Consider the following 57671-nt stretch of genomic DNA (forward strand, 5'->3'; position numbering starts at 1 on the left):
CTCCACCATCCGACTCGCCCCACCGCTGGTGATCACCGAGGAGGAGATCGACCTGGCGGTGGCCGCTCTGGCCGAGGTGCTGGCCGGCTGACCCAGAACGTGGTGGAAGGCGGGCGTCGGGTCTCCGACGCCCGCCTTCCGCGTCAGGGTCGGGGGAGGCGCATGGCCATCGTCGGGGCCTCGGCCATCACCGAGGTGGGGGTGAACGGGGCGCCGGTGGGCAACTCCTCGGCGCGGCCGATCTGCACGCCCGGGTACAGCTCCACCATGTCGTTCTCACCGAGCACCCGGGACTGCTGCGGGGCCAGCGGGATCCGGTCCGACTCGGCCATCGAACCGGCCGGGCGGATGCCGGAACCGTTGGTGCTGACGTCGGTCACGATGACCTCGCCGACCCGCAGCTCGAAGCGGACGTGACCACGGCTGATCCAGCGTCGGGCCTCGTCGTTGAGCCACTGCCCGAGCATGATCCCGCCGTCCTGCTCGGGGGCCCGGCCAGCCACCACCGGCTGCTCCTCGCTGAGCACGAACCGCCGCCGGACGAGGCCGCCGACGCGCACCGCGAGCACCTCGGTACGCGGGCGCGGCCCGGCGTCGCCGAGCCGTGCGCCGTGCCGGGGGCAGGTCGGCACGCCGTTGCGCAGCGCGGGCGGCGGCTGCGCCGCGGGGCTGCGGTCGGCACCGCCGGCCAGGTCGGCGAACGCGCCGCCCCCACCACCGCCGCCAAACAACGCGCAGCCCGACTCCGGGCAGCGCCACTGGCGGGCCAGCAGCTTCACGCCGGTCGGCGAACGCTTGCCGGCCACCGGCGCGTGACCCCCGCCGACGTGCGCGATGAACACCGGCCCACCGGCGCCGGGGACCGGAGCGACCACCCGACCGGGCTGCTCGACCAGCCACGGGAACCGACCGCGCAACCCGTCGAAGCGGACCCGGCTGAGCACCGGCAGACCGAGCAGGTCGGCGACCTCCAACATCCGGTCACCCGGGTTGTCGAGCACCTCGACGAGCCCGTCGTCGGCCCAGCGGCGGACCACCATCCGTTCGTTGGAGGTGAGGTCAGCGTCGGAGAGTAATGCCCGGTGCACCACCGCGTAGACCTGGACGCTGTCCTCCTCCAACTCGCGGGAGAGCGCGTCGATGACCATGCCGAGGCGCAGCAGGCTGGCCGGCCGACCACCATCAATGTCCTGGTAGCGGATCACCTCGGCCAGGTCGACCACGGCCCGGGCCAGCGACGGGTCGGTGCAGACCCGCCCCTCGATGGCGTCCAGCACCTTGCTGATCTCGAATCTCATGCCACGCTCCCGACGATGTCGTCGATCCGCCGGGTCGGGGACCAGCCCGTCAGCCCGCCCAGCTCATCTCGCACCGCTCCCGCGGTGAGCAGGTCTGCCATGCGCCGACCCTACCGGGGACGACGGACGGCATCGACCAGCGGTAGCAGGGTGTCGATCGACCCGGTACGCAGGCGGGGGCGGTGCCGCCCGGCACCGCCCCCGTCTTCCCCCTGGTGTGTTCAGCCGCGCAGCGGCCGCCCCACCTCGTGCAGATGACCGAGTGCCTGCCGGTACGACTCGACCAACCCGGTCTCGGCGTACGGGATGCCCTGCTCGACGCAGTAGGCCCGGACGATCGGCTGGGCCCGGCGCAGGTTGGCGCGCGGCATGTTCGGGAACAGGTGGTGCTCGATCTGGTAGTTGAGACCGCCGAGCGCGGTGTCCACCAGCCGGCTGCCCCGCACGTTGCGGGAGGTCAGCACCTGCTTACGCAGGAAGTCCAACTCGTCCTCGGCGGTCGGCATCGGCATGCCCTTGTGGTTCGGCGCGAACGCGCAGCCCATGTAGAGGCCCCACAACGCCTGGTGCACGACGGCGAAGAGCAGCGCCTTGACCGGGGACATGACAGCCAACAGCAGTGCCACGTACGCGGCGGTGTGCACGACGAGCAGTGCCGCCTCGACCGCCCGGTGCCGCATCGGGACGGTGTACCCGCCGTTCGGCTCCCGGCCGATGATCGCCCGGATGCTCGCCACGTGCAGGTTCAGGCCCTCCAGCAGGAGCATCGGGAAGAAGAGGTACGCCTGCCGCTTGGCCATCCAGCGACCGATCCCACGGGTCTCCAACGCCTGCTCGGGGGTCCACACCAGGGCACCCGCGCCGACGTCCGGGTCCTCGTCCTCGTGGTTCGGGTTGGCGTGGTGCCGGTTGTGCTTGTCGACCCACCAGCCGTAGCTGATCCCCACCGCCACGTTGCCGGCGAACAACCCCACCAACTCGCTGGGGCCCCGCCGACGGAACATCTGGCGGTGCCCGGCATCGTGACCGAGGAACGCGACCTGGGTGGTGGCCACCGCCATCAGTGCCGCGAGCGGAAGCTGCCACCAGGAGTCGCCGAGCAGGAACACGGCCACCCAGCCGGCCACGAAGGCACCGAGGGTGAGCACGATGCGGGTGACATACCAGCCGGGACGCCGCTCCAGCAGGCCCGCCTGGCTGATCCGTCGGGACAACTGTGCGTAGTCACTGCCTCGCCGTCGTACCGGCGGTTCCGCCACCGCTCCGAGCGCCATCGCTGCTCCCGTTCCGCTTGCGCCCGTACCGGGGTGGTTCGGGCTTAATGTCAAGTCTCCCGATCGCGGTAGCGCTGAGTAACCCCGACAACCCCCGAATAGTGGGTAGGGCAGGCCCTACCTTTCTGACTTCAAACTCAACTCAGCCGCCCAACTGCCGCGCGCAGTCGAGCCAGGTCACGTCGACGTCGCTCGTAGGTGGCGGCGAGCCCGACCAGCGCCAGCCCGCCGACCCCCAGATAGATCCACCGGGGCAGCAGATCCCACCCCCGGGCCACCTCGTGCAGTGCCAACAGCGTCAGCACCCCGCCGCCGAGCAGCACCGGCGCCTGCCACCGGCGGGTCGCGCCGGCCAGCACCACGCCGACCGCCGCCGCGCCGAGGAGCAGTCGCCGCCACGGCTGCGGGTCTGGCCCGGCCAGCACCGACACGAGACTGGGCAGCAACGCCGCCACCAGCCCCGGGCCGAGAGCCGGCCAGCTGGTCAGCCCCGGCCGGGTACGCAGCGCCAGCAGACCCGCGCCGACGGCGAGCGCCGCAGCCGGCAGTGTGTACGCCTCCAGCACCGTCACCCCACCGGCGGCCAGCAGCACCCAGGCCCCGAGCAACTCGCTGCCGGCGGCGATCCCGGCGAACGCCCACCGTCGACCGGCCGGTTCACCCCGGCGCAGCAGCCGCAGCGCGACGGCGACACCCCAGAGCACGCAGACGGTGGCGAGATGCCGTGCCACCTCGACGGCGAACACCGCCGCCACCAGCGCGACAGCCTGCGCGGCGGCGTCCAGCACCCGTGCCAGCCGGGCCCGCGCCGGGGTGAGCGCCGCAGCGGCCAGCGCCACCGCGGCCACCCCCAACAGTGGGTACGCGGCCGCCCGCAACGGCAGCCCGCCGGCGAGCGGGGCGGTCACCGCCAACGCGGACGCCGCACCCACGGCGGCGAGACAACCGACGACCCGTACCGCGGACCTGCGCGCCCCGACGGCGACCGCGACCGCCGCCACCAGCAGCACCGCCTCGGCCGCGAGCGTCGCCGCCCGGGTGGCCAGCAGACCCGCCACACCGGATGCCACCAGCACCACGCCCACCGGTACGGCGACCGGGGCGAGCACCGGGCGGGGCGGGGCCAGCGCGGTGAACAGCAGCGCGGCCAGCCCGGCGAGCAGAACGGCGGCCGGCAGCACCGGCCAGGGCGCCCCGATCGCGATGAGCAGCACCGGCAGCGCCGCCGCGACGAACGGCAGGGCGGCCGGCACCGGCAGCCCCACCCGCCGACCGGCCAGCGCCCCGGCCACCGCCAGCACGACCAGCGCGAACCCCACCGGGAGCACCGTCGGGTCGGCGACGACAGCCGGAACCCCCGACCACACCCGGCCCCGCCCGCCGTGCGGCGACCCGAGCGCGGTCAGCACCGTCGGCAGGGCCACCAGAACGGCCACCGCCGCCAGCGTCCCGCCCGCAGCCAGCAACAGCGCCGACCGGGCCGGCTCGCGCTCGGCTGCCGAAGGCCGGTCCCCGAGGGCCACCGGACCGGAGTCGCTCACCGACGGCGCCCAGCAGGCGACGACCGCGACGCCCAGCGCCGCCAGGGCGGCGTACAACGCGAGCGGTTCGTCACCCGCCCCGACCAGCGGCGCGAGGGCGGGCACTGCCACCGCGACGACGGCGCCGGTCTGCGCGTACCCGATCAGCTCCACCCGGTGACGACGCGCCGCGAGCGCCGCGACCAGCGACAGCCCGGCCCCCGCCAGCGCGAGCCGGGCCTGCCACCACGGCGGGGCGCCCGCGGCGAACAACGCCACCGCCGCGATCGCGGGCAGCGTGAGCTGCCCGACCAGCAGACCCGCACCGGCCACCTCGCGGTACGCCCCGACCCCCCGTCGTACGCCCAGTGCCAGCCCGAGCGCGGCGAGAACGCCGAGCGCCACGAGGGCGCCGGTCGGGGCGGCCAGTGCGACAAGCAGCCCGTGCCCGAGCAGGACGGCACCGCCGAGCGCACGGGTGAGCAGGGCGACCGGCGGGGTGGCCGGGCGGGCCAGCACGGCGAGCAGCAGCGCGACCCCGCCGACCAGGTCGACGGCGACCACCTGAGCCCAGGAGGCCGTCCAGCCGGCGGGCACGGCCAACAGCACCGCCACCGCACCGGCCGTGCCGAGCACCGCCCGCGCGTTGCGGGGCAGCAGGAGCACCGCCGCGCCAACCGCCAGCGCCACGGCGGGCGCCAACTGCCAACCCCAGCGCAGGTCCGATCCCAGCCCAGCCCCACCCCACGGCGGCAGTGACCGGCCGACGGCGGCGGCCGCAAGCCCGATGGTGATCAGCACCGTCACCTGTGCCGTGCCCGCCGCGACGAACAGCGCACCGGCCCGCGCACCGGCCCGCCAACCGTCGCCACCGCGCGCCGCCGGCAGTAGCCGCACGGCAGCGGCCAACCCGAGCGCCACCGCCGCCGTGGCGAGCAGCAGCACCGACGGCCGCAGCTCGGCCACCGGGCGCAGCACTGCGCCGGCGAGGACCGGCACCAGCAGCCCTGCCGCCACCGCCCGCAGCGCCCGCCCCCCGACGAGCCAGGCCGCACCGAGCCCGACCAGCACGACCAGCAACAGCGGCACACCGGCCAGCAGTGCGGAGCCCCCCGCCCGCCCGCTGACCAGCGGCACCAGCGCGCACGCCGCAGCATTCAGCAGCGCTGCGACATGGGCGATGCCGGCCAGCACCCGACCGACGAGCTGCGCCGCCCCTTCCCGGCCGCGCAGCGCGGCAAGCACGGCCAGGTTCAGCAACGCCACCCCGAGCAGGATCAGCGCCCACCCGGCCGCCCCCGCCCCGGTCTCGGCGGCGAGCAGCGGCAACGCCGGCTGAGCGGCCACCAGGGCGGCGAACCACGGCCCCGTCAACCCGCTCCACCTGCCGTACGCCACGGCAACCGCCGCGCTGGCCCCCCCGACCAGCGCGGCGTACCGGCTGCCCGGCCAGGCGGCCACGCCGGCCAGGTTCACCGACCAGGCCGCGTAACCGTCCAGCACCACCAGCAGCAACCCCACCGCGGCGAACGTCTCCGCCGTACCGCGCAGCCCCCGGCGGACCGCCAGCAGCGGCACACCCAGGGCGAGCGCGGTGAACGCGGTCAGGATCAACGCCCGCCCGCCAACCCCCACCGCCGCCCAGGCGACAGCCGTGAACACCACCGCCGCGGTGCCCAGCAGGAGTCCACCGAGGACGAAGAGCAGACCCTGGACCGTCCGCGTCGAGGTCTCCGCCGCACCCGGCCGCGAATCCGCCGCGACGCCAGGGCCCGGGCCGATGGCCGGCGCCGGCCCGACGAGCGACGGCGGGCGCGCCACGACCGAGGCAGCCAACCCGGCACGGACGACCGCCGCCAGTTCGGCCCGCCGCCGCGACACGGCCGTCAGGCGTCCGGCCAGCTCGGTGTACGCGCGGCGGGCCCGCTCCACCTGCGGCTCCAGCTCGGCGACCTCCCGGCTCAGCCGGACCACCTCGGCGGCGATCGGGTCGGGCGCGCGCCGGCAGCCGGAGCAACCGGCACTCAGATCGGCCGGCGCACCGCAGGCGGGGCAGGGGTAACGGGTGTCGTCCACCCGGTCATCATCGACAGCCCACCGGGTACGCCCCAGAGTGCGCGTACTCAGGAACGGGTGTGCTCGTACACCCAGGTGGCGTAGTCGGGGTTGCCGCTCTCCACCCTGGACACCAGGATCTCCGGCACCTCGTACGGGTGACTGACCCGGATCTGGTCCAGCAACGCGGCGAGCCGGTCCGGTGCGGTCTTGAACTGCACCGACCATTCGGTGCTCGTCTCCATTCCGGACCGCCACCAGTAGGTGCTGTCCACCTGACCACCCACCTGGGCGCAGGCGGCGAGCCTGCCGGCGACGGCGGCGGCGGCCAGCACATCGGCGACCGAACGCGCGTCAACCACAGTTGTCACCACGCAGATCTCGTCCACGCCCGCACCCTACGCGGCCATACGCCGCTGAGCCCGTCAATCGCTCGCAACCGCTACGCTGCGCATCGCCGCGCTCACCGGAGCCGGCTTTACCTCGCGACTGCGGGGCTCCGCTTCGCTGCACTCCTCGCGCTCACCGGTTTGCGGCGATCCAGGAGTCGATCTGCGCCCACCAGTCGAAGAGCCAGTCGATGCGCTGCTGCCGCCCGGTCGGAACCTCCTCCGGCGGCACCGACCAGAACCGCATCACGATCCGCTTGTCCATCGGCAGTTCCCGCCACACGTCGGCGACGGTGAGCATCCGGTCCAGTCCGGTGTGGGCGACGAAGATGACCCCGGCGTCCGGTGCGGCGTCCAGCGCGGCGAGCATCCCGCCGGGCTGCGGGGCGAGCACGTGGCGCATCCGCTCGGCGCGCAGCGCCATCCGTTCCAGGCCGAGTGAGCGCAGTCGGGCGATGGCGCGCAACCGCCGTTTGGGGGTGAAGTTGCCGCCCTCGGGGAAGATCACGAACGCGTCGTTGTCGTCCAGGCCGCTGGCCAGGTGCCCGACCTGACGGACCGTCTCCTCGCCGCGCTCCGGGGTCGGCGCGATGAACCGGTTGGGCAGCCGGTTGAGCAGCACGTCGACCGCCGGATCCCACTGGAGGCTGTCCTTGAGGACGATGCGTGGCTCCCGGTGGAACCAGTTGACCAGCCCGTGGATCAGGATGAACGAGTCACCCGGCCCGGCGTGCCGACAGAGCACCAGCTCGGGTCGGCCGGGCAGCGCGGTGTCCGGGTCCGTGCCCACCACGTCGATGCTCAACCGCAGTGTCCAACGTGCCTGCCAGAACAGCACCCGCAGGAACCAGCCGGCCAGCACGTAGTGGGCGCGCTGGAAGGCCGGCGACCTGGTGCGCCAGCCGAAGCCGGAGACGGCCCAGAGCACGAAGAGCGCGAGGAGCGCCGCAGCGTCCCAGACCAGGTAGAAGCAGCCGATCCAGAGCAGCCGCAGCGGGCGCAACCGGCCCGGGACCAGCGGGGACGCGGCCGCGGCGAGCAGCGCCCAGACCGGCAGCGTGGTGACCACGAAAAAGGCGAGCAGCACGACGGCGGGGGCCAGCAACAGCCGACGCAGCCACCGGGGAGGCAGCGGCATCACCGCTCCGCGTGGGTGGCGAGGTAGCGCCGGGAGGCGGTGTACGCGCGGCTGATCCGCCGTCCCACCGCCGCCATGTCCCGGTACGCCCACGGCGTGTCGTCGCGTGGGTTCAGCCCGCCGGTCGGCAGGACGTGCACCTCCACCCCCTCGGGCAGCGCCGCCATCTCCCGGAAGAACCGGTGCCGGCGGGAGATCTCGAACGCGACCTGCGCGATCTCCCACGGCCGGCGGGGCGGGGTCAGCTCCCGTTCGATCCGGCCCACCTGGAGGACGTAGATCCGGCGGGCGCCGACGGCCACCGCCTCGCCGATCGGGATGGAGTTGACGATCCCGCCGTCCACGTAGTGCGCGCCGTCGATCTGCATCGGCGGAAGCAGCCCCGGCACCGACGCCGACGCCATCACCGCCGGGACCACCGGACCGCTGTCGAACCAGTGCTCGGCGGCCCGCTCGATGTGGGCGGCGCAGCAGCGGAACGGCACCCGCAGGTCGGCGAAGGTGGTGTCCACCCCCAGCTCGCTCTCGAGCAGGCGGCGCAGCGGCCGGGGTGAGTGCAGGTGGGTCCGGGCGGCGAAGCGGCGCAGTTGCCGGGCGACCGAGTCGCCGTACACCTCGCTCGCCTCCGGCGAGGCCCACAGCCGGACCAGCCGGTCGGTCACCGCCTCCGACGGGTCGGCGGCGACCAGCGCACCGTTCACCGCGCCGATCGAGGTGCCGAGCACCATGTCGGGTTGGATGCCGGCGCGGAACAGCGCGCGCAACATGCCGACCTCGACCGCGCCGAGCACTCCCCCGCCGCCGAGCACGAACGCCACCGGTCCCCCCGCCATGTCTCCCATCCTGGCACGGGCCCGCCGCCGGCCCGGTGGGGCGTGGTCAGCCGACGGTCACCGCACGGCAGGGACCGTCCGCCGACGGCCGGCGGCGACGGCGTTGACAGGCCGGACACATTCGCGCAACCTGATACCGCTCCCACCCCTGAGGCAGGTGCGATCTGTGAAGGCAGCACTGCATCCGGGCCGATTACTGGCTCGCAGATACCGACTTCTGGACCAGATCGGCGCCGGCGGCATGTCGGTCATCTGGCGTGCCCGGGACGAGGTGCTGGACCGGGTGGTGGCGCTCAAGGTGCTCGCCCCGTCACTCGCCGCCGACGCGCGGTTCCGGGGCATGGTGCGCGACGAGGCGCGGGCCGCCGCCCAGTTGGTGCACCCGCACCTGACCTCCGTGCACGACTACGGCGAGACTGTCGACCCGGACGGCTCGATCACCTCGTTCGTGGTGATGGAGCTGCTCAGCGGCGAGGAGTTGAAGCTCCGGCTCACCGAGGGGCCGTTGCCGTGGACCGAGGCCGTCCAGGTGGGCGCGCAGGTCGCGGACGCGCTGGCCGCCGCGCACCGCCTCGGCATCGTGCACCGGGACATCACCCCGGCCAACGTGATGATGACCGGGACGGGCGCCAAGGTGCTCGACTTCGGCATCGCCACCCGGATCGGCGCACCCGACGAGGATGAGGACGGCGAGACCTTCGGCACCCCCGCGTACGTCGCCCCGGAACGCCTCGACGGCGCGCCGGCCCAGCCGTCCACCGACGTCTACTCGCTGGGCGTACTGCTGCACGAGGCGCTCACCGGCCGGGTTCCGTACCCGGCGGACACCTGGGAGCAGCTCAGTTCCGCCCTGGCCAGCGGTCCTGCGCCGACGCTGGCCGACCTGCCGGACCTGCCCCCGACAGTGGCCCAGATCTGTCTGCGCAGTCTCGCCCGGAACCCAGCCGATCGGCCGACCGCCCGGCAGGTCGCCACCGCGCTCCGCGACCACGCGCTGCCGGCCGAGCCTCCGACCGCGACCATCCGGGTGCCCACCGAGCCCCCGCCACCGCCGTCTCCCGCCGTGGCGACGCCGGCCGTGGCAAAGGCCGGGATGGCAACGGACGGCGGGGCAGCGGACGGCGGATCCTCCGCCGCCCCGGGCGAGCCGGAGACCGGGGCCGGCTGGTCCCGGCGGCGGCTGGTGTTGTTGCTGGTGCTGGCCGTCGGGGTGACGCTGGCCGGGGTGGCTCTGCTGCCCGAACAGCAGCCGACCCGCCGGGCGCAGCCCTCCGCCGCGCCGGTGGCGACCCCGTCGGCCGACCCGCCGGCCCCCGGGTCGTCCGCGCCGATCACACCGACCCCGCCGACCGCGCCACCGTCGGCGAAGCCGACGACCGGTGCGCCCACCTCGAACCCGGGCACCCTGGCCGAGGTCGCCAACCGGGTCGACGGGTTGATCACCGCCGGGTTGAGCGCCGGGGAGATCCGCGAGGACGTGGCCCTCGACCTGCGCAACGAGCTGCGCAACCTGACCGCGGCGGTCAGCTCGGGCCGAGAAGAGCTGGCCCCACCGGTGGCCCGGCTGCGCACGAAGGTCACCGTCCGCGTCGGTGAGGGCGGCATCAGTCCGACGTACGCGGGTCGGCTCGACGCGGCCATCGCCGAGCTGGGCGCGACCGGGGCCTGACCGGGCGGCCCGGCGGGTCAGCGCACCGGCACCCGGAGCGGTGCGCGGACGTCGTGCCGACCGAGGGCGAAGCGCCGATAGACCTCGGCGTAGCCGCTCGCCATCCGCTCGACCGAGAAGTTCTGCGCGACGTGCGCCACGCAGTCCTCCGGGTCGAGTCGCTCCGCCGCGAGCAACGCCGCGGGCAGCTCCTCCGACCGCTCGACGACGAGCCCGGTCAGCCCCGGCCGGACCAGCTCCGGCACCGCACCCCGGTTGAGCGCGACCACCGGTGTGCCGGTGGCCATCGCCTCCAGCATCACCATGCCGAACGGCTCGTCCCACTGAATCGGCATGATCAGGCAGCGGGCGTCGACCAGCATCCGCAGCGTTGTCGCGCGGTCCGCGTTGAGCACGACTGTCACATCGTCGCCGACCATCGGCGCGACGACCTGCTCGTAGTAGCGGCGCTCGGCCGGCTCGTTGCACTTGCCGGCCAGCAGCAGCGGCAACCCGGCGGCCCGGCACGCCTGGATGGCGGTGTCCGGGCCCTTGTCCGGGCTGAACCGGGCCAGCCACAGCACCGGCCCCGCGCCGGGTGTGTGCTTACGCGGAAAGCCGCGGATGTCCAGCGCGTTGTGCACCGTCCCGGCCCACTGCAGGTTCGGGTTCAGCCGGCGCTGGGCGTGCGAGATCGCCACCAGGGCGACCCCCGCGTCGACGTCGCTCAGCACGTCGCCGTACTCCCCCACGGGGTTTCCGTGCACTGTCGCGACCGTCGGCACGGCCCGGCGGCCGGCGACCAGCGGGCCGATGGTGGTGTGGTCGTGGATCACGTCGAAGTCGGCAGCGCTGATCAGCCGTTTCACCCGGGCCAGGTGAGCCAGCTCCGGCAGTGACTCGCCGAGCCGCTCGTACTGGACCTCGGCGACGGTGGAGACGAAGCCGTCGGCTGCCGTGCCGTGGTCATCGCCGGCACCGAAGAGGGTCACCGCGTGCCCCTGCCGGCAGAGCGCGTCCACCAGGGCGGCGACGACCTGCTCAAGGCCGCCGTAACCGGGCGGAGGTACGGACAACCACGGCGGAACCACCATCGCGATGCGCAGTGACCGCTCCTCGGGGCGGCCCGCAGGCGGGTGGTTCACGGTCACGAATCCTCCCGTTGGTCCCCGGTGCGGTGGCACCGCCGGTCAAGCCGGTCGGGCCGGTCGGCGGCGGGTTCCCCCGTGGTGTCCCCGGTAAACCGGACACGGCGGACGATCACCCGCCCACCAGAAGCTGGTCGTGGACCGAGCGCACCCCGGGCGCGGACCACGCCACCCGCTCCACCTGGTCGCGTTCCCACCAGGACCGGACCACTCCGGCGAGGACCAGCGTGTCGCCGTCCACCTCGACGGTCACCCGCTCGCCGCCGAGGGTGCGCGCCAACGCCCGCTGGACGTCCTGCCGCAGCCGCTCGCCGGCCGGCGGCACCGGGGGTCGTACCTCGATCAGGTTGGTGATGCCCCGGATGCCGTCGAGGCGACGCACCTCGGCCTCGGCGGCCCGCCGCTGCCACCCGAACTCGACCTCGCCGCGCAGCATCAGCCAGCCGTTGGCCACTGTCACGTCCAGCCGCTCGGCGGGCACGAAACTGTCCCACTCCAGGGCGCGGGTGGCGGCGATGGCGACCTCGGCGTCGGTACGCCCGGGGGTGCCGGGCAGCCGCACCTCCATCTGGTCGGCCACCGCCCGTACGCCGCGAACCCGCTGCGCACAGCGGGTCGCGGCCCAACCGCGAGCGGCACCGTCCACGAATCCGGTCAGGGTCACCACGCCCTGGTCGACGGTCACCCCGATCTCGTTCGGTTGCAGCTGAGCGTCCCAGGCCAGCTCGGCCAGGACGTCGCGTTGGATCCGCTGGTTGTCACGCACACCCACCACGTCGGTCATGGCACCCACCCCCGGTTCCGGTCGCCGAGACTCGCGCACTGAATCTGCCGGGCAGACGGGTGACGGCGGTTCACCCGATCCGGGTGAACCGCCGTCCGGGCGGAAGAAGCGGCGGGTGACGGAGCCGACCCCCTCGGCCCCGCCACCCGCCGCCGGAGGGAGGAAGCAGGTTCAGGTGGTGGTCAGGACGTCTCGGCGAGCGTGACGGTCACCGACTTCTCGGCGCCGTTGCGCTTGAACTGCACCTCGACCCGGTCGCCGACCTTGCCGGCCTGCACCGCGCCGACCAGGTCGTCCGAGTCGTTGACCGGCTTGTCGCCGAACCGGGTGACGACGTCGCCGCGCTGGAGGCCGGCCTTCTCCGCCGGGCTGCCCGGGGTGACCGACGCGACGAGCGCGCCGCCGCCCTCGGCCTGGTTGACGCCGACCCCGAGCGACGGGTGGCTGACCTTCTCGCCACGCTGGAGCTTGCCGGCGACGTCCTTGGCCTTGTTGCTGGGGATGGCGAACCCGACGCCGATGTTGCCGGTGCTCTGCCCGGAGGTCGCGATGGCGGTGTTGACGCCGATCACCTCACCCCGGGTGTTGACCAGCGCGCCGCCGGAGTTGCCGGGGTTGATCGGCGCGTCGGTCTGGAGCAGGCCGGAGATCGAGCTGACGGTCTGGCTCTGCTGCTGGCGCGGGTCCTGCGGCTGGCCCTCACCGGCGCGGATGGTGCGGTCGCGGGCGCTGAGGATGCCCGAGGTCACCGAACCCTGCAGGCCGAGCGGACTGCCCAGGGCGAGCACCTGGTCGCCGACCTGCATGGCGTCGCTGTCACCGAACTTCGCCGGCTTGAGGTCGCTCACCCCGCTGGCCTTCACCACGGCCAGGTCGGTCTTCGGGTCGGTGCCGATGATCTTCGCATCGGCGGTCTTGCCGTCGGCGAAGACCACCCGCACGGCGTCACCGGCGGCGGACGCGACCACGTGGTTGTTGGTCAGCACGTACCCGTCGGCGCTGAGCACCACTCCGGAGCCCTCACCGCTGTCGGTGGTGATCGAGACGACACTGTCCTGCACCGACGCGGCGATCTTCGGCAGGTCCGCGCCATTGATCACGGGGGCCGCGGAGTAGGTGCGGGTGATGCCGCCGCTGTCGCCGTCGAGGGCGAGCGCGAGCGCCCCACCGGCCACGCCGGAACCGAGCATCAGCGCGAACACCGCGACGCCGGCACCGGCGAACTTGGCGATTCGCCCCGGTCGGGGACCGCTGCCGGGCGGCGCGACCTGCGGGCCCCACGGCGGGACCGGCTGGCCCGGGTGCTGAGCGTGCAGACCGGGGTGCTGCTGGTGCTGAGGGTGCTGCTGGTGCTGGCCGTACGCCATGCCCGGCTGGCCCCCGCCGGCCCAGCCGGACTGCTGACCCGCGTACCAGGGGGCACCGGGGTAGTGACCGGCGGCCGGCTGTGGGTAGCCGGGCTGGCCGGGCGCCGGGTGACCGGAGACCGGGTACGGCGGCGCGGACGGGGTGGCGGCCGGGCGCTCGTAGCCGGTCGACGGCTCGTACCCGGTCGACGGGGCGGCGGCCGGGGCACCGGCGGGCGCGGCGGCCGGGGTGGCGGCCGTGGTCTCCGGGTCGGCGGCGGTCGAGACGACCGTCGGGTCACCGTCGGTCGACACGGCCTGCATGGGGGTGGTCGGGGAGTCGGACTGCACGCGCTCGTCGCGCGGCAGCTCGGCGGTGGGGTGCGACGGCTCGGCGTCGGTGGGGGCCGGCCGGCGCTGCGGGTCGGACTCGAACTCGGTCATGGCACTACCTTCTCCCCCAGCACTGCAATCAAGCTGGAACCGTCCTGGAAGTTGGCTGAAAGTCACTCGGCCGCGTCGTCGACCTGTGGCAGCAACGGCAGCCGGACCCGGAAGGTGGCCCCACCGCCGGGTGTCTCGGTCACCTCGACCGAGCCGTGGTGGGCGGTGACCAGGGCGGCCACGATGGCCAGGCCGAGACCGGTGCCGGTGTTGCCGTCGGCCCGCCGGGTACGGGCCGCGTCGGCCCGGTAGAACCGCTCGAAGACCCGTTCCGCCTGCTCAGGCGAGAGACCGGGGCCGGTGTCGGCCACCTCCACGACGGCGAAGCCACCCGGCTCGGCGCGCAGCCGTACCCGGATCTCGGCCTCCGGCGGAGTGTGGGTCAGCGCGTTGGTGACCAGGTTGCCGATCACCTGCCGCAACCGCGCGTCGTCGGCGGAGACGACCAGCGGGCCCGATTCGGGCTCGATCTCCAGCTCGATCCGCCGGTCCGGTGCCATCGCCCGCGCGGCCTGCACGGCGTCAGAGGCGAGCACCGGCAGCTCCACCGGGGTCAGCGCGAGGGGCCGTTCCCGGTCCAACCGGGCGAGCAGCAGCAGGTCCTCCACCAGCAGCCCCATCCGGGCCGCCTCGTCCTCGATCCGGCGCAGCAGACCGGCGGTCTGCTCCGGCGCGCGGGCCGCACCCTGCCGGTACAGCTCGGCGAAGCCACGAATGGTGGTGAGCGGGGTACGCAACTCGTGGGAGGCGTCGGCGACGAACTGCCGCATCCGCTCCTCGGAGCGGATGGCCCGCGCTTCGGACGCCTGAGCGGCGGCGGCGGCGTCGCGGGCGGCGCTCTCCGCCCAACGGGCCGAGGTTTCCGAGGCGGCTCGGGCGGTGAACGCCACCTCGATCTGGGTGAGCATCGCGTTCAGCGCACGGGAGAGCCGGCCCAGCTCAGAGGTCGGATACTCCTGCCCCTCCTCCGGGTCGGGCACCCGGCGGGACAGGTCACCGCCGGCGATCGCGGCGGCGGTGCGTTCGATCTCCACCAACGGTTTGAGGCTGGTCCGCACGATCGCCGCACCGACCGAGGCCAGCATGATCAACACCGCACCGCCGACCAGTAGGTCTATCCAGACGAGCTGCTTCACCGCCCGGTCCACCTCGGTGAGCGGCTGACCCACGGCGAGCACCGAGCCGTCCGGCTGGGCCGCGTAGTAGACCCGCCATCTGGTGAAGCCGTCATGGGACACGACGGTCCGCGGCTCCCCCTCCAGGTCCTCGAAGCCGTCCCGGCTGGTGGGGAATGTGGGCAGCTGCGCGGGGTCGAGACTGATGTCGTCGTAGATCGCCGGGTAGACCTGTTGCTCGTCAGCCACCGACACCACGTAGTCGCTGGGCAGCATGGCGTTGACCTGCCCGCTGCGCAGCTTCGGGAGCAGCTGACCCAGGCCCTGGGCGGTCGACCTGACCTGCCCGTCGACCTGCCCCTGCAGGTAGTTGCGCAGGAAGTAGGCGGTCAGCGAGCTGATCACCAGCAGCGCGACGGCGACCAGCGCGAGCACCGAGGTGACCAGCTTCACCCGCAGCGGGACGCTGCGTACCCGACCCTTCGCCTGCTGGACCGCGTTCACGCCGCCGGCTTGCGCAGCACGTACCCCACACCGCGGAGAGTGTGGATCAGCCGGGGCTGGGTGGTGTCGACCTTGCGCCGCAGGTACGAGATGTAGGACTCGACGATGTTGTCGTCGCCCCGGAAGTCGTAGTTCCAGACGTGGTCGAGGATCTGCGCCTTGGACAGCACCCGGTTGGCGTTGAGCATCAGGTACCGCAGCAGCTTGAACTCGGTCGGCGAGAGCTGCACGCGCTGGCCTGCCCGGTGCACCTCGTGGGTCTCCTCGTCCAACTCCAGGTCGGCGAAGGTGAGCCGGGACGGGGCCTGCTCGCCGGTCGTGGTGCGGCGCAGCACGGCGCGGATCCGGGCGGTCAACTCCTCCAGGCTGAACGGCTTCGTGACGTAGTCGTCCCCGCCCAGGGTCAGCCCACGGATCTTGTCGTCGGTGGCGTCCCGGGCGGTCAGGAACACCACCGGGGTACGCGTGCCGCCCTCTCGGAGCATCCGGATGACCTCGAAACCATCCAGGTCGGGGAGCATCACGTCGAGCACCACCAGGTCGGGCCGGTGGTCCTTGGCGGCGTTGAGCGCCGCGCTCCCGCTTGTCGCGGTGGCCACGTCGAAGCCCGCGAACCGCAGGCTCGCGGAGAGCAGTTCGAGGATGTTGGGGTCGTCCTCGACGACAAGCAGTCGCGCCTCGGTCTGGGTAGCGGGCATGTGCCAATCATCGGTGACGTCACTGCGCCAGCGCTGGACGCTTCCTGCAAAAAGGCTGTGAGTCGCCGTCGGTCAGCGCAGCAGGCGACGCAGCCCGTCGAGGGCGCCGTCGAGCAGCCGGATCGCGGTGCGCAGCTGGGTGTCGCTGAACTGCCGGGCACGCATCAGCCGACCCACCTCGGCGGTGAACGCGGTCAACCGCTGGTCGAGTTCGTCGAACAGCTCGGCCTGCGGGCCGGTGGTCGACGTCGGGCGGGGCGGCGGCGCGGGCGCCTCCCACCGGGCTCGCCGGGTCTGCCGGGTGGCCTCGCTCAGCTCCCGTTTGAGGTCGCGCACCGATCCGCGTACCTCGCTGCGGATCTCGCCGGCCAGGCTGGAGAGGTCCGCCACGGAGGCGGCGATGTCCGTCTCCAGCGCGGTCAGCTCGCCGGCCCGCTGGCGCAGCTCGGCACGCCCGGCGTCGGTGATCTCGTACGTCTTGCGGCCACCGGCCGCGGTGTGGCTGACCAGCCCTTCGGCCTCCAGCCGTTGCAGCCGGGGGTAGATGGTGCCGGCGCTGGGGGCGTACAGCCCGAGGAACCGGTCCTCCAACAGTCGGATCAGCTCGTAGCCGTGCTTCGGGCCGTCGTCGAGCAGCTTGAGCAGGTAGAGCCGGAGCCGACCGTGGCTGAACACGGCGGTCACGGCAGCTCCTCCCCGTCGTCGTCGACCGCTCGGGCGAGCAGGGCGATGCTCCCCGAGGTCGCGGAAGCCCAGAGCTTACCGTCGCCGGCGCCGAGCACCCCCTCGCTGCTGGGAAGTGGGAAGGTCGAGGTGCTCAGCTGCGGAAAGCCGCTGGTGATGCGGCCGGAAGCGGTGTTCAGCCGGACGGCGAGGTCGCTGTCCTCGCGGACCCGGACGGTGATGCTGCCCGAGATGGTGGTCAGCCGGATCTCGCTGCGCCGAGGGTTGTCCAGATCGCAGGTGATCGCGCCGGAGACGGTCTGCGCCCGCACCCGGTCGGCGGCGCTGTCGGCGAGGATCACCTCTCCGGAAACCGTCTCCAGGGTGAGGTCGCCCCGGACGCCGAGCGCTTCCACCGGCCCGGAGGTGATCTTCGCGGAGGTGCTGCCGCGGAGCCCCATCAGGGTGATCTGGCCGGCGACGACGTCGACGGTGGTCTGCCGGCGCAGGCCGGAGGCGACGAGTGAGCCCGCGACCAGGCCCAGATCGGCGAGGACGTCGGCGGGCACGGCGATGGAGACGTCCACCCGGGGATAGCGGTGGATCATCCGGAACCACCGCAGGACGTCCGACCAGCCCCGACCGCGCTCCTGGCGGATGCTGAGCCGGCCGTCGACGTGGTCGATCAGGACCGGCCGACGGCCGACCTGGGTCACGTCGATCCGGGTCGGCCCGTCGGTGGCGACCACGTTGAGCCGCCCACTGATCAGTCGCACGTCCAGCCTGACGACAGGATCGTCCACGGTGAGCCGCTGCGGGCTCTCGATCGTCCATCCGGCCATGGCGTCCCCCTCTCGCCGACGCGCGGACGCACGCCGAACAGGAGAAGAATGTAACGCGATACATCGCGATATCACAAGACAGTCGCGAGTGTCGCGCACCTCCGCACCTCAAGATCGCCCCCGATCCTGGATCCAGTGGCTTCCCGCACGACCGAGGCCACTCTTTCCTGGATCGAGCGCGATCTTGGCGCGGGGCGCGCGGTCTTGGCGCGCGGGGCGCGGGCGGCTCTCCCTCAGGCCGCCAGGTCCAGCTCCCGATCGGGGGTGTGCGTCGGGACCGGAACAGTCGGGCTCGCCGTGGGGACCGCCCGCAGCCGGGCCGGCGTCGGGGCACCCGCCGCTGGCAACAGGTGTACGGCCGACTCGGCGGCCCGGGCCAGCCACCGCCGGTCGGCGCCACGGGCCGGGTGCAGCGCTCCGGCGATCGTCACCGAGACCACCAGCTCCCGCGCCGTGACCACCCGGGCCACCGAGCGCAGCAGGGTGTCCGCGCCGAGGAAGGCGGCGACCGTGGTGGTCGACCCGGTGGCCGCACAGCGGTAGGTGAGCCGCAGCGGCACCACCGGACTGCCGGTGTCGATGGCCGCCTGGAACGTCGCGGGCCGGAAACCACCGCCGGGACGACAGTCGGTCGCGGTGCTTCCGGCGCACCACGTCGTACCCTCCGGAAAAACCGTCACCGACCGCCCGGCGCGCAGCGCGTCGGCGACCCGGCCGACGGTGGTCGGCAACGCCAGCGGCCGGGACCGGTCCACGAAGACGGTGCCCGCCGCCGCGGCCAGCAGCCCGAGCACCGGCCACGAGCGGACCTCCCGCTTCGCGACCATCCGGGTGGGCGCGACCGCCAGCACCGCGAGGATGTCCAGCCAGGAGACGTGGTTGGCGACCAGCAGCGCACGCCGCCGGGGCAGCCGCCCCTTCACCACGAGGCGGACACCGAACGCGCGCACGGTGGCCCGCGCCCAGCCGCTGATCAGCGTCTGCCGCTCCCGGGTGGGAAGCACTGGCGACAGCAGCGCCACCGGGATCCCGGCCAGCAGCATGCCGAGCGCGGCGACCAGCCGGAGCACCCGGCGGGCCACCGGCACGGTGGGCACCTCGCCGGCCACCGGCAGACAGTCGTCGTCGCAGCCCGAAAAGGGCCGCCACAGGTCGCGCGGTACGCCGGTCACCGCTGCTCCCCACCCAGGAAGTGCCGCAGGTAGCGCGGGTTCATCCGGTCCAGGGAGAAGAGGACGTAGAAGTCCGCGCAGCCGAAGTCGCTGTCGTACGACGGCTCGCCGCAGATCCACGCACCCAGCCGAAGGTAGCCCCGCAGCAGTGGCGGAATGGTGACGCGCGCGGCCCTGGCAGCGTGGAGCGGGCCGGTGGCGGCGGGGAGCGGGCCGGGCGCGGAGGCGGCCTCGGCGAACCAGGGCCGCAACGGGCGGACCCGCAGCGGCGGGGGCGACAGGTGCCGGGCCTGGGCCTGGGCCCACACCTCGGCGACCGTCCGCCCGCCGTCGGCCACCGGCACCGACGCACAGCCGCCGAGCCAGCGCGAGCCACGCAGGTGCAGGTAACGGGTGAGGCCAGCCCACATCAGGTTGATCACCGCCCCGGAGCGATGGTCCGGGTGCACACAGGACCGGCCCGTCTCGACCAGGTCGTCACGGAGCGGGTCGAGCGCGGTGAGGTCGAACTCGTTCTCGGCGTACCGCCGAGCGGTGCGTCCCGGTGGCAGCAGCCGGTACGTGCCGACCACCTCGCCGGTGCTGTCCTCGCGGACGATCAGATGGTCGCAGTACGCGTCGAAGGGGTCCACGTCCAGCCCGGCCTCGCCGGGAAGGAGGGTGGCGCCCAACTCGGTGGCGAACACCTCGTGGCGCAGGCGTTGCGCGGCCGCGACCTGGATGGGGTCGTCGGCGATCAGCAGGGTGTATCCGCTGGTCGTCAAGGGTGCGCCAGCGGCATGCAGAACGGCCATGGGATCTGTGTAGGTGCCCGGGTTGCCATCCACGGGGACCACTGGTGTCGATCGGGTGAACGCCGGCCGGCGAGACCGCTGGCGACGCCCGGCGGGGACCGTGCGAGGCTGCCCGGGGCAGACTGGCGACGGCGCCGACACGCACCATCGGAGGTCGACGATGCGCATCGAGTCCCGATACAACGGGCCGGCCGGTTCCGGCAACGGCGGCTGGAGCGCGGGGACCTTCGCCGCCGCGGCGGGCGGCAGCGGGCCGGTCGAGGTGACGCTGCGCCGGCCACCACCGCTGGAGACCGAGCTGACCCTGATCGGCGGCGAGGTCCGGGACCCGACCGGTGAACTGGTGGCCGAGGTGCGCGCGGCCGGAGTGGTCGATGCCGTCGTACCCCCGGTCGACCTGGAGACGGCGGTGGCCGCCGCGACCCGCTACCCCGGCCTGGTCGAGCATCCGTTCCCCAGCTGCTACGTGTGCGGACCGCAACGGGTCGACGGGCTGCGGATCTTCCCCGGCCGGCTGCCGGACGGGCGGACCGCCGCGCCGTTCCGCGCGCCCGCGCAGGTCAGTGCGGCCACGGTCTGGGCGGCGTTGGACTGCCCCGGCGGTTGGGCGGTGCTCACGCCGGGCCGCCCGTACCTGCTGGGCCGCATCGCCGCAGTGGTCGCGGCGCTGCCGCGGCCGGACGACGAGTGCGTGGTGACCGGGGCGTTGCTGCGCGTCGATGGCCGCAAGGCGCTCGTGCACACCAGCCTGTACGGGCCGGACGGCGCGCTGCTCGGCGCGGCGCGGGCAACCTGGATCGCCCGCTGAACCCGACCGTAGTCCGCAGGGAGGAGTCGCCTCCGCCCTGCGACGGATCAGGACATACGGACCGCGCCTGATTGACCTTGTTGCATTGGGCCGTCACGCTGTGCCACGGCGTACCTCGACGCCACACACGGGAGGAGAACGATGACTGACGGGCAGCGAAGCCCCACCAGCGACGGTCAGATCGTGGTGTCCGGTCTGACAAAGCAGTACAAGAACGTCCGGGCGGTGAACAACCTGTCCTTCACCGTGGCACCGGGACGGGTGACCGGCTTCCTCGGCCCGAACGGCGCCGGCAAGACCACCACGCTGCGCATGCTGCTGAACCTGGTCACGCCGACCGCCGGCACGACCACCATCAGCGGTCAGCGGTACGCCGACCTCACCGACCCGCTGCGGCACGTCGGCGCGGTGCTGGAGGCGTCCAGCGCGCACAAGGGCCGTACCGGCATCAACCACCTGCGGGTCATCTGCGCGGCGGCCGGGCTGCCCAAGCAGCGTGCCGACGAGGCGCTGGCCCTGGTCGGGCTGAGCCCGGCGGCGAAGCGCAAGTTCAAGGGTTACTCGCTGGGCATGAAGCAGCGGCTCGGTATCGCCGCCGCGATGCTCGGTGACCCTCGGGTGCTGATCCTCGACGAGCCGGCCAACGGGCTCGACCCGGAGGGCATCCGGTGGATGCGCGGATTCCTCAAGAACCTCGCCCACGAGGGCCGTACGGTGCTGGTCTCCAGTCACCTGCTGTCGGAGATGCAGCTGCTCGCCGACGACGTGGTGATCATCGCGGCCGGGCAGCTGGTCCGGCAGGGCCCGGTCGACCAGGTGCTCGGGTCGATGGCCCAGGGTGCCCGGGTCCGGGTCCGCACCCCGCAGGCCGAGGCGCTGACCGCCGCCCTGAAGGCGCAGTCGGCGACAGTGGACGTCGACGAGCACGGCGTGCTGCTGGTCGCCGGCGTGGACGCCCCGACGATCGGTCGCGCCGCCCTCACCGCCGGGGTGGAGCTGCACGAACTGACCACCGAACGGCCCGATCTGGAACGGGTCTTCCTGGAGCTGACGGCCGGAAAGGCGGGCATCCGATGAACCTGGTCCGATCCGAGCTACTCAAGATCCGCACCACCAGCACCTGGTGGTGGTTGGCTCTCGGCGCGTTCCTCTCGATCGCGCTGGCGTTCGCGGTCAACGCGTGGCTGGCCGTCACGGCGCTCGGCGGCGACGCCGACGAGATCGGCGTCAGCGCCGAGCAGGCGACCGCGCCGGCGCAGGCGGCGAACCTCTACACCTCGGGCCAGTACCTCGGGCTGATGTTCGTGATGCTCATCGGCATCCTGATGGTCACCAACGAGTTCTTCCACCAGACCGCGACCACCACGTTCCTGACGACCCCGCGGCGAACGTCGGTCATCGTCAGCAAGCTCGTCGCCGCGTGCCTGCTCGGCTTCATGTTCTGGCTGGCCACCACGCTGATCGACCTGGCCGCGGGCGCGATCTTCCTGTCCGCGAACGACTACGGCACCCAGCTCGGTGAGTGGCCCGTGCAGCGGGCACTGCTGTTCAACCTGCTCGCCTACGCGATCTGGACGATCCTCGGGGTGGGCATCGGCACGCTGATCACCAACCAGCTCGGAGCGGTGATCACGGCGGCGGTGCTCTATCTGATCGGCACCCAGGTGGTGGGTCTGCTGTTCCTGCTCCTGTCGAACCTGCTCGACAGCGAGGCGGTGCTCAAGTGGCAGGTGATCTGGCCGGCGGTGGCATCCCAGGTCATGATCACGGAGGGCACCTCTGAGTTCACCCCGTCCTGGTGGGTCGGCGCCCTGGTGCTGATCGGCTATGCGCTGGTCAGCGGGGTTGTCGGCGTCCTGCTCACCCGGCGGCGCGACATCGCCTGACAGCGCACCCGACCCCGGGGTGGCCGTGACAAGCTGGCCGCTCCGGGGTCGTCACCGCCATCGGCGGGACCGGGACATCGTGGAACTGACGCGCTACCAGCTCTCCACCGGACGCGCAGCGGTTGCCGAACTTCTGGCATCTTCTGTGAAACCGGCCACGGGACCGAGGCGGAAATGCCTGCGGGATCGGTACGGCGTAGCCTGGGAGCCGTCCAGTCCGTGCTCCTAATCGGGCGCGACAGGACACACCGCGTGCCACACAAACCCGCGTGAAAGAGGCGATTACCGGCCGTGTCGACCCAGCAGACTTCGCAGGAGAACCCACTGGCGGGTTTCGGCCCGAATGAGTGGATCGTCGAGGAGATGTACCAGCGTTACCTCGCCGACCCATCGAGCGTCGATTCGGCCTGGCACGACTTCTTCGCCGACTACCGGCCGGCACCAGGGGCGGGCACCCCGGGCGGTGCCGAATCGTCGGACAAGCCGGCCGCCGCCCCCGAGCCGGACGGCCAGCCCGAGGCCGCCGTCAGCGTCGCCCAGCCGAGCGCCCCGGCCAAGCCGGCGACCGCGAGCAAGCCGGCCGCCCCGAGCAAGCCGGCCGCCGCCCAGCCGGCGCCGACCAAGTCCGCCGCTCCGGCCACGCCCAAGGCCGCCCCGGCGAAGGCAGCGCCGGAGAAGGCGGCCCCGGCCAAGCCGGCCGCCAAGGCCACCGAGCCGAGCGCCAACGGCCCGCAGACCACCCCGTTGCGGGGCGTCGCCGCGAAGATCGTCCAGAACATGGACGCCTCGCTGAGCGTGCCCACCGCGACCAGCGTGCGCGCGGTCCCGGCCAAGCTGCTCGTGGACAACCGCATCGTGATCAACAACCACCTCGCCCGAGGGCGGGGTGGCAAGGTCAGCTTCACCCACCTGGTCGGCTACGCGATGGTGCGCGCGCTGGTCCAGCACCCGGAGATGAACAACTCCTTCGCCGAGGCCAACGGCAAGCCGGCGGTGGTCCGCCCGGCACACGTCAACCTCGGCATCGCGATCGACCTGGCCAAGCCGGACGGCAGCCGCAACCTGGTGGTCCCCTCCATCAAGGGCTGCGAGCAGATGGACTTCCGGCAGTTCTGGCAGGCGTACGAGGACGTGGTCCGCCGGGCCCGGCGCAACGAGCTGACCATGGAGGACTACTCCGGCACCACGATCTCGCTGACCAACCCGGGCGGCATCGGCACCGTGCACTCGATGCCGCGGCTCATGCAGGGGCAGAGCGCGATCATCGGTGTCGGCGCGATGGAGTACCCGGCCCCCTACCAGGGGATGTCCGAGGCCACCCTGGCCGAGCTGGCGGTCAGCAAGATCATCACGCTGACCAGCACGTACGACCACCGGATCATCCAGGGCGCGCAGTCCGGCGAGTTCCTCAAGGTGATGCACGAGCTGATCCTGGGCGAGCACGACTTCTACGACGAGATCTTCACCTCCCTGCGCATCCCGTACGAGCCGGTGCGGTGGATGCGCGACGTGGCGGTCAACTCCGAGGGGCAGATCAACAAGACCGCCCGGGTGCACGAGCTGATCCACGCGTACCGGGTGCGCGGTCACCTGATGGCCGACACCGACCCGCTGGAATTCAAGATCCGCAAGCACCCCGACCTGGACGTCCTCCAGCACGGGCTCACCCTGTGGGACCTGGACCGCGAGTTCCCGGTCAACGGCTTCGCCGGTCGGCAGCGGATGAAGCTGCGCGAGATCCTCGGCGTGCTGCGCGACTCGTACTGCCGCCGGGTCGGCATCGAGTACATGCACATCCAGGACCCGGAGGAGCGCCGCTGGGTCCAGGAACGGATCGAGCGCAAGTACGAGAAGCCGTCCGCCGACGAGCAGAAGCACGTGCTCAACCGGCTCAACGCCGCCGAGGCGTTCGAGACCTTCCTGCAGACGAAGTACGTCGGCCAGAAGCGCTTCTCGCTGGAGGGCGGCGAGTCGCTGATCCCGCTGCTCGGTGAGGTGCTGGAGTCGTCCGCCGAGAGCGGGCTGGACGAGGTCGTCATCGGCATGGCCCACCGGGGTCGGCTCAACGTGCTGGCCAACATCGTCGGCAAGCCGTACGAGAAGATCTTCTCCGAGTTCGAGGGCCACCTGGACCCGCGCTCGACGCAGGGCTCCGGCGACGTGAAGTACCACCTGGGCCAGAACGGCAAGTTCACCACCCCCGACGGCGAGCACGCGGTCAAGGTGTCGGTGGTGGCCAACCCGTCGCACCTGGAGGCCGTCGACCCGGTGCTGGAGGGCATCGTCCGGGCCAAGCAGGACCGGATAGACCTCAAGCTGGAGGGCTACACCGTGCTGCCGCTGGCGGTGCACGGTGACGCCGCCTTCGCCGGGCAGGGCGTGGTGGCCGAGACGCTCAACCTGTCGCAGCTGCGCGGCTACCGCACCGGCGGCACCGTGCACGTGGTGGTCAACAACCAGGTCGGCTTCACCACCGCCCCGGAGTACAGCCGGTCCAGCCTCTACAGCACCGACGTGGCCCGGATGATCCAGGCGCCGATCTTCCACGTCAACGGCGACGACCCGGAGGCCGTGGTCCGGGTGGCCCGGCTGGCGTTCGAGTACCGGCAGACGTTCAACAAGGACGTCGTGATCGACATGGTCTGCTACCGCCGGCGCGGGCACAACGAGGGCGACGACCCGTCGATGTCCAACCCCCAGATGTACAAGATCATTGACTCGAAGCGCTCGGTCCGCAAGCTCTACACCGAGGAGCTGATCGGTCGCGGCGACATCACCGTGGAGGACGCGGAGGAGCTGCTGCGCGACTACCAGGCGCAGCTGGAGAAGGTCTTCAAGGCCACCCGGGACGCCGCCTCGGCACCGCGCCAGCTCAACCGGCCGCGCCGTGAGGAGGAGCCGGAGCCGCAGGTCGACACCGCCACCGACGCGTCGGTGGTCAAGGCCATCGGCGAGGCGCACATCAACCTGCCGGAGGGCTTCACCCCGCACAAGCGGATCCAGCAACTGCTGGACCGGCGGGCCAAGATGTCCGTCGAGGGCAACATCGACTGGGGCTTCGGCGAGATCATCGCGCTCGGGGCGCTGCTGCACGACGGGGTCACCGTCCGGCTCGCCGGGCAGGACTCGCGTCGCGGCACGTTCGTCCAGCGGCACGCCTCGGTGGTCGACTCCCGCACCGGCGACGACTACCTGCCGTTGAAGTCGCTCACCGGCGACGGCGACCGTTCCCGGTTCTTCGTGCACGACTCGCTGCTCAGCGAGTACGCGGCGATGGGCTTCGAGTACGGCTACTCGGTGGAGAACATCAACGCCCTCGTCGCCTGGGAGGCCCAGTTCGGCGACTTCGTCAACGGCGCCCAGTCGGTGATCGACGAGTTCATCTCGTCCGGTGAGGTGAAGTGGGGCCAGCGCTCCGCCATCACCCTGCTGCTGCCGCACGGCCACGAGGGTCAGGGCCCGGACCACACCTCCGGCCGGCCGGAGCGGTTCCTGCAGATGTGCGCCGAGGACAACATGCGGGTGTCCATCCCGACCACCCCGGCGAACTACTTCCACCTGCTGCGCCGCCAGGCCCTGTCGCCCAAGCGCAAGCCGTTGGTGGTGTTCACGCCGAAGTCGCTGCTGCGGCACAAGCTCTGCGTCTCGTCGGTGGAGGACTTCACCACCGGCACCTTCCAGCCGGTGCTGCGCGACACCGCCGCCCCGGCGCCGGAGGCGGTGAAGCGGGTGCTGCTCTGCTCCGGCAAGGTCTACTACGACCTGTTCCAGGCCCGGCAGGAGCGCGGCGTCACCGACACCGCGATCCTCCGGCTCGAGCAGCTGTACCCGCTGCCGGTGGAGGAGATCCGGGCCGCCCTGGCGCAGTTCCCGAACGCGGAGGACTTCGCCTGGGTGCAGGAGGAGCCGGCCAACCAGGGCGCCTGGTCGTTCGTCGCGCTCAACCTGCTGGAGCACCTCACCGACGTTCGGCTGCGGCGGATCTCCCGCCCGGCCGCGGCCGCCCCGGCGGTCGGCTCGGCCAAGACCCACGAGGTCGAGCAGAACGCGCTGATCGAGGCGGCACTTCCGCGCCCGTGACCTGACCGCACCGCGACAGCCGGGGCAGGGCCGTTTCCACGGTCCTGCCCCGGCTCCGTCGGTCGACCCAACCACCCGCCCGGCCTGCGCCGGGCCGAGTAAGAGGACCTACCCATGTACTTCACCGACCGTGGCATCGAGGAGCTGGTCGAGCGCCGGGGCGACGAGCAGGTGACCCTGGAGTGGCTCGGCGAGCGGCTGCGCGACTTCGTCGACCTCAACCCCGAGTTCGAGACACCGATCGAGCGCTTCGCCACCTGGCTGGCCCGGCTCGACGACCCCGACGAGGACTGACCCACCCGGTGCCGGGAACCACCGCCCGATTGGGCAGCTGACGGGCGGCTGGCAGCTGGCCGGTGCCGGCCGGTCAGCCGGTCCGCGACGTGACCGGTTCCAGGCCCGTGCGTCGCAGTTTCTGCCAGCCCAGCCGGCCGCCGGTCAACGCGGTGACCACGGCCTGAACCATCACCAGATACATCAACTGCCGGTAGACGAACTGTTGGAGCGGCAACACCCACAGCACCCCCAACTTCTCCCGGTCCAGCCGGAACGCCACCACCGCGGTGACCAGTTGCACGCCGAGCATGACCAGCCAGGCCACCGCCGTGGCGGTCCGGTCGAGGAAGAAGAGGCCGTACAGGGCCAGTAGGTCGATCACCGGCGCGAGCAGCGGCAACAGCACGCCGAAGAGGCTGAGGAAGAACAGGCAACGCCGGGTGAACCGGCCCGACGCACCCCGGTCGAATACGGAGCGGCGATGCTTCCACATCGCCTGCATGGTGCCGTAGCTCCACCGGTAGCGCTGTTTCCAGAGCTGGCCGATGCTCGTCGGCGCCTCGGTCCAGGCGCGGGCCGTCTCCTCGTAGACGACCTTCCAGCCGGCCCGACCGAGCGCGATGGTGACGTCCGTGTCCTCGGCCAGGGTGTCATCGGTCATCCCCCCGGCGTACCGCAGCGCCTGTCGCCGGAAACCGCCGATCGCCCCGGGCACCGTCGGCATGCAGCGCAGCGTCTCGTAGAGGCGCCGGTCCAGGTTGAACCCGATGACGTACTCGATGTGCTGCCACTTGGCGATCAGGCTGCGCCGGTTGCCGACCTTCACGTTGCCGGCCACCGCGCCCACCTGCGGGTCGGCGAAGGGCTGCACGAGCCGGCGGACGGCGTCGGGTTCGAAGACAGTGTCCCCGTCGACCATGACGATCAGGTCGTGCCGGGCGAACGCCACGCCGGTGTTCAATGCGCTGGGCTTGCCACCGTTGGGTTTGCGGACCACCCGGACGTTGGGCAGGCGGAGCGCGTCGACGATGTCCGCGGTCCCGTCGGTGGAGCCGTCGTCGACGACAACCACCTCGATTCCGCCGGGATGGTCGCCGCCAGCGAGTGAACGGACCGCCGCGGCGATCCCCTCCTTCTCGTTGTACGCCGGGACGATCACCGACACCGGCGCGGTGACCGGCGGCCCCCACGTCCAGTCCGTGGCCCGACGGCGACGGGCGTGTCGCCCGGCGAGCAGGAACAGCACGGCGGTACGCCCGACGGTGAGCACCCCGACGAGCACGAAGAGGATCCCGAACACGGTCAGCACCTGGTCGGCGCCCCGTACCGCCCAGACCAGCATCTGGCCGCGCCAACGGTCCCCAGCGGTGGCCGCCGCACCGGATTCCGCCCGGTAGTCGACCCCGGCGGCGGCGAAAGCGAGGTTCAGTCCGTCCGTCGCGGTGACGAAGCGGTATCCCCGTTGCTTCATCATCGGGATGAAGCGGTCGAGGGCGGCGACGGTCTGCGCGCGGTCACCGCCGGCGTCGTGCCAGAGGGTGATCGCACCCGAGTCGCCGTCCGGGGTGGCGTTCTCGACGATCTTGTCTACGCCGGGCAGCGCCCAGTCCTGGCTGTCGGTGTCGTTGAGCACCGTCAGGTAGCCCAGGTCACCGGCGGCGATCAGCACCGGCCAGTCCTGGTTGTCGATCGCGTCGGCATGCGAGGAGTACGGAAACCGGACCAGCGAGGTGCGCACGCCGGTGACGGCGGCGAGGGCGAGCTGGGTCTGGGCGTACTCCAGCTCTTGCCGCCATCCGGACAGCTCGGTGAGGTCGGGGTGGGTGAACGTGTGCACGCCGAGCTCGTGGCCACCCGCGACCAGGTTCCGGGCCATGTCGGGGTGCCGGGCGACCTGCGAACCCAGCACGAAGAACGTGCCAGTGACCTGGTGGGCGTCGAGGACGCGCAGAACCTCGGGGGTCCAGACGGGGTCGGGGCCGTCGTCGAAGGTGAGCGCGATGGTCCGGTCCGGCAAGCGGTAGGAGCGGACCTGCTCGCTGTTGGCGCTGATGATCGGCCCCCCGTTCACCACTGAGGTGGGGACCTCGCGTTGCCCCTGGTTGCTGTGCTGGTGGTCCGGGGTGAAGGAGGCGTTGGTGTACGCGTTGACCAGAAGTACGCCTGCCAGAACCGCCAGCAGCATGCCGAGCAGGACCCAGCGCGGTGGAGGTACGGCCCGACGACGGCGGGCCGTGATCGCCGGCTCAGCCATCCGCGGGGAGGAGGTCGGTGGGGAGTCCGCCGGGTTCGGCCGGTTCCTCGGGTGGGAGCGGCGGGTCCTCGGTCGAGGGTGAGACGGCGGGTGTCGGGGCCACCGAGGTGGGCCGCCCCGAGCTGGGCGAGGGCGGCACGCTGGTGGGGTCACCGCTCGCCGGGCTGGCGGCGCTCCGTGACCGCGTGGGGGCAGGCGAGCGGGGAGCCGGCGGGGCGACGGTGGGTGCCACCCTGGCCGCCGGCGTACGGGGGACGGCTGTCGACGGCTCGGGGATGGCGGTAATCGCCTCGGCCTGTGGCGACTGGGTCCGTTCAGGCTGCTCGGCCTCGTCCACGAACGGGAGCACCGTGTGCGGCTCCACCATGCCGCCGGCGAAGCTGACGGCCACCAGCCCGGTGTAGGTCAGGCCCAGCAGACCGACGACGTATGCGAGCCAGCGCAGGCGGGAGCGGCGTCGGCCGCTGGGGTCGACGAAGACCGGGGGCGGTTGGGGCGCGGCGGCGATCAGCTCGGTGGGGCCGTCGGTGCGGTTGGCCACCATGGTGGGCTCGTCGACCGGCGCCGCCGGTCGGGACCGAGGGTCGCCGGACCCGGCGGGCGTCGACCTCCCAGTCGACGTATCGTCGCTGCTCAAGCCCCGGGTGGTCATGGGACGCGAGTCTAGGCGTGAGTTTTTCTCAGCTTTGCTGACGGCTCACTGACTGAGACGCCGACCGCACCGTCGGGGCCACGAGGGGGTCGCCGCGACCGCCGCCTTCTCGTCGTCAGGGAGGGTTCGTACCCGGCCTGCGGCCGGTGACGGCGGCGGCTCAGGGGCCGTAGGGCCCGGGTGGGGAGTCTCGCGATCTTCTAGGGTGGGGGCTGTGGCTCGCAGCGTGTATCTGACCAGCGTTGGTTCGGGCGGAGGCAAGTCGACGATCGCCCTCGGGCTGGCGGAGTTGCTGTCCCGCCAGGTCGGGCGGATCGGCGTGTTCCGGCCGCTGGTCGCCGACACCGGGCAGGATCCGATCCTCGCCCTGCTCAGCGAGCGGTACCGGGTCGAGGTGCCGCTGGCCGAGCTGGCCGGGGCGAGCTACGCCGAGGCCGCCGCGCTGGTCGCGGACGGCCGACGGGAACAGCTGATCTCCGCGATCGTCGAGCGCTACCGGGCGGTGGAACGGCAGTGCCCGGCGGTGGTCGTGGTGGGCAGCGACTTCGACGACCCGGGTGATCCGGCCCGCCCCCGCGAGCTGGCCTTCAACGCCCGGCTGGCCACGGAGTTCGGCAGCGTGGTGGTGCCGGTGGTGGACGGCTTCGGGCAGGAGCCGGCGGCCGTGGCGGCGGCGATGCGGGGGGCGTACCACGACCTGGCCGACCTGGGCGCGACAGTGCTCGCGGTGATCGCCAACCGGGTGTCCGAGCCGATGACGCTGCCCGACCTGCCGGTGCCCGCGTACGCCATCCCGGAGGTGCCGAGCGTGTCGGCGCCGACGGTGGCCGAGGTGGCGGCGGCGCTCGGCGCCACCCTGCTGGCCGGGGACGACGCCGCGCTCGGTCGCGACGTGCTGGATTTCGTGGTCGGCGCGGCGCATGTGCCGACCCTGCTGGGCCACCTCACCGAGGGCGCCCTGGTGATCACCCCCGGGGACCGGGCCGACCTGCTCGTCGCCGCGAGCGCCGCGCACGTGGCCGGGCAGGTGTCGGTGGCCGGGCTGGTGCTCACCCTCGGCGAGCAGCCCGACCCCCGGGTCATGCGGCTGGTGGAGGGGCTCAACACCGGGCTGGCGGTGCTCTCCGTGCGCAGCGACAGCTACGACACGGTGGCCGCGTCCAGCCGCATCGAGGGCCGGCCCAGCGCGGCCAATCCCCGCAAGGTGGAGGCCGCGCTCGGCGCGTTCGAACGCTGCGTGGACACCGACGACCTGGCCCGCCGGCTGCGGGTCAGCCGGTCGGCGCGGGTCACCCCGCTGATGTTCGAGAACGAGCTGATCGACCGGGCCCGCTCGAAGCCCCGCCACCTGGTGCTGCCGGAGGGCACCGACGAGCGGATCCTGCGCGCGGCGGAGATCCTGCTACGCCGCGGAGTGGCCGAGCTGACGCTGCTCGGCAGGCCGGACGACATCGCCCGGCGCACCCGCGAGCTGGGCATCGACCTGGGCGACGCGCACCTGGTCGACCCGGTCACCAGCGGGTGGCGCGACGACTTCGCCGCCGAGTACGCCCGGCTGCGCGCCCACCGGGGCGTCACCGCCGAGTTGGCGCACGACATCGTGGCGCAGCCCAACTACTTCGGCACCCTGATGGTGGCGACCGGCCGAGCCGACGGCATGGTCTCCGGCGCGACGCACACCACCGCCGCGACCATCCGGCCCGCGTTCGAGATCATCCGTACGCTGCCGGACGTCTCGGTGGCCTCCAGCGTCTTCTTCATGCTGCTCGCCGACCGGGTGCTGGTCTACGGCGACTGCGCCGTCAACCGCGACCCCGACGCCGCCCAGCTCGCCGACATCGCGATCTCGTCGGCCGACACCGCAGCCCGGTTCGGCATCGAACCCCGGGTGGCGATGCTGTCGTACTCCACGGGCAGCTCCGGTGCCGGCGCGGACGTGGAGAAGGTCGCCGCGGCCACCGCGCTGGTCCGGGAACGCCGGCCCGACCTGCTGGTCGAGGGGCCCATCCAGTACGACGCGGCGATCGACCCGGCGGTGGCGGCGACGAAGCTGCCGGGCAGCCCGGTCGCCGGCCACGCCACGGTCTTCATCTTCCCGGACCTGAACACCGGCAACAACACGTACAAGGCGGTGCAACGCTCCGCCGGGGCGGTCGCCGTCGGCCCGGTCATGCAGGGTCTACGCCGACCGGTGAACGACCTGTCCCGGGGCGCGTTGGTGACGGACATCGTCAACACGGTGGCGATCACCGCCATCCAGGCGGCCACCGAGGAGGCGTCGTGAGTCAGGTGCTGGTGCTCAACTGCGGGTCGTCGTCGGTGAAGTGGCGCCGCTACGACGGTGAGCGGGCGCTGGACCACGGCACCGTCGAACGCATCGGTGAGCCCGGTGGCGGCCCGACTGACCACACCGAGGCGGTCCAGCAGATCCTGGACGGGCTGGACCTGACCGGGTTGGCGGCGGTCGGGCACCGGGTGGTGCACGGCGGCCGGAAGTTCAGCGCGCCGGTGCTCGTCGACGACGCGGTGCTGGCCGCGATCCGCGAGCTGATCCCGCTCGCCCCACTGCACAACCCGGTCAACCTGGCGGGCATCGAGGTGGCCCGCTCGGCGCTGCCGGACGTGCCGCAGGTCGCCGTCTTCGACACCGCGTTCCACCACACCCTGCCCGAGGCCGTCGCGACATACGCGATCGACCGGGACACCGCCGAGCGGTACGGCATCCGCCGGTACGGCTTCCACGGCACCTCACACGCGTACGTGTCCCGCCGCACCGCCGAACTGCTGGGCCGACCGTACGAGCAGGTCAACACGATCACCCTGCACCTGGGCAACGGCGCCAGCGCGTGCGCTGTCGAGAACGGTCGCAGCGTCGCCACCTCGATGGGCATGTCCCCCCTCGAAGGGCTGGTGATGGGCACCCGCAGCGGCGACATCGACCCCACCGTGATCTTCCACCTGCGCCGGGAGGGTGGGCTGTCGGTGGACGACATCGACGACCTGCTCAACCACCGCAGCGGCCTGCTCGGGCTGACCGGCGCCAACGACATGCGCGAGGTCCTCGAGCGTCGGGCTGCCGGTGACCAGGCGGCGACGCTGGCCTTCGAGGTGTACTGCCGGCGCATCACCGGCTACGTCGGGGCGTACTACGCGCTGCTCGGCCGGGTCGACGCGATCACCTTCACCGCCGGGGTCGGCGAGCACGCCGCGCCGGTGCGGGCCGCCGCGCTGGCCGGCCTGGGTCGGCTCGGCATCAGCGTGGACGACGCCCGCAACGACGGTGACGGCGACCGGGTGATCTCACCGGACGGCGCCGAGGTGAGCGTCTGCGTCATCCGCACCGACGAGGAGCGGGAGATCGCACGACAGACCCGGGACCTGATCGAGGCGGCCTGACGGCTCGGTCAGTCGCCCGCGCGACCGGGCCACCAGCTCAGTCGCCCGCCCGACCAGGCCACGGATCACCGGGCCGCCAGCCAGGCGACCAGCTCAGCCGGTCGCCGGCCAGGCGACGAACTCAGCCGGTCGCCAGCCAGGCGACGAGGGCCACCAGCACCACGACGACCACCGCCGCGCCGATGATGAGCGGCAGGCGGGACGGGGCCTCCGCCGGTGCCGCGGCCTCCGGCGTCTGGGTGAAGGCACGGAACGCCTCGGTGTTGCCGCTGGGGTCTGTGTAGTTCTCAGGCATGTCGGTGACCCTAGCGAAGCTGGTCACGCGGCACCGTCCCCGGTCCACGGCGTCGCGGGGGTGGACCCGGCCGGTGGAGGTGACCCGACCGGGTGGCCGGTGCAGCCGAACCGGACGGCGGGGCTGTTACGCCCTCCCGGGCACCTACCGTGAAACGATGGGGGCGGGCCGGCTGCTGGCCGTACTGGTGACAGCGTTGCTGGCCGGCTGCGCGCCGGCCACGGCAGTGGCCGGCGGGGCCACCGACCCGGTGCCGGCGCGTCGAGCGCTTGAGGGGTCGTACGCCGTCGGCGTGCGTACGCTCACCCTCGATCCGCGTTCGGCGCGCCCGCTGCCGGTGACGATCTGGTACCCGACGTCGACCGGTCAGGTGGCGGCCGGACGGTTCCCGGTGGTGATCTACAGCCACGGCCTGGGCAGCCGACCCGAGTTGCACGCCGGCCTGACCACCCGCTGGGCGGCGGCCGGTTTCGTGGTGGCCGCACCCGCGTACCCGCACACCCGGCAGGGTGCCGCGCACTTCACCCGGGCCGACGTACGCCACCAGCCGGCCGACGCCTGGCGGCTGATCCGGCACCTCGGGCGGCTCGACCGCAACCGCGCCGATCCGCTCGCCGGGCACCTCGACCTGACCTCGATCGCCGCCGCCGGGCACTCGGCGGGCGGCTTCACCACCTCCGGCATGTTCAGCGAGGGCCACCAGACCCGCTTACGCGCCGGGATCGTGATCGCCGGCGGCGGGTTGCCGGGCAGCTTCGCCGGGCCAGCCGCGCCGGTGCTCTTCGTGCACGGCACGGCTGACCCGGTGGTGCCGGTGACTGTCGGCCGGGCCGCGTACGCGCGCACCCCCGGGCCGGCCGCGTTCCTCAGCCTGCTCGACCAGGACCACGGGGCGTACCTCACGCCGGGCCACCCGGGCTTCGCCCCGGTCCTCGCCACCACCACCGACTTCCTGCGCTGGACCCTCTACGGCGATCAGGTTGCCGCCGCCCGCCTCCGCACCGACGCCCACTCCCCCAACCTGACCCGTTACGAGTCCCGCCCGGCCCACTGACCCCTGCCGCTGTCGGTACGGTCCTGCGGTGGACGAGCTTGCGCGCCGGCAGTTGGCGAGCATCGCCGAGGTCATCACGGTGACCGGGGCCTGTGGCATCCCGGTGTGGCTGCGCGGCGGCTGGGCGATGGACTTCCAGCTCGGCACTGTGACCCGCCCGCACGTCGACGTCGACTGGTACTGCTGGCGCGACGACGCGGACCGGCTGGCCGACCTGCTGCTGGCCCGGGGCTGGCTTCCCGACCCGCGGATGCCCGCCCGGTTGCAGCTTGACCTGTTCGCCGCCGACGTGGAGGTCAGCTTCGCGTACCTGGGTCGGGATGCCGCCGGCCGACCGACGGTGGGTGCCGGGTCCTGGGCCGGCACCCCACTGCCGGCCGGGATGCTGGCCGCCCCACCCGGCCGGATCGGCCCGCTCACCGTGCCGACCATCTCGGTGGCCGCCCAGATCGAGTTCAAGCAGATGTACCCGGTCTGGATGCCGGAACGTCAGCGCCGCCCGAAGGACGCCGACGACCTGGCCCGGCTGCGCGATCTCGCCCCCGCTCCGCGGCGCGCCCCCTGAGCTGTGGGTGAGCGGGCGGGCACACAGTGCCGAAGTGCGCCGGGCAGGTCTGCGGGGCGAGGCACAATCGGACTCATGTCGCGTCGTGTCACCCCCGCCCTGCTGGCCAGCGCCCTGCTCCTGGCCGGTCTGGTCGGCTGTTCGGCGGACGCCAGGAAGGCCGAGAGCCAGCAGGCGCCCGTCGAACCACCGCCCGCCGCCACCCCGACACCGCAGGTACCCGCCGGGAAAGCCCCGCAGCGCGCCTTCGCTGTCGGCGTACGCCAGCTGAAGCTGAACAGGGACGGCCGCGCGCTGCCGACGACGCTCTGGTACCCGGCGGCCGGGCAGTCCGGCGGAGCAGCCAAGCGGTCGGCGACGGCGGCGGAGGGCCGGTTCCCGGTGGTGATGTTCAGTCACGGCCTGGGTGGGCGGCCGGACGACTACGCCACGCTGCTGACCCGCTGGGCGGCGGCCGGTTTCGTGGTGGCCGCGCCCGCGTTCCCGCACACCTCCCGGGGCGCTGACAACAACGTCCTCGACGTGCTCAACCAGCCCGCCGACGTGTCGTACGCGTTGGATCAGGTGTTGGCGTTGGACGGCAAGGCCGGCGACGCGTTGCGCGGCCGGTTGGACGGTGAGCGGGTGGCCGCCGCCGGGCACTCGGCGGGCGGGGTGACCACCATCGGCCTGTTCACCGCGAGCCGGGACGAACGGCTGGACGCGGGAGTGGTGTTCGCCGGCACGGCGCTCGGGGTGGGTACCGCGTTCGCCGGTGCCGCCGCCCCGCAGTTGTTCGTGCACGGTGAGCTGGACGAGGTGGTCGAGTACGCGGCCGGCAAGGCCGCCTACGACAAGGTGCCCTGGCCGAAGGCGATGCTGAGCCTGCCGAAGGGCGACCACGGGCGGGCGCTGCTCAGCGACGGCGCGACGCTGCGGGTCGTCTCGGACACCTCGGTCGAGTTCCTACGCTGGTCGCTCTACGGCGACCCGGACGCCAAGAAGCGCATCTCCACCGACGCGACGCGCGGCGACATCGCCACCTTCGACGACCACCTCTGATCCCGCGCCTCGCGCCCCGCGCCGCACGCCGCACGCCGCACGCCCAAGATCTGCCAACATCGGGGATGTTGCTGCCTCGGCACGCCGGAATGCAGCAGTTTCCCCGATGTTGCGCAGATCATGGCGCGGCGCGACGCGAGCGCGGCGCGGACAGGCGGGCGTTAGGCCTCGTGGTCGATGACGACCTTGCCGAAGGCGTCGCCGGAGTGCAGTCGGGCGAAGGCGTCCTCGACCCGGCTGAACGGGATGACGCAGTCGACTACCGGGCGCACCTCGTTGTCCGAGCAGAACGCCAGCAGCTCGTACAGCTCGCCGGGCGTGCCCATCGAGGTGCCCAGGATCTCCAGCTGCATGGCGAAGACGCGGCGCAGGTTGACCGACGGCTCGTGCCCGGCGGTCGCGCCGGAGACCACGATCCGGGCCATCGGCGCGGCCGACTTCAGCGAGTGGTCGAAGGTGGCCGCGCCGACCGTCTCGATCACCACGTCGACCCGCTCCGGCAGCCGGGCGCCGGGCTCCACGGCGGTGGCGCCGAGGGCGGAGATCCGGTCACGCTTCACGGCGTCGCGGCTGGTCGCGTACACCCGCTTGCCCATCGCGACGGCGAGCGCGACGGCCGCGGTGGCCACCCCACCGCCCGCGCCCTGGACCAGCACGCTGTCGGCCTCCGCGACGCGGCCCTTGGTGGTCAGCATCCGCCACGCGGTCAGCCAGGCCGTGGGCAGGCACGCCGCGTCGGTCGCCGCCATGCCGTCGGGCAGCGGGATCAGATTCGACCGGGGTACGACCACCCGCTCGGCGAGCGTCCCGGCGAAGTGCTCGGAGAGGATGGAGACCCCGCGCGGGTCACCCGGGGTGACGACCACCGGGTAGACGACCACCGGACGCCCCTCCGGGTCCACCCCGACCGCGTCGCAGCCGAGGATCATCGGAAGTTGGGCCTCGGTGAGACCCACCCCGCGCAGCGACCAGAGGTCGTGGTGGTTGAGCGAGGTGGCCCGCAACTGCACGGTCACCCAGTCGTCCGCCGGAGGGGTCGGCTCGGGCCGCTCACCGACGGTGAGCGCGGCGAGCGGGTCGGCGTCGTCGAAACGGGAGGCAAAGGCAGCACGCATGATCGGCACGGTAACAAGCTGAGCGCTCGTTAAGAAGGCGTGCGCGTAGGCCAGCGGCGCATGCTTCGCCGGAGCGCCCCTGGCCCACGCGTGCGCGTAGAGCCGGCGGCGCATGCTGCCCCGGAGAACCCCCGGCCCAGGCGTGCGTCCTAGCGGCGGGCGACGCCGTCGCGGCGGGCGGCTTCGGCGACCGCCTCGGCCACGGCCGGCGCGACGCGCGGGTCGAGCGGGGACGGCACGATCGCGTCGGCGGTCAGCGACTCGGCCACCACACCGGCGATGGCGTCCGCGGCGGCGACCTTCATCGCCTCGGTGATCCTGGTGGCGCCGGCGTCCAGCGCACCGCGGAACACCCCGGGGAAGGCCAGCACGTTGTTGATCTGGTTGGGGTAGTCACTGCGCCCGGTGGCGACCACCGCGACGTGCCGGGCGGCCACCTCGGGGTGCACCTCGGGGGTGGGGTTCGCCAGCGCGAACACGATTCCGCCGGGCGCCATCTGAGCCACCGCCGCCTCGGGGATCTGCCCGCCGGAGACCCCGACCAGCACGTCCGCGTCGCGCAGCGCCTCGGTGACGTCGCCGTGCCGGCCGTCGGCGTTGGTGCTCGCGGCCAACTCGGCCTTGGTGCCGGTCAGCTCGGTGCGGTGGCGGCCGATGATCCCCTTGGAGTCACAGACCACCACCTGGTCGGGGTTGACGCCCCCGGCGATCAGCATCTTCGTCACCGCCACGCCGGCCGCGCCCGCGCCGCTCACCGCCACCCGCAGGTCACCCAGCTTGCGGTCGAGCAACGTCGCGGCGTTGCGCAGCGCGGCGAGCACCACGATCGCGGTGCCGTGCTGGTCGTCGTGGAAGACCGGGATGTCCAACGCCTCGTCGAGTCGACGCTCGATCTCGAAGCAGCGCGGGGCGCTGATGTCCTCCAGGTTGATCCCACCGAACGAGGGTGCCAACGCCCGCACCACCGCGACGATCTCGTCCACGTCCTGGGTGTCCAGGCACACCGGCACCGCGTCCACGCCGCCGAACTGCTTGAACAGCACGGCCTTGCCCTCCATCACCGGCAGCGCGGCCCGGGGGCCGATGTTGCCCAGCCCGAGCACCGCCGAGCCGTCGGTGACCACCGCGACCGTGTGCGACACCCAGGTGTAGTCATCCACCAGGGCCGGGTCGGCGGCGATCGCCTCACACACCCGGGCCACCCCTGGGGTGTACGCCAGGGAGAGGTCCTCCCGGCTGGTGAGCGGCACGGTCGAGGTGACGGCCATCTTGCCGCCCCGGTGCAGTTGGAAGACGGGATCAGCGGGGTCCACGGTGGACGAAGACATGGTGGTGACTCCAGGATCTGTCGAGCAGATGTGAGGCGGCCGGCCCCGCCGCGAGGTGGGCGGCGGGCGGTGGCACGCGGTGCGGGGGGTCACCCGGGCACTTTCCGAGCATAGTGTCGACACCACCCCTCGGATGTGAGCAGGGTCATAACTGCCGGCGAGGTACCCGTCCCGGGCGCGGCCAGTAGCGGGCCACCACCCGTCCGCGCACGTCGGCCACCCCGTACGCCCGGGAGTCGTCGGTGATCAGGTCGTTGTCGCCCCGCAGCCACCAGCCGCCGTCCTGCGACCGGACCGCACGCTTCACCACCAGCAGATCGGGCCGGGTCCGGAAGACCGCGACCACCACGTCACCGGCCCGGATCGGGCGGCCACCGACGCGAACCAGCACCGCGTCGCCGTGCCGCAGCGTCGGGACCATGGACGGGCCGGTCACCAGAACGGCGGTCAGCGGCCTCCGCAGCCGGGGCGCCTCAGCCGGGTGATCGGCGGTCACTGGTTTCACCTCAACCGGTTGGGGGAGCATCTCCAGGAGTAATGTCGCCTTTGATCATCGCAAACTTCCCATGGAGGATCCCGATGCGACTTCCGCGCATCCTTGCGCCCCGCGTCACCGCGAGCGCTCACTGCGACCTGCCGTGCGGTGTCTACGACCCGGCCCAGGCCCGGATCGAGGCCGAGTCGGTCAAAATGATCTGCGAGAAGTACCAGTCGAACACCGACCCGGAGTTCCGCACCCGCGCCATCATCATCAAGGAGCAGCGCGCCGAGCTGGTCAAGCACCACCTCTGGGTGCTCTGGACCGACTACTTCAAGCCGCCGCACTTCGAGAAGTACCCGAACCTGCACAGCCTGTTCAACGAGGCCACCAAGCTCGCCGGCGCCGGTGGCGTCAAGGGCAGCCTCGACCCGGCCACCGCCGACAAGCTGCTCGCGAAGATCGACGAGATCTCGAAGATCTTCTGGGAGACCAAGAAGGCGTGACCTCTCCGGTCATCCCGACGATCCGGCCGGCACGTCCCGAGGACGTGCCGGCCGTCGTCGCCATGGTGCACGAGCTGGCCGAGTACGAACGCGCGCCGGAGCAGTGCCACCTCACCGCCGAGCAGTTGACCTCGGCCCTGTTCGGTGCCGGCGCGACGTCGGAAGAGCCGAGCGCTCCGGCGCTCTTCGGCCACGTCGCGGTGGATGAGCAGGACCAGCCGGTCGGCTTCGCACTGTGGTTCCTCAACTTCTCCACCTGGGCCGGCGTGCACGGCATCTACCTGGAGGACCTCTACGTCCGGCCGGCCGCCCGGGGCACCGGCGCCGGTCGGCTGCTGCTCGCCACGCTGGCCGACATCTGCGTACGACGCGGCTACCGGCGGCTGGAGTGGTGGATGATCGACTGGAACCCGGCCGCCGGTTTCTACGCCTCGATCGGCGCCGAGCAGATGAGCGAGTGGGTTCCCTACCGGCTCAGCGGCGACGCGCTCCGCCAGCTGGCCGATCACGTCACCACCGCCGGCACGCGTACGGGCGACTGACCGGGTAGAGTCCCCGACCGGGGGGATGAGGCGTGACTCAACTGACTGGCCAGCCAGCGACCGACGACGACGTGGTGCACCTCACGGTGCCCGCCGACGGCGGTTACCTCGGCGTTCTTCGCACCGCCACCGCCGGTCTCGCGGCCCGGTTGCAGTTCGCGCTCGACGAGATCGAGGATCTGCGGATCGCTGTCGACGAGGCGTGCGCCATGCTGCTCGCCATCGCCACCCGCGACGCCGAGCTGGAGTGCCGTTTCGCGGTCACCGAGGACGCGCTCACCGTCGAGGTGACAGTGCCGACCGTGCGCGGTGCCACCCTGCCCGCCGAGTCGTCCTTCGCCTGGAAGGTGCTCACCGCGCTGACCACGTCGGCGTCCGCCACGTCGGCCGACGGCCGGGCCACGATCGCGCTGCTCACCCGCCGCTCCGGCGGCTACTGACCGACCCGGCCCACCCTGGTGGTCACTGGAAGCCGAGGGCACGGGTCGTCGGGGAGCAGACCAGCAGCCAGCCCACGCCCAGGCCGAGCGCCATCAGCGGCACGCCCAGCCAGCCCAGCCCAGCCTGGATCATGAACCAACCGATCGGCAGCAGCATCAGCTGAAGCACGATGGCGGGGGCGCGTGCGCCCGCCTGACGGCGCAGCAGCGCGCGTCCCAGCGCCCAGAGCACGACGGCCGCGCCGATGGCGAACCCGGTCACCAGCAACGCCGCCAGCAGGTCGGTGCGGGTGGCGGTGAGGTCGGCCCAGATCAGCCAGACGGCGATCAGCCCGACGACTGCCGCCTCTGCCCACAGCAGCCGGACCGCCCAGCGGAGCGTGACGGGGATCGGGTCCGAGTCGATGGTCACGCGCGCCACGATACCCGGGCTGCCGGCAGGTACAGTGCCGCCCATGCGGGCCGTCCTGGTGGTCAATCCGAAGGCCACCACCACCAGCGAACGCAGCCGGGACGTGCTTGTCCGGGCGCTGCGCAGCGAAGTCGATCTCAGCGTGCGCTACACCCGTCGGCGCGGGCACGCCGTGGCGCTCGCCCGGGAGGCAGCCGCGGAGGGGGTCGACCTGGTCGTCACCCTGGGTGGCGACGGCACGGTGAACGAGGTGGTGAACGGCCTGATGACGGCCGAGCCGCCGACCCGCGCCGGTGATGCGCCGATGGCCGAGCGACTGCCCGCGCTGGCCACCGTCCCCGGCGGTTCGACAAACGTGTTCGCCCGCGCGGTGGGGCTGCCCCGGGAGTGGCCGGAGGCGACCAGCATGATCCTGGAGGGGCTGCGGCTGGGCCGCAGCCGGACGGTGGGGCTGGGCCGCGCCGACGACCGCTACTTCACCTTCTGCGCCGGGTTCGGCCTGGACGCCGCGGTGATCCACCGGGTGGAGCAGGCCCGGCGCAAGGGGCGGGTGTCCACGCCGTCGCTCTACCTGCGTTCGATCATGAACCAGTATTTCCTCGCCTCGGACCGGCGGCACCCGGCGATCGTCCTGGAGCGCCCGGGCGAGCCGGCGGAGGCCGAGCTGGCCACCGTCATCATCCAGAACACTGCCCCGTGGACGTACCTGGGCGACCGGGAGGTCAACCCGAACCCGGAGGCGTCGTTCGATCTCGGGCTGGACGTACTGGCGTTGCGTCAGCTCCGGGTGGCTAGCACAACACGGACAGTGACGCAGTTCCTGTCCCGGCAACCGAATCCGCGCGGTCGTCAGGTGTTACGACTCCATGACACGGCGGAGTTTACCCTGGTCTCCAGCCGCCCGCAGGCGTTCCAGCTGGACGGGGACTATCTCGGCGAGCGGGAGAAAGTCAGATTCACCTCCGTTCCGGCCGCACTGAGAGTAATCTGCTAGGTCTCGGGTACCGCAGTTGGTCGACACGGTGGCCACAACCGATCGGCCGGGTCGCCGCCACACCGAGGGGCAGGTGCCGGAAATGTCAGCAATGTCACGCGGACTGTACTATATTGATCCTCGACTGTGGCACGCCGGGTAACCAGGAAAGCGCGGAAACCCGGACAAACGGGTTGTGGGCTTGCTCACCGCCCGGAGTTTTTCCGAGCGTCACCCTTGACATCACGACTGTTCGTGAAAGTATTCACAAGCGAACTTGAGTTACCGGGACATTGCCTGGATATGCTCGTCAGGTTGAGCTGTTCCAGCAGGTCCCCGGCACTAACTGCCTGCTCACGCACTGCCGAATGGACGAACGCTAACTGTCACCTCGGCACTGCGGATGCATATAGGGAAAGCACGACAAGCAATATTTGCCACCCATCCAGAATGAGGAGTGTTGCCGCCATGGACTGGCGTCACCATGCTGTCTGCCGCGACGAGGACCCGGAGCTGTTCTTCCCGATTGGGACGTCCGGACCGGCTCTCCTGCAGGTCGAGCAGGCCAAGGCCGTCTGCAGGCGCTGCTCCGTGACCGACCAGTGCCTGCAGTGGGCACTCGAGTCTGGTCAGGACGCCGGCGTCTGGGGCGGAATGAGCGAGGAGGAGCGGCGCGCTGTCAAGCGGCGCGGCGGTCTCCGGGTGCTGCGCGCTCACTCCGCCTGATCCCCAACGACACAGCTGTACGCCCCGGTGGGTTCGCCCACCGGGGCGTTCCGCTGTCCGGCACCGGGCCGGCACCGGATCAGCCCCGTCGAGGCCGGCACCGGATCAGCCCGTCGACGCCAGCACGGGCCGATCGTCGACCCGGCGCAGCACCAACTCGACCAGCTCCGGCGCGTCGGTCAACGGCGCGGCAACCGCCACCGCACCCGCCGCCCCGGCCGCCTCGGCCACCGCGTCATGGAACAACCCCGGCGCCAGGAAGTACGCGGACACCGCGACCCGCCGCGCGCCGGACGCCCGCAACCGGGACACCGCCACGCCGGCCGCCGGTGGAGCCGCCGACGCGTACGCCACCCGGCAGGGCACCCCGAACTCCACGCCGAGCGCATCGGCAACCCGGCCCACCGAGCGGCGCGCCCGCGCATCCCGGGTGCCCGCCGCAGCCAGCACCAACGCGTCGAACCGACCCCGACGCGACGCGTCCAAACCGCCCCGACGCGACGCGTCCAAGCTGCCCCGACGCGACGCGTCCAAGCCGCCCCGACGCGACGCGGTCGAGCCATCCGGCCACGTCTCACCCAGCCGACGGCACAGCCCGGCCAGCAGCGCCGGATCGGGGGTGTCGTCCGCCGGGCCGAGCACGTCGGTCACCCGTACCGCCAGTGGCGGCCCGGACCGGGTGGCCGCGGCGACCGCCGCGGGAATGTCCACCCGATGGTGGTACGCGGCGGTCAGCAGCAGTGGCACCAGCACCGCCCGACGGTGACCGGCCACGGCCAGCTGACGCAGCAGCTCGGTCGGCCCCGGCTCGGTGTGGTCCAGCCAGCTCGCCCACACCGGTGTGCCGGGCCGGGCCGCCGACACCGCCCGAGCCAGCGCCCGGGTGGCATCGGCCGCTCGCGGATCACGGCTGCCGTGCGCGACGAGCACCACCGGGTCCGCCCCGCCGGCCGCACCGGTCACTGTCGTGCCCGGCGAGGTCAGACGTGCAGCCCGCACTCGGTCTTCTCGAACATCGCCCACCGGCCGGCCCGCGCGTCCTCGCCGGCCTTCGTACGGCGGGTGCACGGCCAGCAGCCGATCGACCCGTACCCCTGCTTGAAGAGTTCGTTGACCGGCACGTTGAACCGGGCGATGTAGGCGTCCACGTCCCGTTGCGACCAGGCCGCGATCGGGTTCACCTTGACCTTGCCGCGGCGCGCGTCGAAGGTCACCACCGGGGTGTTGGCCCGGGTCGGCGACTCGTCCCGACGCAGACCGGCGGCCCAGGCGTCGTACCCGCTCAGCGCCCGCTCCAGCGGCTCCACCTTGCGCAGCTGGCAGCAGTCGTCCGGTGACTTGTTGAACAGTCGCGGACCGTACTGGCCGTCCTGCTGGCCGACGGTGAGCCGGGGCCGGATCGACCGGACGTTCACCGGCAGCGTCCGGGCCACCTCGTCACGGACCCGCAGCGTCTCGGGGAAGTGCAGCCCGGTGTCGAGGAAGACCACGTCCACCCCGGGAGCCACCCGGGACACCAGGTGCGCCAGCACGGCGTCGGCCATCGAGCTGGTCACGCAGAACCGCTCGCCGAAGGTCTGCGCCGCCCAGCGGGCGATCTCCAGTGCCGGGGCGCCCTCCAGGTCCCGAGCGGCCTGCTCGGCCAGGGCCCGCAGCTCGTCCGGGCTGCGCCCGCTCGGGTCGGCCGGTGCCGAGGCGCCCGGGCCCACCAGGCGCAGGCTCGTGGCCGAGACGAGACCCGCGCTCACCGGGTCACCGTCCGGCTGAGCAGCCCGATGAACTTCACCGAGAAGACCCGGGTGCAGGCGTGGCACTCCCAGGCGCCGTGCCCCGACTCGTGCGGCCGCAGGTCCTCCTCGCCGCAGTACGGGCAGTGCAGAGGTGCCGCTCGGTTCTCGCTGCTCACCGCAGTTCCTCCTCGTCGACTCTGATCACCCAGTTGGCGAACGTCTCGCCCTCGCTGCGACCGGCCAGGTAGCGAAGGGCCAGCCGTTCCACGTACTCCGGAAGCTCGTCGGCGGTGGTCTTCAGGCCGCGCAGCTTGCGGCCGAACCCGGCGGTCTGCCCCTGCGCCATGCCCAGGCCGCCGCCCAGGTGCACCTGGAAACCCTCGACCTGCCGGCCGTCCGGGCCGACCACCAGTTGGCCCTTCAGCCCGATGTCGGCCACCTGGGTGCGGGCACACGCGTTCGGGCAGCCGTTGATGTGGATCGAGATGTCCGCGTCGAAGTCGCGCAGCCGCTGCTCCAGCCGGGCCACCAACTCCTCGCCACGGGCCTTCGTCTCGACGATGGCGAGCTTGCAGTACTCGATGCCGGTGCACGCCATCGTGCCGCGCCGCCAGGCCGACGGCCGGGCCTCCAGACCGATCCCGCGCAGCGCGTCGACGAGCGACTCCGTCCGCTCCGACGGCACGTCGAGCACCAGCAGCTTCTGGTACGGAGTGAGCCGCACCCGGTCGCTGCCGTGCGCCTCGACCACGTCGGCGAGCTGGCTGAGCTGCGCGCCGGAAACCCGCCCGACCACCGGGGCGGCGCCCACGTAGTGCCGCCCGTCGGCCTGCTCGTGCACGCCCACGTGGTCGATCGGCTTCGAGGGCAGGATCGGCGCTGGGCCGTCGATCAGCGTACGACCGAGGTAGTCCTTCTCCAGCACCTCGCGGAAGCGCTCCACGCCCCAGTCGGCCACCAGGAACTTCAGCCGGGCCCGGTTGCGCAGTCGGCGGTAGCCGTAGTCGCGGAAGATCCCGACCACCCCGGCCCACACGTCCGGCACCTCGGCCAGCGGCACCCAGACGCCGAGCCGCTTGGCGAGCATCGGGTTGGTGGCGAGACCCCCGCCGACCCAGACGTCGAAGCCGGGGCCGTGTTCGGGGTGGTCGACACCGAGGAAGGCGATGTCGTTCGACTCGTACGGGGTGTCCACCAGCCAGGAGATCGACGTCTTGAACTTGCGGGGCAGGTTGGAGAACTGCTTGTCACCGACGTACCGCGAGACGATCTCGTCGATCGCCGGGGTCGGGTCGAGCAGCTCGTCGCGGGCCACCCCGGCGACCGGGCTGCCCAGCACGATCCGCGGGCAGTCGCCGCACGCCTCGGTGGTCTGCAGGCCGACCGACTCCAGCCGACGCCAGATCTCCGGCATGTCCTCGACCCGGATCCAGTGGTACTGGATGTTCTGCCGGTCGGTGATGTCGGCGGTGTCCCGGGCGAACTCCCGGGAGATGTCCGCGATCACCCGCAGCTGGGCCAGGCTGAGCTGACCGCCGTCGATGCGAACCCGGAGCATGAAGAACTCGTCCTCCAGCTCGTGCGGCTCCAGCACGGCGGTGCGCCCACCGTCGATGCCCGCCTTGCGCTGGGTGTAGAGGCCCCACCAGCGGAACCGGCCGCGCAGGTCCTGCGGGTCGATGGAGGCGAAGCCGCGGTGCGCGTAGATGGTTTCGATGCGGGCTCGAACGTTGAGTGGGTCGTCGTCCTTCTTGATCCGCTCGTTGGGGTTGAGCGGCTCACGGTGGCCGAGCGCCCACTGACCCTCACCCCGTGGCCGGCGCGGCGCTCGGGTCGGGCGAGCCGTCGGGTCCTCGGAACGGGCCGGGATGCTGCTGACCGCCATCGCGGCGTCCTCCGTTGTCTGCTGTGCCTCGGGGCACGCGGGGCGCGGCGGCCGGCCCGGCGAAGCGGGCAAGACAACGGTGTCGGGGACAGCCGGCGCGGAGCGCGCCCGAGACGGATTGGTCGGGCGTCGTCAGTTGGCCGGACAGATCGCGCTGCGCACGCGGCCGTAATCGACGTGGCGACGTGCCACGAAGCGGCGGACGACTGCGGCGGTCATGGGCTCATGCTGCCACACCCCATGGGGGCCGGCCAATGTCCGCGTGCTGGATCCCACATCACGGGCCGGAGGTCAGCCGACCAGTTGGTCACCGAGGACAGTTCGGGCATAACGCACCACCCGTCCCTGGCGTACGCCGACGATCAGGCCGTTGTCCCGCAACGTGGTGAGGTGGTGCGACGCGGTCGCCGGCGCGAGACCCAGCATCGCGGCCAGCTCACCGGTGCTCAGCGGTGCGTCGAGCAGGGCGAGGGCCGCCGCCCGCGTACCGCCGAGCAGGGCGGCCAGCGCGGCGCTGGGCGGCGGCGAAGCCCACAGCCCGCCCAGCCCACTGGGCGGATAGCAGAGGGCCGGGCCGGCATCGCCCTCCATGATCGCGTGCACCGTCGGCCCGGAGAAGGAGGTGGGCAGCAGCGTCCACGGGCGTCCGTCCAGGCCGGCCGGCAGGCTCGTGCCGACGGCGACCCGCAGTGCCGCGCCGTCCCAGCGGATCAACGGGTGCAGCTCGCGGAGCAGGATGCGCCCACCCTGCTCGGCAGCGAGCAGCGTCCGCCGCCGGATGTCGGCCAGTGCGAGCGCCCGCAGTCGGGGCCAGTCCGGTGCGATCAGCAGTGTGAAGTATCGATGGAGCTGCGCGACCAGCTCGTCCGGTGTCAGCCGGGGCGCGCCGGCCCGGTCCAGTTGCCGGCGCACCACGGACGGGTCGGTGCCGGCGACCGCCCGCAGCTCGGCGGCCAGGTTCGGTGCCGCCCCGATCGGGGTGAGGAAATCCGGTACGTAACCGTTGGACGACCTGAGCACCGCCAGCAGCGGCTCCAGGCCGGCGTCCGGCAGCAGCCGCTCCGCGCGTTCCCGCCACGGGCGGTGCATCCAGTACTTCGTCGGCTTGCGTAACGCCCAGGAGCTGGCCACCAGCTCGGCCAGCGGCGAGTGCACAAACCGGACCCGGCTCAGGTCGTCGGGCGAGAACCGAACCTCGATCACCCACGGATTCGACCACGGTCGAACGGTTCGGCGACAGCGCGGGGCGGCCCGAGGATCCTCGGTATGGAGTACAGGCAACTGGGCCGGTCGGGCCTGCGCGTCAGCGCGGTCGCGTACGGCAACTGGGTCACCCACGGCAACCAGCTCGACGACGACGCGGCGGCGGCGTGCGTGGCCGCCGCCCTGGACGCGGGCATCACCACGTTCGACACCGCCGACCGGTACGCCAACGGGCGGGCCGAGGAGGCGTTGGGCAAGGCTCTGAGCGGCGTCCGGCGCAGCTCGATCGAGCTGTGCACGAAGGTGTGCCTACCGGTCGGGCCGGGGGCCAACGACGCCGGGCTGTCCCGCAAACACATCATCGAGGGCTGCCACGCCTCGCTGAGCCGGCTGGGCACCGACTACGTCGACCTCTACCAGGCGCACCGGTACGACGACAGCGTGCCGCTGGAGGAGACGATGCTCGCCTTCGCCGACCTGGTCCGCCAGGGCAAGGTGCTCTACGTCGGCGCCTCCGAGTGGACCGCCCCGCAGCTGCGCGAGGGCCTGCGGCTCGCCGCCGAGCTGCGCATCCCGTTCATCGCCAACCAGCCGCAGTACTCGATGGTGTGGCGGGTGGTGGAGGCCGAGGTGTCGCCCGCCTGCGCGGACCTCGGCCTGGGCCAGCTCGCCTGGGCGCCACTCGCGATGGGCGTGCTGACCGGTCGGTACGAACCTGGTCGACGTCCGCCCGCCGGCTCCCGGGCCACCGACGGCTTCGGTGGCGCGTTCATCGCCCGCTACTCCTCGGATCTGCTGCTCTCCCGGGTACGTCAGCTCCGACCGGTCGCCGAGGCGGCCTGCTGCACGATGGCCCAGCTGGCGGTGGCGTGGGTGCTGGCCCGTCCGACCGTGGCGAGCGCGATCGTCGGCGCGTCCCGGCCGGAGCAGCTCGCCGAGACGGCCAAGGCCGCCACGGTACGGCTCGACGACGAGCTGATCGCCCGGATCGACACCGTGCTCGACGAACTCGTGGAGCGTGATCCGGCGAAGACCGCCCGACCGAACGACGTGATGTCCGCCTGGCGCCCGCCCCCTGCCGCTGGGTGACGCCCACGGAGGGGATGGCCGTGGCAGGCTCGAACCGTGGGGCAATTGTCCGAGAGGTCGGCCGGGTCGGCGTGGGAGCGGCTGCGCCGCCTGCCGGTCTGGCTCCCCCCGGCGCTGCTGACCCTGGCGGTGACAGTGACCGGGCTGGGCTCCGCCCAGCTCTGGCGCGACGAGCTGGCGACGTGGAGCGCGGCCACCCGCTCGCCCACCGACCTGGCCCGGCTGGCCGGCACCATCGACGCCGCCACCGGGCCGTACTACCTGCTGATGCACTGGTGGACCACTGTCGTCGGCGACTCCACGATCGCCCTGCGGCTACCGGCGGTGCTGGCGATGACAGTGGCCGCCGGGCTGCTCGCCGTGCTCGGCGCGCGGCTCGTCGACCGGCGCGCCGGCCTGTTCGCCGGGCTGCTGTTCGCGGTGCTCCCCGGCACCTCCCGCTACGGGCAGGAGGCCCGCCCGTACGCGCTGGCCACCATGCTCGCCGTGCTGGCCACAGTGCTGCTGGTGACGGCGCTGCGTCGACCGGGCTGGGCCCGTTGGGGCGGTTACGCCGTCGCCGTCGCCGCGCTCGGGCTCATCCATCTGATCGCACTCACACTGCTCGCCGCGCACGCGCTGGTCGTCCTCATCGCCTGGTGGCGCGGCCCGGCTGCGGCCGGCATCGCCGCCCCGGCCAGCGCCGCCCCGACCACAGCCGGCAGCACCGCCCCGCGCCTCGACGCCGAGCGGGACCGGCGGGTGTGGCGGTGGCTGGTCGCCGTGCTGCCGGCCGCGCTGCTGGTCAGCCCGTTGCTGGTCAAGGCCCGGACCCAGCAGTCCCGGCAGTTGAACTGGGTCCACCTGGTCCGGCCGGACGACCTGAGCGCGCTGCCCGGCGGCGTGGCCCAGAGCAGTGTGGTGGGTGGCCTGCTGGTCGGGGTCGCCGCGCTGGGCGCAGCCCGGCTCGGGCGACGCGCGGTGCTGCCGGTCAGCGCGGTGCTGCTGCCCGTACTGCTGCTCTTCGCCGCCGGCGCGGTCGTGCCGCTGTGGGTGCCCCGGTACCTGGTCTTCGTGGTGCCCTTCGCCTGCCTGTTGGCGGGGGCGGCGCTCGCCGCCGTGAGCGCACCGGGCGCGCTGGTGGCGGTGGTCCTGGCCGGGCTGCTCGGCCTGCCCGACCAGGCGGCGCTGCGACGCACCCACGAGTGGCCGCGCAGCGCCCCGGTGGACTACGCGGGGGCGGCGCGGGTGATCGCGGACGGTCAACGACCGGGGGACGCGGTGGTCTACTCGCCAAGGCACAGCTGGCTCTTCCTCGACCTCGGCATCGAGTACCACCTCGCCGACCCACCACGCGACGTGCTGGTCACCGAGGACGAGGCACGCCGCGGCGATCTGTGGGCTGCCGAGTGCCCCCAGCCGGCACAGTGCCTGGCCGGTACGACGCGGGTGTGGCTCGTCGTCTCCGGCCGGCACGCCGACCCGCTGGCCGCCGTGCCCGACGCCAAGGGCGACGCGCTCCGCGCGGACTTCACCGTCGCGCAGGTCTGGCAGCGCCCCGGCCTGACCGTCGCCCTGCTGACCACCCGCTCCGACCGCTGACCCGGCCCCGCGGCGCCGGCCGGCGACCAGGCCCGCCCACCTCGATGTGCCTGATGCCTCTCAGTCATCCTGATGACTGAGAGGCATCACGCCCATCCCGACATCCGCTCCCGCTGGGGACCCCGCCCCATTGGAGGCGGCAGGGCGGGTCAGGGTTGGGAGCGGCCCTCCGGGGCGCTGCGGGCCAGTGGGATGATCAGCATCGCCTCGGTGCCACCGTTGGCACCGGCCCGCAGTTCGATGGTGCCGCGCAGTTCCCCGGTGATCAGGGCGCGGACGATCTGGAGGCCGAGCCGGCTGCCGTGTTCGGCGTCGAAGTCCGGCGGCAGGCCGCGGCCGTTGTCGGTCACCGAAACGTGCAGCATCTTGCGGAACCGGTGCGCGGAGACCACCACCTCGGGCCGCAGCGACGGGTCGACCTCGGGGGCGGCGACCGGCACCATGCCGGACGCGGCGGGCACCGGGACCTCGTCCGCCTCGTCGGCCGGCGGGAAGCCGTGCTCGACGGCGTTGAGCAGCAACTCGTTGAGGACCATCACCAGCGAGGTGGCGATCTCCGCCGGCAGCACGCCGAAGCTGCCCCGCCGCCGCATGCCGACGCTCACCTCGGTCGCCGCGACCTCGGTCGCCGCGCTGGCCACCCGGTCGACGATGCCGTCGAACTCGACCGCCTCGTCGCTGGACATGGAGAGCGTCTCGTGCACCAGGGCGATCGAGGCGACCCGTCGGACCGATTCCTCCAACGCGACCCGGGCCTCCGGCATCGCCACCCGGCGGGCCTGCAACCGCAGCAGCGCAGCCACCGTCTGGAGGTTGTTCTTCACCCGATGGTGGATCTCCCGGATGGTGGCGTCCTTGGTGATCAGTGCCCGGTCCCGGCGTCGAACCTCGGTGATGTCCCGGACCAGCACCAGCGCCCCGATCGGCACCCCGGCCGGCATCAGCGGCAGCGCCCTGGTGAGCATCGTGGCACCCCGTGCGTCGATCTCCCGGCGCGGTGGCGCCTCACCGCGCAGCGCGGCCAGGATGCCGTTCGACGCCTCGGTGCCGTCCAGCGGGTCGCCGGCCAGTCGGCGGTGCAGCGCGGCCAGATCCTCGCCCACCAGGTGCGCGGCGTAGCCCAGTCGGCGGTACGCGGACTGCGCGTTCGGGCTGGCGTAGGTGACCTTGCCGCCGGCATCGAGCCGGACCAGACCGTCGCCGACCCGGGGCGCCGAGGTGGTCTCGCCCGGATGCCGGGGCGGCGGGAAGGTGCCGTCCGCGATCATCTGCGCCAGGTCGTCGGCGGTGGTGAGGTAGTTGAGCTCCAGCTGGCTGGGCGTACGCGCGGTGGAGAGGTTGGTGTCCCGCCCCACCACGGCGATCACCTCGCCGGCCTCCCCCTCGGCGGTACGCAGCCGAACCGGGATCGCCTCGTGTCGGGCCGGCACGTCGCCGTACCAGACCGGGTCGCCCTCCCGCCAGATCCGACCCTGGGAGTACGCCACCCCCAGGTGGGCCACCTCCGGTCCGCCGACGATCCGACCCACCTGGTCGTCCTGGTACGCGGTCGGCGCGGTGGTCGGACGGACCTGGGCGACGCAGAGGAACGTGCCCTCGTTGTCGACAGGCACCCAGAGCAGCAGGTCAGCGAAGGACAGATCGGAGAGCAGCTGCCAGTCGCCGGCGATCCGGTGCAGGTGGTCGATGTCGGCCGGACGGAGATGGGTGTGCTCCTCGGCGAGGTCGCGCAGCGTGGACACGGTGACCAGGGTGCCACGCCACGCCTCACATCGTCGCGGTGACCTTCTTCAACCCGCGCGGCGCGTCCGGATCCTCGCCCCGGGTGAGCGCCAGGGCCAGCGCCAGCCGCTGCATCGGCAGGATGTCCAGCAGTGGGGCGTACCGCTCGTCGACCTCGGGAACGGCCAGCCGGGTCGCGCCCGGCACGTCGGCGGAGCCGACCACCACGACGTCGGCGCGGCGTTCGCCGAGGCGGGGCAGCACCTCCCCCATCGACCGGCCACCGGGGCCGGAGCCGACCACGGCGAGCACCGGGACCTCCGGGTCCGTCATCGCGAGCGGGCCGTGCAGCAGGTCGGCACCGGAGAAGGCGAGCGCCGGCAGGTACGAGGTCTCCATCAGCTTGAGCGCGGCCTCCCGGGCGGTCGGGTAGGCGTAGCCGCGGCCGGTGGTGACCAACTGGCGGGCGAACCGGTAGCGCGGGGCGAGCTGGGCCGGGGTGTCGTCGGCCAGGGTGCGGGCAGCCAGCTCGGGCAGCGCGTCGAGCGCTTCCCGTTCGGCGGTCGGCAGCACCCCGTCGCCGGCCCGGACCCCCTCCACCAGCATCAACAGGGCGAGCAGCTCGGCGGTGTACGTCTTGGTGGCGGCCACCGCCCGCTCGTGCCCGGCGGCGATGTCGACGCTCAGCTCGGCCACGTCGACCAGCGGCGAGTCCGGGGCGTTGGTCACCGCGAGGGTCAGCGCCCCGGAGGCGCGGGCGGCGCGCAGCACCTCGGCCAGGTCGGGCGAGCCACCGCTCTGGCTGACCCCGACGACCAGCGCGTCGGACAGGTCGGGGCGGGCCCCGAACAGGGTGACGACGCTGGGCGAGGCGAGCCCGGCGGGCAGGCCGAGCCGGATCTCGGTCAGGTAGGCCCCGTAGAGCGCCGCGTGGTCAGAGGTGCCCCGCGCGGTGAAGACCACGTGCCGTGGCCGCCGTTCGGCGATGACCGCCGCGACCCGGGCGATCTCCGCGGCGTTGGCCGCGGAGAGCAGGCGCGCGTAGCCAGCCGGCTGCTCGTCGATGTCGGCGGCCATTCCAGCCCCTGCACGTGTCACGGAAACCCCTCCCCTGCGCGATTGCCGCGCGATTCTTGCTCAGTCTTGCACTTTTAACCGTATCTCAGCAATCGAACGAGCAGGACTGCGCAGCTGATCACCAGTTGATCTCAATATCAACTAAGCTTCACCCGCCGCACCCGGTCTAGCTGCCACGAGAGGACGACGTGCCTGAGGGAACGGACGATCCCGCGCTCTCCGTGACGGAGGAGCTGGCGCTGGCCCGGCTGGCCCTCGACGAGGGCGACCTGCACCACGCCGCCGGCCACCTCGCCGGCGCGTTGGCGCAGGCCCCCACCCTTCCGGAGGTGCACGAGACGCTGGCCCGGCTCGCTGCGACGAGCGGCGGCGGCCTCGACCTCTTCCCGATCAACCACCACACCTTCGTGGGCGCGGTGGTCGCCCGCGCGCACCTCCTGGCCACCGCCGGCCGCCCCGCCGAAGGGCTGGAGCTGCTGGCCGCGGCGACGGCGTACGCACCCGGCACCGAGTGGGCCGCCGTGCCCTGGGTCACCGCGCCCGAACTGGCCGAACGACTGGACCCGGAGCACATCGCCCGCGTCCTCATGCAGGTCTGCGCCGCGCTGCCCGACCCCGTCCCCCGCATCGGCCGGGCCCCGCTGTCCCCGTACCTCACCCTCGCGCGCAACGCGGCCACCGTGCACCCCGAACACGGCCTACTGCTGGGCGCGGCGTCCGCGTTGGCCCGGCGCCTCGGCGAGACCGAGCTGGCGGTCCGCTGGGCCACCCGAGGGGTACGCGCCCAACCCTCGAAGATGGGCGAGGTGTGGCTCGGGTACGCGTACCGCAGCTCGGGCCGGACCCGCGACGGCCTCGCGGCCCTCGGTCGGGCCGTCGAGCTGGACCCCGACGACCTGGCGATCTACGCGGACATCGCCGGCACCCTGGCCGAGATCGGCCGACTGGACGAAGCGCTGGAGTGGACCGAGCGGGCGCTGGCCCGCGATCCGTCGTTCGACTGCGCGGTGCACACCGCCCACCGCCTGCGGCACCTGCGCGACGGCGACCTCGCCCACCTGGTCGCGCTCGCCGACTTCGTGCGGGACCACCCGGACGACAGCCACGAGCACGGCGACCTGGCCCAGTGCTGCCGGGGCCGGCCCTGGCTCGGCCAGCTCACCCCGGCCGGCGGGCCCCTGGTCGACGCGATGCGCCAGGCGGTCGCCGATGACGACAACGGTCTCGGCGGCGCCGTACGCCTACCCGCCGCCGCCCCGCCCAGCGCGGTCGGGACGGCGATCGCCACCGCCCCCGGGCTGCGGATCGAGGTCGTCGGCGCGCCGGAGCCCGACCCGCGCGAACCCCGACGGGCGTCCGCGCAGCGGTTGTGGCACTACGCGGACGCCGTCCCCACGCCCGCGCTGGCCGCGCCCTCGGCGGCTGCTGTCGAACGGATCGGGCAGATCGCCCACCCGGCGTGGGCGCACCCACCCGCGGCGTACGACGCGGCGGTGGGCCTGGCCGGCCTTGAGCTGGCCGACCTGCTCGGCCTGCTGGTGCACCCGCCGGCCGCGCCGGCCAACGCGGTAGGTCGGCTGCTCGCCGCTCACGACCCGTCGGTCTGGGTCCGTGGCGTGCAGGTGTGGGCCTGTCTGGGGCTGCTGCACCACCGCACCGACGAGCCGTGGGAGGGCTCGACGCGCCGCCGGGTGCTGCTCGACCTGGTCTGGGGCGTCGAGGACTGGGTCACCGAGGCGGCGCTGTTCGCCCTCGTCACCGCGGCCTGGGTGGACCCTTCGGTCCGGCCGGACGTGGCCCGGGTGGTGGCGGAGCGGCTGGCCGACGTGGCCGCCGTGGCGCGGACCCGACCGGTCCCGATCGCCGCGTCACTGGCGCACCTGGCACTGGCCGCCCCACAGCTCGACCCGGCGACCGCCGCCCTGGCCACCGAGCTGCTGAACGTCCACTCCCCCCGACTCCCCCGCCCCCGCAACCCCCTACGCCGCCTCTGGCAACGACTGCTCCGCCGCTGACTCCCTGCCAACCCCCCGGCCCTGCCCGCGCCCCATCCCCGCGATCTTGCACTTTCTGTCGGCGTTTTGCCGGTATAGAGGGCTTATGTCACCGCACAAAGTGCAAGATCGCGGGGGTGTGGGGCTAGGGGCGGGGTGGGGTGGGGTGGGGGGTTACGCGACGGGGGCCTTGCCGAGGGCGACCTCGGCGTCCTCCTCCGGGGTGGCCTGCGGCGGGGCCTCGTTCGCGGTCCGCAGCGGGATCTCCTTGATGAACCAGGCGAGCACCGGGATCACGATGGTGAACAGGACCGCCCAGAGGAAGACGTGCGAGATGGCGTCGGAGAGACCGCCGAGCACCGCCTCGCGGGCCTGAGCGGGCAGCTCCCTGAGCTTCGCCAGGTCCATCCCGGCGCCGGCCTCGCCGCCGCCGAAGGCCCGACCGCCCTCCGAGCTGGCCAGCCGGTTGGCGAAGATCGCACCGAACAGCGAGATGCCGAACGAGCCGCCGATCGACCGGAAGAAGGTGGCCGCGCCGCTGGCCGCGCCGAGGTCCTTCTGCTCCACGCTGTTCTGCGCGATCAGCATCGACGTCTGCATGAGGAAGCCCATGCCGACGCCGAGCACGATCATGTACAGCGAGGACATCAGCTTGCTGGTGTCGGTGTCGAGCATGGACAGCAGCGCCATGCCCGCGGTCATCACCACACCACCGATGATCGGGTACGCCCGGTACCTGCCGTTGCGGGTGATCGCCCGGCCGATGACCAGCGAGACGACCAGCATGCCGAACATCAGGGGCAGCAGCAGCAGACCACTGTTTGTCGCCGACGCCCCCTGCACGGTCTGCTGGTAGAGCGGCAGGAAGTTCATCGCGCCGAACATCGCGAAGCCGAGCAGGAACCCGATCACCGAGATCAGCGCGAAGTTGCGGTTGGCGAAGAGCGCCAACGGCAGGATCGGCTCCTGGACCCGGCGTTCCACGAGGCCGAACACGACCAGTGCGACGACGGCCAGCACGGCCAGGCCGAGGATCTGCGTCGAGGTCCAGTCGTACTCGTTGCCACCCCAGGTGGTGATGAGCACGATCGCGGTGATGCCGACCGAGAGCAGCCCGGCGCCGAGCCAGTCGATCCGGTGCTCGGTGCGGTACTTCGGCAGGTGCATGGTGGTGATCAGCACGAGCAGCGCGACACCGCCCAGCGGCAGGTTCACGTAGAACGCCCAGCGCCAGGAGAGGTGGTCGGTGATGAAGCCGCCGACCAGCGGGCCGGCGACCATGGCGATGGCCATGATGCCGGCGATCATGCCCTGGTAGCGCCCGCGCTCGCGGGGCGGGACCAGGTCACCGATGATCGCCATCACGCCGACCATGAGGCCACCGGCGCCGAGGCCCTGCACGGCCCGGAAGGCGATGAGCTGGACCATGCCGTCCTGCGGGCCGCCGAACATGCCGGAGCCGGCCATGCCGCAGAGGGCGGAGCCGACCAGGAAGATGACGACCGAGGTCAGGAAGACCGACTTGCGGCCGTAGAGGTCACCGAGCTTGCCCCAGATCGGGGTGGAGACGGTGGTGCCCAGGACGTACGCGGTGACCACCCAGGTGAAGTGGTTGAGCCCGCCGAACTCGCCGACGATCCGCGGTAGCGCGGTGCTGACGATCATGTTGTCGAGCATCGCGAGCATCATCGCGATCATCAGCCCGAACAGCACGACCCTGATGTTGTTGGGTCGTGTGCCGACCTGGGTTGCCTGAGTCATGGATAAGCTCCCCCCGAGGATTGCCGTACTTACTTGCCGCCCGGCTAGTCACCTTACTAGCCGCACGGTAAGTTGGGTACGAGCAACGGTCAAGCCATTTGGAGGGCGTGCGTGAGCGAGAGCACAGGCGGCGGAACGCGGGAACGGATCAAGGCCGTCGCGCTCGAACTCTTCACCGAGCAGGGGTACGAGAAGACCTCGCTCCGGGAGATCGCCGAGCGCCTCAACGTCACCAAAGCTGCGCTCTACTACCACTTCAAGAGCAAGGACGACATCGTCGCCAGCTTCGTCGAGGACCGCCTGGAGCGGATGGACGCGCTGACCGCCTGGGCCGCCACCCAGCCCGCCACCCTGGCCACCCGGCGGGAGCTGATCTCCCGATACGCCGACACGATGTTCGACGGCAGTCAGCCGTCGGTGATGCGCTTCTTCGAGCAGAACCAGACCGCGCTCAAGAGTCTCTCCTCCGGCCAGAAGATGCGCGGCCGGATGATGGAGCTGGCCGGGGCGCTCTGCCGGGGCGACGACTCCCCCGCCGCCCAACTGCGCGCCGTGCTGTCGCTGTTCGCGGTGCACACCAGCTGGTTCGCGGTCCGCGCCCCGCACATCAGCGACGACGAACGTCGCAAGCTCGCCCTGGACGTGGCCGACGAGCTGCTGGCCGCCATCGGTACAGAGCCCGACGCCTGACCCGGGCCCGCCCGGCGGCTCAGCACGGCCCGGCGGTGGGCGGTTCAGCGGGAACGGCCCGGCGGCTCAGCGGCGCGCCAGCTCCAGGCGCAGGCCGAGCAGGTCCACGCCCGGTGCCGGTGACCAGTCCTTCTCCGGCGAGCGGACGAACCCGCGCCGCGAGTAGAGCCGGTGCGCCGGATCGGCCATCCCGGCCCGGACGCAGATCACCACCGCCGTGCAACCCAACCCGGTAGCCCGGTCGACGCACGCCTCGACCAACACGGCACCGACGCCACGACCCTGCGCGCCCGGGTCGACGGCGAGCATCCGGAACTCCGCCTCGCCCGGCCCGGACAGCTCCGCGAACGGGGTGCCCGGCAGCACGAACGTGACCGAGCCGAGCACCGCGCCGGTCAGCTCGTCGACAGCGACCAGCACCTCGCCGCTGGCGGCCCGGGTCGCCAC

General features: G+C 72.6%; 52 protein-coding genes (2 of these 52 only partly in view). 21 read left to right on the forward strand and 31 right to left on the reverse strand.

Annotation, left to right across the window (positions count from 1 at the left end):
- On the forward strand, positions 1–91 hold the 3' end of the coding sequence (gene rocD / locus AB0C03_RS23680) for an ornithine--oxo-acid transaminase (RefSeq protein ID WP_357638931.1). Its footprint begins 1124 nt before the window's first position; the window shows 91 of its 1215 coding nt (coding positions 1125–1215); its start codon lies beyond the left edge, outside the window; its stop codon occupies positions 89–91.
- A gap of 52 nt (positions 92–143) precedes the next feature.
- Here rocD and AB0C03_RS23685 read toward each other — a convergent pair whose 3' ends face one another.
- From AB0C03_RS23685 to AB0C03_RS23710, 6 genes are all read right to left on the reverse strand, one after another.
- Entirely contained in the window at positions 144–1298 is a 1155-nt protein-coding gene (locus AB0C03_RS23685; RefSeq protein ID WP_030333055.1) for an FHA domain-containing protein, read from the reverse strand.
- A 221-nt stretch (positions 1299–1519) separates the two neighbouring features.
- Complete coding sequence (locus AB0C03_RS23690) at positions 1520–2572, reverse strand: fatty acid desaturase family protein (RefSeq protein ID WP_030333053.1); 1053 nt, start codon at positions 2570–2572, stop codon at positions 1520–1522.
- A gap of 137 nt (positions 2573–2709) precedes the next feature.
- Positions 2710–6168 carry an SCO7613 C-terminal domain-containing membrane protein gene (locus AB0C03_RS23695; RefSeq protein WP_357638852.1) on the reverse strand — a complete coding sequence of 1153 codons (3459 nt, stop codon included), beginning with the start codon at positions 6166–6168 and terminating at the stop codon, positions 2710–2712.
- Between the two features lie 47 nt (positions 6169–6215).
- Positions 6216–6536: a divalent-cation tolerance protein CutA gene (gene cutA, locus AB0C03_RS23700; protein ID WP_030336735.1), complete on the reverse strand. Its 321-nt coding sequence runs from the start codon at positions 6534–6536 to the stop codon at positions 6216–6218.
- Positions 6537–6669: 133 nt separating this feature from the next.
- On the reverse strand, positions 6670–7674 hold the full coding sequence (locus AB0C03_RS23705) for a 1-acyl-sn-glycerol-3-phosphate acyltransferase (protein WP_357638854.1): 1005 nt from the start codon (positions 7672–7674) through the stop codon (positions 6670–6672).
- Positions 7674–8507, reverse strand: a complete 834-nt coding sequence (locus tag AB0C03_RS23710) for a patatin-like phospholipase family protein (protein WP_030336732.1) — start codon at positions 8505–8507, stop codon at positions 7674–7676. Before AB0C03_RS23710 ends, AB0C03_RS23705 begins: the two co-directional genes overlap by 1 nt.
- A gap of 166 nt (positions 8508–8673) precedes the next feature.
- On the opposite strand from AB0C03_RS23710, the gene AB0C03_RS23715 reads away from it, so the two are divergent.
- On the forward strand, positions 8674–10176 hold the full coding sequence (locus AB0C03_RS23715) for a serine/threonine-protein kinase (RefSeq protein WP_357638857.1): 1503 nt from the start codon (positions 8674–8676) through the stop codon (positions 10174–10176).
- 17 nt (positions 10177–10193) lie between these two features.
- Here AB0C03_RS23715 and AB0C03_RS23720 read toward each other — a convergent pair whose 3' ends face one another.
- The 9 genes from AB0C03_RS23720 to AB0C03_RS23760 form a co-directional block, all read right to left on the reverse strand.
- Complete coding sequence (locus tag AB0C03_RS23720) at positions 10194–11249, reverse strand: glycosyltransferase family 4 protein (protein ID WP_081884056.1); 1056 nt, start codon at positions 11247–11249, stop codon at positions 10194–10196.
- 166 nt (positions 11250–11415) lie between these two features.
- Positions 11416–12087: a BON domain-containing protein gene (locus tag AB0C03_RS23725; RefSeq protein WP_357638859.1), complete on the reverse strand. Its 672-nt coding sequence runs from the start codon at positions 12085–12087 to the stop codon at positions 11416–11418.
- A gap of 182 nt (positions 12088–12269) precedes the next feature.
- Positions 12270–13877 carry a trypsin-like peptidase domain-containing protein gene (locus AB0C03_RS23730; RefSeq protein WP_357638861.1) on the reverse strand — a complete coding sequence of 536 codons (1608 nt, stop codon included), beginning with the start codon at positions 13875–13877 and terminating at the stop codon, positions 12270–12272.
- A 62-nt stretch (positions 13878–13939) separates the two neighbouring features.
- Positions 13940–15496: a sensor histidine kinase gene (locus AB0C03_RS23735; RefSeq protein WP_357638863.1), complete on the reverse strand. Its 1557-nt coding sequence runs from the start codon at positions 15494–15496 to the stop codon at positions 13940–13942.
- Positions 15493–16194 carry a response regulator transcription factor gene (locus AB0C03_RS23740; RefSeq protein ID WP_030336721.1) on the reverse strand — a complete coding sequence of 234 codons (702 nt, stop codon included), beginning with the start codon at positions 16192–16194 and terminating at the stop codon, positions 15493–15495. Before AB0C03_RS23740 ends, AB0C03_RS23735 begins: the two co-directional genes overlap by 4 nt.
- A 72-nt stretch (positions 16195–16266) precedes the next feature.
- Positions 16267–16878, reverse strand: a complete 612-nt coding sequence (locus AB0C03_RS23745) for a PadR family transcriptional regulator (RefSeq protein WP_030336719.1) — start codon at positions 16876–16878, stop codon at positions 16267–16269.
- Positions 16875–17699 carry a DUF4097 family beta strand repeat-containing protein gene (locus AB0C03_RS23750; protein ID WP_210861543.1) on the reverse strand — a complete coding sequence of 275 codons (825 nt, stop codon included), beginning with the start codon at positions 17697–17699 and terminating at the stop codon, positions 16875–16877. Before AB0C03_RS23750 ends, AB0C03_RS23745 begins: the two co-directional genes overlap by 4 nt.
- A 233-nt stretch (positions 17700–17932) precedes the next feature.
- A complete protein-coding gene (locus tag AB0C03_RS23755; RefSeq protein WP_357638865.1) occupies positions 17933–18871 on the reverse strand; it encodes a lysophospholipid acyltransferase family protein in 939 nt (312 codons plus the stop codon).
- Complete coding sequence (locus tag AB0C03_RS23760; RefSeq protein ID WP_357638867.1) at positions 18868–19665, reverse strand: GNAT family N-acetyltransferase; 798 nt, start codon at positions 19663–19665, stop codon at positions 18868–18870. The genes AB0C03_RS23755 and AB0C03_RS23760 overlap by 4 nt, the downstream gene beginning before the upstream one ends.
- A gap of 160 nt (positions 19666–19825) precedes the next feature.
- On the opposite strand from AB0C03_RS23760, the gene AB0C03_RS23765 reads away from it, so the two are divergent.
- From AB0C03_RS23765 to AB0C03_RS23785, 5 genes are all read left to right on the forward strand, one after another.
- Positions 19826–20473 carry a hypothetical protein gene (locus AB0C03_RS23765; RefSeq protein ID WP_357638869.1) on the forward strand — a complete coding sequence of 216 codons (648 nt, stop codon included), beginning with the start codon at positions 19826–19828 and terminating at the stop codon, positions 20471–20473.
- A 141-nt stretch (positions 20474–20614) separates the two neighbouring features.
- A complete protein-coding gene (locus AB0C03_RS23770; RefSeq protein ID WP_030336710.1) occupies positions 20615–21550 on the forward strand; it encodes an ABC transporter ATP-binding protein in 936 nt (311 codons plus the stop codon).
- A complete protein-coding gene (locus AB0C03_RS23775) occupies positions 21547–22359 on the forward strand; it encodes a DUF2705 family protein (RefSeq protein ID WP_357638871.1) in 813 nt (270 codons plus the stop codon). The genes AB0C03_RS23770 and AB0C03_RS23775 overlap by 4 nt, the downstream gene beginning before the upstream one ends.
- A gap of 291 nt (positions 22360–22650) precedes the next feature.
- On the forward strand, positions 22651–26439 hold the full coding sequence (locus AB0C03_RS23780; protein WP_357638873.1) for a multifunctional oxoglutarate decarboxylase/oxoglutarate dehydrogenase thiamine pyrophosphate-binding subunit/dihydrolipoyllysine-residue succinyltransferase subunit: 3789 nt from the start codon (positions 22651–22653) through the stop codon (positions 26437–26439).
- 114 nt (positions 26440–26553) lie between these two features.
- Complete coding sequence (locus AB0C03_RS23785) at positions 26554–26733, forward strand: DUF6104 family protein (RefSeq protein WP_030336704.1); 180 nt, start codon at positions 26554–26556, stop codon at positions 26731–26733.
- Between the two features lie 73 nt (positions 26734–26806).
- On the opposite strand, the gene AB0C03_RS23790 is transcribed toward AB0C03_RS23785, so the two are convergent.
- Together AB0C03_RS23790 and AB0C03_RS23795 are read right to left on the reverse strand one after the other, a co-directional pair.
- Complete coding sequence (locus AB0C03_RS23790) at positions 26807–28969, reverse strand: bifunctional polysaccharide deacetylase/glycosyltransferase family 2 protein (protein WP_030336702.1); 2163 nt, start codon at positions 28967–28969, stop codon at positions 26807–26809.
- Positions 28962–29513 carry a hypothetical protein gene (locus AB0C03_RS23795; protein WP_210862860.1) on the reverse strand — a complete coding sequence of 184 codons (552 nt, stop codon included), beginning with the start codon at positions 29511–29513 and terminating at the stop codon, positions 28962–28964. The genes AB0C03_RS23790 and AB0C03_RS23795 overlap by 8 nt, the downstream gene beginning before the upstream one ends.
- Positions 29514–29826: 313 nt before the next feature.
- Here AB0C03_RS23795 and pta point away from each other — a divergent pair, with 313 nt between their 5' ends.
- Entirely contained in the window at positions 29827–31905 is a 2079-nt protein-coding gene (pta, locus tag AB0C03_RS23800) for a phosphate acetyltransferase (RefSeq protein ID WP_210866757.1), read from the forward strand.
- The gene (locus AB0C03_RS23805; RefSeq protein WP_357638877.1) at positions 31902–33017 is read left to right on the forward strand and encodes an acetate/propionate family kinase; all 1116 of its coding nucleotides are present in this window, start codon (positions 31902–31904) and stop codon (positions 33015–33017) included. Before pta ends, AB0C03_RS23805 begins: the two co-directional genes overlap by 4 nt.
- Positions 33018–33138: 121 nt before the next feature.
- Here AB0C03_RS23805 and AB0C03_RS23810 read toward each other — a convergent pair whose 3' ends face one another.
- Positions 33139–33312: a hypothetical protein gene (locus tag AB0C03_RS23810; RefSeq protein ID WP_279519143.1), complete on the reverse strand. Its 174-nt coding sequence runs from the start codon at positions 33310–33312 to the stop codon at positions 33139–33141.
- A 157-nt stretch (positions 33313–33469) separates the two neighbouring features.
- Between AB0C03_RS23810 and AB0C03_RS23815 the strand changes: the two genes are divergently transcribed.
- The 3 genes from AB0C03_RS23815 (at position 33470) to AB0C03_RS23825 (ending at position 35972) form a co-directional block, all read left to right on the forward strand.
- Positions 33470–34366, forward strand: a complete 897-nt coding sequence (locus AB0C03_RS23815) for an alpha/beta hydrolase family protein (RefSeq protein WP_357638879.1) — start codon at positions 33470–33472, stop codon at positions 34364–34366.
- A gap of 28 nt (positions 34367–34394) precedes the next feature.
- Positions 34395–34931: a nucleotidyltransferase domain-containing protein gene (locus tag AB0C03_RS23820; RefSeq protein ID WP_210861704.1), complete on the forward strand. Its 537-nt coding sequence runs from the start codon at positions 34395–34397 to the stop codon at positions 34929–34931.
- A gap of 75 nt (positions 34932–35006) precedes the next feature.
- On the forward strand, positions 35007–35972 hold the full coding sequence (locus AB0C03_RS23825) for an alpha/beta hydrolase family protein (RefSeq protein ID WP_030336691.1): 966 nt from the start codon (positions 35007–35009) through the stop codon (positions 35970–35972).
- A gap of 161 nt (positions 35973–36133) precedes the next feature.
- Here AB0C03_RS23825 and AB0C03_RS23830 read toward each other — a convergent pair whose 3' ends face one another.
- The 3 genes from AB0C03_RS23830 to AB0C03_RS23840 form a co-directional block, all read right to left on the reverse strand.
- A complete protein-coding gene (locus tag AB0C03_RS23830) occupies positions 36134–37096 on the reverse strand; it encodes a zinc-binding dehydrogenase (RefSeq protein ID WP_030336689.1) in 963 nt (320 codons plus the stop codon).
- A gap of 140 nt (positions 37097–37236) precedes the next feature.
- Positions 37237–38415: an NAD(P)-dependent malic enzyme gene (locus AB0C03_RS23835; protein ID WP_030336688.1), complete on the reverse strand. Its 1179-nt coding sequence runs from the start codon at positions 38413–38415 to the stop codon at positions 37237–37239.
- Positions 38416–38560: 145 nt separating this feature from the next.
- Positions 38561–38941, reverse strand: a complete 381-nt coding sequence (locus AB0C03_RS23840) for a S26 family signal peptidase (RefSeq protein WP_051708804.1) — start codon at positions 38939–38941, stop codon at positions 38561–38563.
- A 53-nt stretch (positions 38942–38994) separates the two neighbouring features.
- Between AB0C03_RS23840 and sodN the strand changes: the two genes are divergently transcribed.
- From sodN to AB0C03_RS23855, 3 genes are read left to right on the forward strand one after another with little or no spacing between them, the layout of a single operon-like run.
- Positions 38995–39399 (forward strand): superoxide dismutase, Ni, encoded by a 405-nt coding sequence (gene sodN, locus AB0C03_RS23845; RefSeq protein ID WP_030336684.1) that lies wholly within the window; start codon positions 38995–38997, stop codon positions 39397–39399.
- The gene (locus AB0C03_RS23850) at positions 39396–39941 is read left to right on the forward strand and encodes a GNAT family N-acetyltransferase (RefSeq protein ID WP_030336683.1); all 546 of its coding nucleotides are present in this window, start codon (positions 39396–39398) and stop codon (positions 39939–39941) included. Before sodN ends, AB0C03_RS23850 begins: the two co-directional genes overlap by 4 nt.
- Positions 39942–39973: 32 nt before the next feature.
- A complete protein-coding gene (locus AB0C03_RS23855) occupies positions 39974–40381 on the forward strand; it encodes an ATP-binding protein (protein ID WP_030336681.1) in 408 nt (135 codons plus the stop codon).
- A 22-nt stretch (positions 40382–40403) separates the two neighbouring features.
- Here AB0C03_RS23855 and AB0C03_RS23860 read toward each other — a convergent pair whose 3' ends face one another.
- Positions 40404–40793, reverse strand: a complete 390-nt coding sequence (locus AB0C03_RS23860) for a hypothetical protein (RefSeq protein ID WP_030336679.1) — start codon at positions 40791–40793, stop codon at positions 40404–40406.
- 43 nt (positions 40794–40836) lie between these two features.
- On the opposite strand from AB0C03_RS23860, the gene AB0C03_RS23865 reads away from it, so the two are divergent.
- Together AB0C03_RS23865 and AB0C03_RS23870 are read left to right on the forward strand one after the other, a co-directional pair.
- Positions 40837–41787: a diacylglycerol/lipid kinase family protein gene (locus AB0C03_RS23865; protein ID WP_030336678.1), complete on the forward strand. Its 951-nt coding sequence runs from the start codon at positions 40837–40839 to the stop codon at positions 41785–41787.
- 447 nt (positions 41788–42234) lie between these two features.
- Positions 42235–42492: a WhiB family transcriptional regulator gene (locus AB0C03_RS23870; protein WP_007072794.1), complete on the forward strand. Its 258-nt coding sequence runs from the start codon at positions 42235–42237 to the stop codon at positions 42490–42492.
- Positions 42493–42597: 105 nt separating this feature from the next.
- On the opposite strand, the gene AB0C03_RS23875 is transcribed toward AB0C03_RS23870, so the two are convergent.
- The 5 genes from AB0C03_RS23875 to AB0C03_RS23895 form a co-directional block, all read right to left on the reverse strand.
- Entirely contained in the window at positions 42598–43491 is an 894-nt protein-coding gene (locus AB0C03_RS23875; protein WP_210866759.1) for a sirohydrochlorin chelatase, read from the reverse strand.
- Positions 43473–44240, reverse strand: coding sequence for a phosphoadenylyl-sulfate reductase (locus tag AB0C03_RS23880; RefSeq protein WP_030336676.1), 768 nt, complete (start codon positions 44238–44240; stop codon positions 43473–43475). Before AB0C03_RS23880 ends, AB0C03_RS23875 begins: the two co-directional genes overlap by 19 nt.
- On the reverse strand, positions 44237–44398 hold the full coding sequence (locus AB0C03_RS23885; RefSeq protein WP_167337345.1) for a hypothetical protein: 162 nt from the start codon (positions 44396–44398) through the stop codon (positions 44237–44239). The genes AB0C03_RS23880 and AB0C03_RS23885 overlap by 4 nt, the downstream gene beginning before the upstream one ends.
- Positions 44395–46107, reverse strand: coding sequence for a nitrite/sulfite reductase (locus tag AB0C03_RS23890; protein ID WP_357638884.1), 1713 nt, complete (start codon positions 46105–46107; stop codon positions 44395–44397). Before AB0C03_RS23890 ends, AB0C03_RS23885 begins: the two co-directional genes overlap by 4 nt.
- 291 nt (positions 46108–46398) lie before the next feature.
- Positions 46399–47310: an ArsR/SmtB family transcription factor gene (locus AB0C03_RS23895; protein WP_357638886.1), complete on the reverse strand. Its 912-nt coding sequence runs from the start codon at positions 47308–47310 to the stop codon at positions 46399–46401.
- A gap of 63 nt (positions 47311–47373) precedes the next feature.
- On the opposite strand from AB0C03_RS23895, the gene AB0C03_RS23900 reads away from it, so the two are divergent.
- The gene (locus AB0C03_RS23900) at positions 47374–48399 is read left to right on the forward strand and encodes an aldo/keto reductase family protein (protein WP_357638888.1); all 1026 of its coding nucleotides are present in this window, start codon (positions 47374–47376) and stop codon (positions 48397–48399) included.
- Positions 48400–48480: 81 nt separating this feature from the next.
- Complete coding sequence (locus AB0C03_RS23905; protein WP_435821677.1) at positions 48481–49980, forward strand: glycosyltransferase family 39 protein; 1500 nt, start codon at positions 48481–48483, stop codon at positions 49978–49980.
- A gap of 149 nt (positions 49981–50129) precedes the next feature.
- Here AB0C03_RS23905 and AB0C03_RS23910 read toward each other — a convergent pair whose 3' ends face one another.
- Both AB0C03_RS23910 and AB0C03_RS23915 read right to left on the reverse strand, forming a co-directional pair.
- Positions 50130–51722: a histidine kinase N-terminal domain-containing protein gene (locus AB0C03_RS23910; RefSeq protein ID WP_357638892.1), complete on the reverse strand. Its 1593-nt coding sequence runs from the start codon at positions 51720–51722 to the stop codon at positions 50130–50132.
- Positions 51723–51747: 25 nt separating this feature from the next.
- Positions 51748–52779 carry an SIS domain-containing protein gene (locus AB0C03_RS23915; protein ID WP_210858365.1) on the reverse strand — a complete coding sequence of 344 codons (1032 nt, stop codon included), beginning with the start codon at positions 52777–52779 and terminating at the stop codon, positions 51748–51750.
- 188 nt (positions 52780–52967) lie between these two features.
- Between AB0C03_RS23915 and AB0C03_RS23920 the strand changes: the two genes are divergently transcribed.
- Positions 52968–54794, forward strand: a complete 1827-nt coding sequence (locus AB0C03_RS23920) for a tetratricopeptide repeat protein (protein ID WP_357638894.1) — start codon at positions 52968–52970, stop codon at positions 54792–54794.
- A gap of 153 nt (positions 54795–54947) precedes the next feature.
- Here the strand turns inward: AB0C03_RS23920 and AB0C03_RS23925 are convergent, their stop codons facing one another.
- Positions 54948–56534, reverse strand: coding sequence for an MDR family MFS transporter (locus AB0C03_RS23925; protein WP_030336667.1), 1587 nt, complete (start codon positions 56532–56534; stop codon positions 54948–54950).
- Positions 56535–56645: 111 nt separating this feature from the next.
- Between AB0C03_RS23925 and AB0C03_RS23930 the strand changes: the two genes are divergently transcribed.
- Complete coding sequence (locus tag AB0C03_RS23930) at positions 56646–57224, forward strand: TetR/AcrR family transcriptional regulator (protein WP_030336665.1); 579 nt, start codon at positions 56646–56648, stop codon at positions 57222–57224.
- A gap of 66 nt (positions 57225–57290) precedes the next feature.
- Here the strand turns inward: AB0C03_RS23930 and AB0C03_RS23935 are convergent, their stop codons facing one another.
- Positions 57291–57671, reverse strand: partial view of a GNAT family N-acetyltransferase gene (locus tag AB0C03_RS23935; RefSeq protein WP_210858363.1) — the 3' portion only. 129 nt of this gene lie beyond the right edge of the window; only the last 381 of its 510 coding nucleotides appear in the window; its start codon lies beyond the right edge, outside the window; the stop codon is at positions 57291–57293.

It is taken from the genome of Micromonospora parva (genome assembly GCF_040649675.1).
GTDB classification, from domain to species: Bacteria; Actinomycetota; Actinomycetes; order Mycobacteriales; family Micromonosporaceae; genus Micromonospora; species Micromonospora parva.

Bases quoted from the DNA above. Each gene is read 5' to 3' on its own strand.
- AB0C03_RS23685 (WP_030333055.1), bottom strand. From the start codon at position 1,298: ATGAGATTCGAGATCAGCAAGGTGCTGGACGCCATCGAGGGGCGGGTC.
- AB0C03_RS23690 (WP_030333053.1), bottom strand. From the start codon at position 2,572: ATGGCGCTCGGAGCGGTGGCGGAACCGCCGGTACGACGGCGAGGCAGT.
- AB0C03_RS23705 (WP_357638854.1), bottom strand. From the start codon at position 7,674: ATGCCGCTGCCTCCCCGGTGGCTGCGTCGGCTGTTGCTGGCCCCCGCC.
- AB0C03_RS23710 (WP_030336732.1), bottom strand. From the start codon at position 8,507: ATGGCGGGGGGACCGGTGGCGTTCGTGCTCGGCGGCGGGGGAGTGCTC.
- AB0C03_RS23720 (WP_081884056.1), bottom strand. From the start codon at position 11,249: ATGGTGGTTCCGCCGTGGTTGTCCGTACCTCCGCCCGGTTACGGCGGC.
- AB0C03_RS23725 (WP_357638859.1), bottom strand. From the start codon at position 12,087: ATGACCGACGTGGTGGGTGTGCGTGACAACCAGCGGATCCAACGCGAC.
- AB0C03_RS23730 (WP_357638861.1), bottom strand. From the start codon at position 13,877: ATGACCGAGTTCGAGTCCGACCCGCAGCGCCGGCCGGCCCCCACCGAC.
- AB0C03_RS23740 (WP_030336721.1), bottom strand. From the start codon at position 16,194: ATGCCCGCTACCCAGACCGAGGCGCGACTGCTTGTCGTCGAGGACGAC.
- AB0C03_RS23750 (WP_210861543.1), bottom strand. From the start codon at position 17,699: ATGGCCGGATGGACGATCGAGAGCCCGCAGCGGCTCACCGTGGACGAT.
- AB0C03_RS23760 (WP_357638867.1), bottom strand. From the start codon at position 19,665: ATGGCCGTTCTGCATGCCGCTGGCGCACCCTTGACGACCAGCGGATAC.
- AB0C03_RS23765 (WP_357638869.1), top strand. From the start codon at position 19,826: ATGCGCATCGAGTCCCGATACAACGGGCCGGCCGGTTCCGGCAACGGC.
- AB0C03_RS23770 (WP_030336710.1), top strand. From the start codon at position 20,615: ATGACTGACGGGCAGCGAAGCCCCACCAGCGACGGTCAGATCGTGGTG.
- AB0C03_RS23775 (WP_357638871.1), top strand. From the start codon at position 21,547: ATGAACCTGGTCCGATCCGAGCTACTCAAGATCCGCACCACCAGCACC.
- AB0C03_RS23785 (WP_030336704.1), top strand. From the start codon at position 26,554: ATGTACTTCACCGACCGTGGCATCGAGGAGCTGGTCGAGCGCCGGGGC.
- AB0C03_RS23790 (WP_030336702.1), bottom strand. From the start codon at position 28,969: ATGGCTGAGCCGGCGATCACGGCCCGCCGTCGTCGGGCCGTACCTCCA.
- AB0C03_RS23795 (WP_210862860.1), bottom strand. From the start codon at position 29,513: ATGGTGGCCAACCGCACCGACGGCCCCACCGAGCTGATCGCCGCCGCG.
- AB0C03_RS23810 (WP_279519143.1), bottom strand. From the start codon at position 33,312: ATGCCTGAGAACTACACAGACCCCAGCGGCAACACCGAGGCGTTCCGT.
- AB0C03_RS23815 (WP_357638879.1), top strand. From the start codon at position 33,470: ATGGGGGCGGGCCGGCTGCTGGCCGTACTGGTGACAGCGTTGCTGGCC.
- AB0C03_RS23825 (WP_030336691.1), top strand. From the start codon at position 35,007: ATGTCGCGTCGTGTCACCCCCGCCCTGCTGGCCAGCGCCCTGCTCCTG.
- AB0C03_RS23835 (WP_030336688.1), bottom strand. From the start codon at position 38,415: ATGTCTTCGTCCACCGTGGACCCCGCTGATCCCGTCTTCCAACTGCAC.
- AB0C03_RS23840 (WP_051708804.1), bottom strand. From the start codon at position 38,941: ATGCTCCCCCAACCGGTTGAGGTGAAACCAGTGACCGCCGATCACCCG.
- sodN (WP_030336684.1), top strand. From the start codon at position 38,995: ATGCGACTTCCGCGCATCCTTGCGCCCCGCGTCACCGCGAGCGCTCAC.
- AB0C03_RS23865 (WP_030336678.1), top strand. From the start codon at position 40,837: ATGCGGGCCGTCCTGGTGGTCAATCCGAAGGCCACCACCACCAGCGAA.
- AB0C03_RS23870 (WP_007072794.1), top strand. From the start codon at position 42,235: ATGGACTGGCGTCACCATGCTGTCTGCCGCGACGAGGACCCGGAGCTG.
- AB0C03_RS23890 (WP_357638884.1), bottom strand. From the start codon at position 46,107: ATGGCGGTCAGCAGCATCCCGGCCCGTTCCGAGGACCCGACGGCTCGC.
- AB0C03_RS23900 (WP_357638888.1), top strand. From the start codon at position 47,374: ATGGAGTACAGGCAACTGGGCCGGTCGGGCCTGCGCGTCAGCGCGGTC.
- AB0C03_RS23915 (WP_210858365.1), bottom strand. From the start codon at position 52,779: ATGGCCGCCGACATCGACGAGCAGCCGGCTGGCTACGCGCGCCTGCTC.
- AB0C03_RS23925 (WP_030336667.1), bottom strand. From the start codon at position 56,534: ATGACTCAGGCAACCCAGGTCGGCACACGACCCAACAACATCAGGGTC.